Raw genomic sequence first — 52,967 nt, forward strand, 5'->3', positions numbered from 1 at the left:
CGCTTGGGCGGCGGCATGCCGCTTTCCGAGTGCCAGCGCGCCGAACGCTCCTCGCCGTTTTCGGTCCAGTGGATGAGCTGTGGCGTGCTGCTGTCGGTCTGCATATCGGTTCGCGCGTATCAAGAGAGTAAACGGCGAAACCGCCTGCACGGGACAGGCGGTTTCGTGTGAAGCGCTAATTATACGTGCTGCGGGACCGGAAGCTGGCTTAGTTCAGGACTTGCGGCGACTTGACGTCCTCGCTAGTATCGCTGGCGCGCTTGCTGGAGGTGTCGGCTACGGCGGGCGTCGCGGTGCTGGCGGCAGCGGCTTTTTCCGGCGCCGCATCCGTGCCTGGCGCGGGCGGCGTGGTGGAGATGATCGGCTCCGGCTTCTGCGTGGCGCGTTGTGGCTGCGCCGGCTTGGTCGGCGGCGAGTAGGTGTCCAGCACTTCCTTGTTCTTCACCAGGTCGAGCAGGCGCAGGGACAGGGTGCCGAGTTTTTCCTCGGGCTTGCCCTCGGCGCTGACGTCGGCCTTGAGCGGTTTTTCCATCAGTTTGAACAGGTCGGCCAGGCTGCCGGGGAAGTCGATGTCCGGGAACTCGATGGTCGGCAGCGGCATGGCCGGGTTCTGGTCGGCGCCATCCTGGCGCCGTGCCGGCACGCTGCTGCTGCGCGCGGCGCTGGCTTCCAGCTTGGCCTCGTACTGGACTTCGATCTCGAAATCGAATTTGCGGCCGTCGGCGGTGGTGATGGTGCCTTTGCCGATGAAGTGCGAATTTTCGTTCAGGCTGAACGCGGCGGCGTCGCTGACGCCGTCCGGGCCTTCGCTGTGCTGGATGCCGGCGGCAAACGAAGAGTTCACCTCCAGGCTGACCGCGTCATACGAGATGGTGGCGCCTTTCAGCGCGTCGCCAAATAAATCCTTGGCAAACTTGCCGAAAAAGTCCTGCGCCATATCCAGGGTGGCCTTGCCGAGCTTATCGACCCGCTTATCGAGGTCGATGCCCTTGCCGGGAACCACGGCATTGCTGTTCGCTTCCGCTACGCCGTTTTGTGCGCGCGTGCCTTTTGCCTCGGCCTTGGGCGAGGCATTGCTGAGAGTCTGGTACTGGCGTGGGCCAATAGGAGAGAGCGAGGACATGATGGCAACCAAAAGGTGAGTAGGGTTATATCCTACAACGGCAGTTACAGCGATTTCTTTAGTTTTAGTTCGGTGTTAGTGATGGTGCGTCCACAAACCGTTCGAGGCCAGATAGGATTGCACGGCGTCGGCTTGGCCGATGGCGTGCAGTTTCACTTCGCCGCAGCTGCAAACGCCCGAGTAAGGCGTGATGTGGGAGCAGGCGGAGACTTTTTGCATGGAAACTTTTACGGCCTTCGCGCATTTCGCGCATTTGAAGGTCAGGGTGCGTGGTGCTTTCAACATGATTGCTTTGGCGTGAGGACAAAAGCGAGATTTTATCAGGCGTAGACGTTGATTACCGGTTGTTGCGCAGGGGCGGCGTTGTAGGCGCGCTGCACGGCGCTTTGTTGGGCGTCCTGGGCCTGCGCCGCCGCGCCTTGTTGCGCCCCGTCCGGATTACTCTGCTGCGCCGTCAGCTCCTGGCTGGCCTGCTGCGCCATCTGCTGGGCGCGCGCGGCGATGGCGCGGTCCGGCCCGGAGGGATCGGCCGGCGCCAGGGCGGCGGCCTGGATGGTGCGCGCCCGCTCCAGCGTCTCCTGCGGCGTGCGGCCGGGCGAGGTGTCGATATTCACCTCGCCGCCGATGGCGTAATTGATGCCGTCCGGCCCGCGCTGATAGGTATATGTGGGACCGGAGGTGGCCAGGCCGCCCGCTGCGGACAGATGGGCCATCTCATGCTGGCGTACCTGCTGGTCGCGCGCTTTCAACTGGTCGATCTGCTTCAATTGATCGGATGTCAGCTCGGCCTTGGCGCCTTGCTTGGTCTGCGGTTCCTGCGGTTTCTGCGCTTCCTGGGCGCCCTGCGCTGGCGCGGCGCGCGCCGGTGCCGCGCCGCTGGCGGCGTAGGGATTGACGCTGGCGGCGATGGCGCTGATTGCCATGGTAAGGAAGGCGGCAAATGATGGAAAAAGCGGGGCTTACACTCGCTTACATCATAGCAAAAATAGACTGTGGTTTTTCGCGGAAAGCCGTCAACTGAACGCCCTGGCTCGCGTTGTGGGAGTATCCGTCAGCTCTTCTAAGAGGCCGCGATATGGACCAAGCCAAGCAACCGAGCAAAGAAGCCGTGCGCCACTGGATGCAAACCAGGGTGGAGGAACGCCGTCCGCCGCCCGATCCGCAGCAGATCCGGCGCGAGCTTGGCTGGGAGCTGGCACGCCAGGAGCGGCGCGAAACCAGCTACCGCTGACGGCCTGCTACTGCACCGTTACCACGCTGCGCCCGTCGGCCGCCGGCTGCACCACGATGCGGCTGGCGATCCTGTCGGTCATCTCCTGCACGTGCGAAATCACGCCGACCTTGCGGCCCATGGCCTGCAGGCCGTCCAGCGCATCCATCGCCACGCGCAGGGTATCGGCGTCCAGGCTGCCGAAGCCTTCGTCGATGAACAGCGATTCCACCTTTACCCGGTTGGAAGACAGCGAGGCCAGACCCAAGGCCAGGGCCAGCGACGCCAGGAAGGACTCGCCGCCCGACAGCGAATGCACCGAGCGTAATTCGTCGCCCATATGCTGGTCGCGCACCAGCAGGCCAAGCGAGGGCTGGGACGGGTTGTTGATGCGTTCCAGCTGGTAGCGCGGCGCCAGGTGGTTGAGGTGGGCATTGGCATAGCCCAGCAGGACGTCCAGCGTGAATTGCTGGGCGTAGTTGCGGAACTTCTTGCCGTCGGCCGAGCCGATCAGCTCACTCATGCGCGCCCAGCGCCGCTCGCTCTCTTCCTGCTTTTCGATATCGCCCATCATGGCTTGCGCGCTGTGGCGGCGCGCATCGTCCTGGGCCAGGCCGATGCGCAGTGCTGTGGCCTGGTCATGCGCCTGCTTGCGCTCGGCGGCCAGGGCTTCCAGCGCCTGTTGCAGGGCTTCGGCCGTCTGCTCGCCATGCTGGCCGGCGTCCGCCAGGTGGCGCGCGGTCTGCGCCTGGCGCTCCTGCAGCACGGCGTGGGCGCTGGCCGCCGCCTGTTCCAGCGCCTGCAAGTGCTGGCGCTCGGCCAGGATCTGCTCGGCCGGATGCGCCAGCAGGGCGCGCAACTGCTCGACGCTGCGCACGGTGTCGCTTGCCTCGCCTTCCGGGTTTTCGTCCACCGCTTCCGCATCAAAGCCCAGCAGTTCGCGCTGCGTGTCGTCGTCGACGGCGGTGCCGCCGTCACGGCTGGCCGCCTGCGCCTTGCGGAAATCCTGCAGCCATTGTTCCAGGCGCAGCGCGGCCAGATGCGCCGCGTCGTGCAGGGTGGCCAAACGGCGCTGGGCCTGCACCAGCGCCTCGTCCGAGCGCACGGCAGTTTGCGCGGCCTGCTGGGCGGCTTCCTGCTGCGCCGCCTGGCTGGCCTTGGCCTTGTCGATGGCCGCCTGCAGGTCGCGCTCCACGTCTTCCACGCGGCGCGCATTCCATAAGGTGGCGCGCTGGTCCTGCGCCGCCAGCAGGGCCGTTTCGGCGCTGCGGAAGTTTTCCTGCACGGCTTCGGCATCGGCCGCCGCCTTGTGCTGGGCGGTGGACAGGGCTTCCAGCTCGACTTCCAGCGTGGCCATGGCGGCGGCGCGTTCTTCCAGCGCGCCATGCTGGTTTTGCCATTGGCGGCTTTCGGCCTGGCGTTTTTCGTGGAAGCGGGCGGGCGCCGCTTTCCACTCGTCCTTCCAGCCCTCGTTGGGCATCTCGCTATCGCTGAAGGCGGCGTCCAGCTCATCGAGCATGCCGCTCAATTGCGTGGCGATCTCCATGCGCTGCATGTCCAGCGCCTTGTGCTCGGCCAGCAGCTCGGCCAGCACGGTCTGCACCTGGGCCAGGCGGCTTTGCAACTGCGTATGCTCGGCCGTGGCCTGGTCGCAGGCGCGCTGGGCCTGTTCGCGGGTGGCGGCGGCGCGATGCAGGATCTGCTCCTGCTGCGCGATATGGCGCTGGGCGGCTTGCAACGCTTCCAGCTGCTGGGCAAACCAGTCGGCGCGCGCCGGGTCCGCCACCTCGTCCAGCGCGAGCGCCAGTAACACCGGTGCGCCATCCTGCCCGGGTGCCTGCTTGGCGGCCTGCGACAGACTCTCGCGCAGGCCGGCTTCCAGTTCGCACTGGGCCAGCTTCGCCGTGGCGGCCTGCCAGGCTTCGAAGCCGCGGTCCAGCACCTTGTCCAGCGTGTGCTGCTCAGCGGCGTTGGCGGCCAATTGTTCCAGGCTCGATTGGATGGTATTGCGCTGCACCGCCTGCGCCGCGATATTGTGCTGCAGCTTGTCGCGGCAGCCATGCACCTCGCCCTGCAGGCCGGCGAGCATGGCTTGCAGGGCGCCGTCGCTGTGGCGGTAAGGGTGTTCGTGCGCGCCGCAGACCGGGCAGGGTGTTTCGTCTTCCAGCGTGGCGCGCAGCTTTTCCACGTTTTCGCCGCAAGCCGCTTCCGCCAGTTTCAGCGAGCGCTCGGCCTGGGCGAAGGCCGCCATCACGGCCGCATGTTCCTGCTGCGCCTGCGCCAGCAATTGCTCGGCCGCGTCGCGCGATTGCTGCAGCCGCGCGTCGAGGGTGTTCAGTTCCAGCTTGCGCGCCTGTTTGCCGGAGAGTTCCAGCCAGACTTTTTCAGCCCCGGCCAGCGCGTCGCGCCGCCGTTCCAGCTGCTCGCGGTGGCGGTGCAGCATGTCCGCATCGATCTGGGCGATGGCGCTGAGTGCCTGCTGCCGCTGGGCTTCCAGCGCTTCCAGCCGCGTGGTGGCGGCCTGCAGCTTGCTTTTGGCCTCGCTTTCCTCTTCGCGGTGGCGCTTGCCGTTTTGCAGCACGGCGGCCTGGGCCTGGCCCAGGCGCTCGGCCTGCGCGTTGACCTGGCCCGATTGGACCAGCAGCACATCCCAGCGCGGCCAGTCCTGCGCCAGCACGCGCCATTGCTGGTGCTGCTGCAGCCAGAGCTGGCCGGCCTGCTGCGCTTCGGCCAGGCGGCGCTGCTGCTCCAGCTTGCCGCGTTGCGCCTGCGTGGCCTGGTTCAGGGCCGTTTGCGCCGTATCGTAGGCATGCTTGGCTTGGCGGTAGGCGGGCAGCATGGCTTCGATGCGCGCGTCCAGCGCCTTGGCCTGGTCCAGCTGCGGCGCGGCGGCGCGCTGCGCCTGCTCGGCCTGGGTCAGTTGCAAGCCCGCTTGCTGCATGGCCTGCGCCGCCTTTTGCTGCGCCAGGCGCGCCTGTTCCGCCTCGCGCCCGCAGGCTTCGATGGCGGCCTGGGTGGCGGCGGTTTCGGCGCCGATGCGCTTGATGTCCTCGTCCAGCGGCCGCGCCGCCTGCACCGCGTCGAGCTGGGCCAGCGCCTGGTGCCGCGGCGCGGCCGCCTCCACCTCATTCACGCGCTGCTGCCAGGCGGCCAGCGCCTGCTGCTCGCCCTCGCGCAGCTTGTCGGTCTGCTGATGCCAGCGCAACTGGGTTTCCAGCCCGGTCTTGCGCTCGTCCAGCACGACCAGGGCTTGATCGGCGGCGTTGCGCTGGGTCTCGGTATTGGCCCTTTCCTCGCTGCCCATGGGCTTCTGGTCGGCCAGCCGGTCGAACAGCTTTTCCAGCGCCAGCTTTTCCAGTTTGGCACGTTCATGCGCGCGGATCGAGATATCGCTATAGACATTACTGCCGGTCAGGGTTTCCAGCAGCGTGCCGCGCTCGTCGTCGCCGGCCTTGAGGAAGGTGGCGAATTCGTTTTGCGCCAGCAGCACGGCGCGCGTGAACTGCTCGAAACTCAGGCCGATGCGCTTTTCGATTTCGGTTTTCACTTCGGTCTTGGTGGCGCCGATGGGTTGCAGGCCGGGCAGCAGGTGCAGGGTCATCGCGGTCGGCTGCAAAGCGCCTTCGACCCGCGTGCGTGAGCGGCGCACGCTCCAGCGCGCGCGGTAAGGCGCGCCATCGCCGCCGACGAAATCGACTTCGGCATAGCCTTCCGGCGTGCCGCGCCGCAGCAGGGTGCGCGAGTCCTGCGAGGAAATCGGGTCGCCCACGTCCGGCGTCTTGCCGCTGGCTTTCAGCAGGCGCGGGGTATCGTCGTACAGGGCCAGGCAAAGCGCGTCGAGCAGGGTGCTCTTGCCCGCGCCGGTGGGACCGCTGATGGCGAACAGGCCGGAGGAGGCGAGCGGCTCCTGCTCGAAGTCGACACTGAATTCGCCGGCCAGCGAGGCCAGGTTTTTGCCGCCAATTCGGAGAATCTTCATCTTGTTCTTATCGCGTGGTTCAGGCGCCGGGCAGCATCAGCTTGGCGAAGGCGCTCAGTTGTTCGGGCGGCGCCTCGGCGCCGAATTTTTGCTGGTACAGGCGCTTGAAAATATCGTCGGGCTTGAGCTGGTCCAGCTGATCGAGCGAGAGCGCCGCTTCGTCCAGCGACATGCCGCGCGCGGCGCTCGAGGTCTCGATCTTCGCCAGCCGAACCGGCTTGCCCTCCAGCGCGGCCTCGATGCGGCTGCGCAGGCCGGGTTCCGGCCCATCCAGGCGCACGCGCACTTCGAGGAAGGGCTGGGCTTCCGGCGCGCGTTCGGGCAGTTCCAGCGCCGCCAGTTCGGCCAGCACCTCGTCCAGCGGCGCCGGCGTGACGGGCACGCGCAGCAGATCGACGGCGCGCGGCACGAAGAGCGGCGTCACTTCGCGCAACTGGCCGCCTTCCAGATCGATGCGCAGCACCTGGTGCTGATAGCGGGTTTCGGCGAAGGAGAGCGGAATCGGGCTGCCGCAATAGCGGATGTGTTCCTGTTTGCCCACGCTCTGCGCCAGGTGCAGGTGGCCCAGCGCGGCATAGGCGATGGCCGGCGCGAAAATCCCGGCCGGCAGCATCTCGGTGCCGCCGATGACGATGCGGCGTTCGGAATCGTTCGACATCTGGCCGTCGACCATATGGCAATGCCCCATGGCGACGATGGCCTGGCCCGGCTCGCACTGGGCCTTGGCCTGTTCCAGCGCCAGGCGGTACAGCTCCGCGATGCCGCCCAGATAAGGATCGCCGCCTTCCTCCGCAATGCGCGGCACGTCGGACGGGCGCAGGAAGGGCAGGGCCAGGCACCAGGCTTCCACCGCGCCGCCGCGTCCCGTCAGCGGCAGCACCAGGCGTTCGACCTGGATCGCGCCCTCGGCGTCGCGCGGCACATGGCCGACCACGCGCGTGCCATGCGCCTCCAGCAGCGGGCCAGGCGCTTCCAGCCGGCCCGGCGAATCGTGGTTGCCGGCGACGACGACCAGGTTCAGATGCGGCAGGCGTTCGCGCGCCTGGCGCAGGAAGTGGTAGAGCTGGCGCTGCGAAGCGGCCGAGGGATTGGCGCTGTCGAAGATGTCGCCGGCGATCAGCAGGCCGTCGGCCTGTTCGGCCACGAGGGTATCAAGCAGCCAGTCGAGGAAGCACTGGTGCTCGTAGGCGCGCTCGAAATTATGGAGCGACTGGCCCAGATGCCAGTCGGAGGTGTGCAGCAAACGCATGGATTAAACGGTCAAAGGCGCGGGAAGCGCCAAATATAGCGCAAACGGCCATCTTTCGTCTTGATGCGGCGCGAAGAATTTCACGCCGCGTCCGGCAGCAGGGCGCCGGCACGGTAGGTATTGCGGCCGGCCTGCTTGGCGTCGTACAGCAGCACGTCGGCCCGCTTCAGCAGCTCGGCCGGACTTAAGTCCTCGTCGCTGTAGTAAGTCAGGCCGATGCTGGTGGACACCGACACGGTGATGCCATCCAGCTCGAAAGGCGCTTGCATGGCCTTGACGATCTTGCCCGCCAGGATGGAAGCGTCGTCGGCGCGGCTGATGCGTTCCATGATGATGGTGAACTCGTCGCCGCCCAGGCGGGCGACGGTGTCGCTGGCGCGCATGGTGTGGGTCAGGCGCGCCGAGAAGGCTTTCAGCAGGGCGTCGCCGACCGCATGGCCATACGTGTCGTTGACCGGTTTGAAGCGGTCGATATCCATGTACATCACGGCCATCATGCTGGCGTTGTCGCGGCAGTAGAGCATGCTCTCGTTGAGCCTTTGCAGGAAGCCGGCGCGGTTGGTCAGGCCCGTCAACGCATCGACCTGGGACAGCTTCAGCAGGCGTTGTTTCTCGCGCTTCTGGGCGCTGATATCCTGGCGCATGACGTGGAAGCCGATGACGGTGGCGCCGTCGGCGTCGAACTGGGGAATGTAGACCACTTCATAAGTGCGCAGCACGCCCTCGTTTTCGCTCTCGCCATCCTCTTCGAATGTCAGGGTCTCGCCGTGCAGCGCGCGTCGTATATAGGGCCGCAGGAATTCGTAGCGCTGCCCGCCCACGGTTTCTTGCACCGACAGGCCCACCACATTCAGGCCGGTGCGGCTGAATTCGCGCTCGTAAGCGAGATTATTGAAGCGGTAAATCTCTTCCTGGTCCACATAGGCCACCATGGCCGGCAGGGTGTCGGTGATGGTGCGCAGGCGCGCCTCGCTTTCGCGCAGCGCCATCACCGATTTGCGCACCACGGTGATATCTTCCAGGGTGCAGACAAAGCCGTCGATGCGGCTGTCGACCAGAATCGGCGCGATCTTGATCGAGGTCCAGACCAGCGTGCCGTCCGGCTGCAGGCAACGCAGCGAATCCTGGTAAGGCGTGCGGGTGCCGGCCAGATGCTGCAGCGCTTCGCGCAGCACGTCGCGGTCGTCCGGATGCACGGCGCACATCCAGCCGTCGTCGCGCGCCTTTTCGCGCGCCAGGCCGGTGATCGCCTCGAAGGTGCGGTTGACGTAGGTGCAGTGGAAGTCGCGGTCGGTGCGGATCAGGCCCAGGGGCGAGGCATCCATCAGCGCCGTCAGCTCCGCCTGGCTCTTGCGGATTTCCAGTTCGCTGCGTTTGCGCGCCGTGATATTGCGCACCGTGACCGCCACCCCATCCTCGATCGCCACGATCTGGTGGCGCAGCCACAGCATCTCTTCGCCCGGCGGCTGGGTTTCGATCTCTTCCTCCATCGGCTTGCCGGTATCGAGCACCATGCGGTATTTGTCAATGAAGCCTTCGTCCTTCCAATGCGGCAGCAGCTCGCCGATGCGCAGGCCCAGCACCTCGCCGCGCGGATGGCGCAGGATGCGGGCGGCGCGCTCGTTGACGTCGAGCAGGGTGAAGTCGAGCACCTCGCCATTGCGGCTGCCGCTGCGGCAAGCCTTCATGATGAACATGGCGTCCAGGCTGGCGTCGCCGGCGGCGCGCATCATCTGCTGGGCCTCGGTGGCGTCGCGCATGCTGCTGCGCAGGCGGCGCGACTGGCGTCCGAGCAGCACGGCAAAGCCGAGAATGGCGGCGCCGGCCAGCACCATCGACAGGTAGTTCAGGCGGCGCTGGCGCACGAAATTGGCCATCTCCGTCGCTTCGCTATTGCCGACCACGGCCACCAGCGAATAGCGCGGCATCTCGCGGAAGCTGTAGATGCGCGGCACATTATCGTAAGGGCGGTTGAATTTCAGCTCTTCCGGAATGGCCGTCGGATCGGCCGGCGCGACGAAATCCAGCTGGTCGCTGATGAACAGCGTTTCATCCACGCGGCCGATGGACAGGCCGGTGTCGCGGCTGGTCAGCATCACCAGGCCCTTGGCGCCAAGATGCAGACGGTCGTAATCGTCGACGAAATACGCCGGGTCGATCATCAGCAAAATGGCGCCGGCAAAGCGGCCGTCGGCGTGGTTCAGGCGGCGCGCGATCTGGACCTGCCACTTCTTCGTTTTGGGCTCCACCATGGGATTGCTGGTCAGGGCCGTGTCGTCCGTGCTGCCGGCCAGGGTCTTGAAGAAGGCTTCCTGCGCCATATTCGCGGCAAAGTAGCCATGCTGCTTGTCCACCACATTGCCCTCGGCGTCGAGCAGGGCGATCGGCAGTTCCAGGCGCGACGGCATGAGGGAGTCGAGCAAGCCGTTCTTCTTGCTGAATTCGGCCAGGCGCAGCGTGCCGCCGGTTTCCTCGTATTTGAGTTTGAAGAGCTGGGTGGCGTGGTCGGCCTGGCGCAGGATATGGCCCGCATGCTCGGCCAGGGTGCGCGCCATCGCGTGGCTGTGCATCACCGCCTCGAAGCGGGCAATGTCCCGGGCCTGGTCTTCCTGGTAGACGGTGTCGGCCCACAGGCTTGCCAACAACAGCAGCGTAAAGAATGGCAGCAGCGCGCTGCGATACAGTCTCCCTGCGGCGCTGCGGATTTGTTTGGTTATCGTTGTCAATTGGCGCTGGCTGGCTAGTGTCCCGGATGCGGTTCCTTCGCTGGTATTCTGCACGTAAAAATGCCGACGCGGACCCGCAGGTATGAAAATTCTTCTTGCCGTGTATTTTACAGGTAGCCCAGGCATCAAAAAAGTAACAATCGCAGAGTGAAACTTTATTAAAATAGCCATTCTTCCCGCGGGACGGGCGCAGATCAGGGGTACGGGGTTTTGAGCGAGTTGATATTCAGCCTGTCGGCGGCGCGCGCGCTGCATCTGGCGGCGCAGGGATTGCTGCAGCCGCGCCGGCGCAAGGCGCAAAAGGCCGATGTCCTGGACGCGATCCGGCAAATGGGCGTGCTGCAGATCGACACCATCCATGTGGTGGCGCGCAGTCCCTATCTGGTGCTGTGGAGCCGCCTGGGCGACTATCCCCAGGCCTGGCTGGAAGAGCTGCTGGCCGAAGGCGCGCTGTTCGAATACTGGGCGCATGAAGCCTGCTTCGTGCCGATCGAGGATTACCGCCTGCTGCGCCACCGCATGCTCGATCCGGCCGCCATGGGCTGGAAATACTCGGTGAACTGGATGAAGGAAAAGCGCAAGGAGGTGGCGGCCCTGCTGCGCCATATCCGCGACAATGGGCCGGTGCGTTCCTCCGATTTTGAGCGCCGCGACGGCCAGTCCGGCGGCTGGTGGGAGTGGAAGCCGGAGAAGCGCTCGCTGGAGGTGCTGTTCACGGCCGGCCAACTGATGATCGCGCGCCGCCACAACTTCCAGCGCATCTACGACCTGGCCGAACGCGTGCTGCCGGGCTGGGACGACAGCCAGCTGCCGTCGATGGACGAGGTGCGCCGCGAGATGGCGCTGAAAACCGTGAAGTCGCTGGGCCTGTGCCGCGCCGCCTGGATCGCCGACTACTACCGCAGCAAGCCGCCGCGCCTCGATCCGGAAGCGCTGGTGGCGCAGGGCGCCTTGCTGCGCGCCCGCGTCCAGGGCTGGGACGACGCGGTCTACATCCATCCCGACCTGGCCGGGCTGGCGCGCAGCGCCGCCGAGGGCAGCCTGACGCCGACGCTGAGCACCATCCTCTCGCCCTTCGACCCGATCGTGTGGGACCGCCGCCGCGCGCTGGAACTGTTCGGTTTCGACTACCGCCTGGAGTGCTACACCCCGGCCGCCAAGCGCCGCTATGGCTACTTCACGCTGCCGATCCTGCGCCGCGGCCAGCTGGTGGGCCGGGTGGACGCCAAGGCGCATCGGCGCGAAGGCGTATTCGAACTCAAGGCGTTGACGCTGGAGCCGGGTGCCCGGCTCAGCGAGCGCTTCGCGCGCGATGTGGCGGCGGCCGTGCAGCGCTGCGCCGGCTGGCACGGCTGTCCGCGGGTGCTTGTGGGCGGCGCCGAGCCGCGCGCATTCGGCGTCATGCTGCAAGCTGCGCTGGCGGCCGATGAGATGGCGGTGGCGCCATGAGCTTGCCGAACGCCCCCCAATCCGTGGTCGGCGCCGACGGCCTGCCGCTGTTCGGCCGCTACGCCGGCCAGGCCGAGCGCTTCGACTGGCCGGCGCTGGCCAAGCCGTACGCGCGCAACCGCCTGTGGCGCCGTCTGCACCACAAGAAATGGCATTACGTCTCGCTGGTGACGGAGCAACTGATGTGCGCCGTCGCCATCGTCGACGTGGGCTGGACCACTACCTGCTTCGCCTACGCCTTCGACCGCAACGACGGCGATATCATGGCCAACTATTCCCAGGACGGCTTGCCGGGCCGCTTCTCGGCCGGCGTGGCCGACAGCGTGGGCGGCGACAGCTGGTTCCGCACGCGCGACACCCGCATCGCCATCGAGCATGCGCCGGGCGGCTGCTACCGCCTGGAGCTGCGCTGCCCGCATATGGAGATCGACGCCGAGTTCGGCCCGGCCGCCGCGCCGCTGCTGCTGGCGACCGGTCCGGTGAAGGGCGGCGCGGTGCATGCCACGCAAAAGTCTTCCGGCCTGCCGCTGACGGGCGAGGTGCGCACCTGGCGCGACGAGTACCGGCTCGATGGCGGCGTCGCCAGCTTCGATTATTCGAATGGCCTGCTGGCGCGCGAAACGGCCTGGCGCTGGGCTTCGGGCCACAATCTGGAGCTGGGTTTCAATCTGCAGGCCGGCTACTTCGGCGCCTGCGAGAACGCGCTCTGGCTGGACGGGCAAATCGTCCCGCTGGGCCCCGCCCATTTCATATATGATCAGCATGACCCGCTGGCGCGTTGGCATATCTTCACCGAAGACGACCAGCTCGACCTGGTCTTCACGCCGGAAGGCGCGCGCCGCCAGGACCGTAATTTGCTGGTGGCGGCCAGCCGCTATGTGCAGCCGGTCGGCACCTTCAACGGCTGGGTGCGCGCCGCGCCGGATGCGCCGCAGCGCATCGTCAGCCAGCTCGCGGGTGTCACGGAAGACCATTTCTCGCGCTGGTAGCGCAGTGGATTCGATAGCGCGGTCCAGGTCCGGCCGGGCCGCTGAAAGGTAAGGCGATGAGCATCAGGAATCTGTGCAGTCTGTTCGAACCGGGATCGGTGGCCGTGATCGGCGCCTCCAGCCGCCCCGAGCGCATCGGCTACACGGTGCTGAACAATATGGCCGAATGCGGCTTTGCCGGCGCGCTGTGGCCCGTCAATCCCAAATACGCCGAACTGCGCGGCGTGCCTTGCTACCACCGCGTGTCGGCCCTGCCGCGCGCGCCGGAGCTGGCCCTCATCTGCACGCCGCCGGAGACGGTGCCGGGGCTGATCGCGGAACTGGGCGCGCGCGGCACCCGCGCCGCGGTGGTGCTGACGCCCGGCCTGGCGGAGGCGCGCGGCGGCGGCAAGAACCTGCGCCAGGCCATGCTCGACGCGGCCCGGCCGCACCGCTTGCGCATCCTCGGCCCGGGCGGCATCGGCCTGCTGGCGCCCCATGCGGGGCTGAACGCCAGCATGGCGCAAGTGGGCGCGCGGCCCGGAAAAATCGCTTTCGTGTCGCAATCGGGCATGCTGATGGCGGCGGTGCTGGACTGGGCGCGGCAGCAGGGCATCGGCTTTTCGCGCGTGGTCTCGCTGGGCGAGGGCGCCGATATCGACCTGGGCGACCTGCTCGACTTCCTGGCCGGCGACAGCGACACCACGGCCATCGTCATGCACATGGAGTCGGTCAGCAATGCGCGCAAGTTCATGTCGGCGGCGCGCATGGCGGCGCGCGGCAAACCGGTGATCGTCATGAAAGCCGGGCGCGAAGGCGACGACAAGGTGATCGACGCCGCCATCCGCCGCGCCGGCATGCTGCGCGTGTATTCCTCGGCCGACCTGTTCGACGCGGTGGAAACCGTGGCGCGCGCCCGGCCCCTGCGCGGCGAGCGCCTGGCCATCCTCAGCAACGGCGGCAGCCTGGGCCTGCTGGCCGACGACGCCCTGCGCTGGCGCGGCATGCGCCAGGCCACGTTGTCGGCGCCCACCCAGCGCCGCCTGGAACAAATGAAGCCGGCGCCGGTGGTGGCGCAGGGCACGCTGGTGGTGGGCGGCGAGGCCACGCCGGAACGCTACGCCGCCGTGCTGGACGCCCTGATACAGGAGCCGCAAGTCGATGCGCTGCTGCTGATTCACGCGCCCAGCACTGCCGCCGCCAGCGCCGACGTGGCGCGCGTGCTGGCGCCGATGGCGAAGGCGGCCGGCAAGAGCGTGTTGTCCTGCTGGCTGGGCGGGGCCGGCGCCACGGCCGCGCGCGAGACCTTCGCCGAGGCTGGACTGCCTTGCTACGACACGCCGGAAAAAGCCACGCGCGCCTTCATGCAGATCGCCCAGTACCAGCGCAACCAGGCCTTGCTGATCGAGGTGCCGGCGCAGGCGCCGCCGGCGCCGGAACGCAGCGCCGCGCGCGCCATCGTCGACGCGGCGCTGGCGCAGGGCATCACGGCGCTGAGCCGGGAAGACAGCCAGGCGGTGCTGGCCGCCTACGGCATTCCGCTGGCCGCGCCACCGCGCCGGCGCGGCGAGGGCAGTGCGGCCGCAGCGGCCGATGCCGCCGGCGGTGGCGCCGCGCAGGCGGGCGGCGAATTGCGCAGCAATGTGCGCAGCGATATCCAATTGCGCGTGGCGGTGCGCATCGATCCCGTTTTCGGCCCCGCCATCAGCTTCGGTCAGGGCGGCCCGGCCGCGCTGGCGGTGGACGACCGCGCCGTCGGCCTGCCGCCGCTGAACATGGTGCTGGCGCGCGATGTGGTGGCGCGCACCCGGGTGGCGCGCCTGCTGGCCGACCATAGCGAAGCCATTTGCCGCGTGCTGATCCAGGTGGCCGAACTGGCCGTCGATATCGGCGAGCTGGCCGTGCTGGAAATCGATCCCCTGCTGGCCGGCGCCGGCGGCGTGCGGGTGCAGGACGCGCGCATCGAGCTGGGGCCGCGCCGCGCCGAGGCCAGCCTGGCCATCCGCCCCTATCCGCAGGAACTGGAGCAGGACGTGGCCTGGCAGGGCGAAACCCTGCTGCTGCGTCCCATCCGTCCGGAAGACGCCCCGGCCCATCTGCGCTTCTTCTCCGCCCTGCATGCCGACGATGTGCGCATGCGCTTCTTCACCGCCATGCGCGAACTGCCGCCGGCCCAACTGGCGCGCCTGACCCAGATCGATTACGACCGCGCCATGGCCTTCATCGCCACCCGCAGCGGCGCCGACGGCCAGCCGGAAACGCTGGGCGTGGTGCGCGCCGTGGCCGACCCGGACAACCAGCGCGCCGAATTCGCCATCGTGGTGCGTTCGGACTTGAAGGGCAAGGGGCTGGGCGTGGTGTTGTTCGAAAAACTGGTGGCTTACTTCCGCGCTCGCGGCACGCGCGAATTGTGGGGTGAAACCCTGTCGGAAAACGCCGGCATGCAGCGCCTGATCAAACGCTTCGGCGGCACGGTCACGCCCTCGGCGGAAACCGGCATCGTGGAATTACTGCTTAGATTACAACAGAAATGAGAAAAATTTTGCGCTAGAATCGGTAGTTCAAACAGACGCTTGCGCTAGGTCAAAGCAATGTTGTCAGCTTTATTTACACTTCTACTTCCGTATGGTCACCCGCGTCATGTAAGGGAGTAAGACAGATGTTGACGGCTACTTACACTTTGGTTGCCTTGTCGGTGGAGCAGGCCAGTATGCGCATGGGCCTGCTGGCGCTGCAAAAACAAATGCAGTCCACGCTGACATTGCAGCGCAGCCTTTCGCTTTCGCAGCTCGAATATGCCTGCGAGAACCTGAACCGTTTATACGATGCTTGCCACTGGCGCAAGATTGAAAAATACCTCATTCCGGCGCTGCGCCAGGCCACCGAAAAGGCCGACCAGCTGCTCGATGAACTGAGCCTGTTGAACCAGAATGCGCTGACGGCCATCCGCCAGATGCAGGCGCAGATGGAGAATGCGAGCGAGGATAGCGAAGAGCGCGTGGCCGAAGTATGCGCCGCCATCGATACCTTCTGCGAATCGCTGCTGCAAAGGCTGGACAAGGAAGAGCGCGAGCTGTTCGCCATCGCGCGCCGCGCCATTTGCGGCGATGCCTGGTTCGCCATCGCCAACCAGATGCTGGCGCATGAAGCCGAAGCGGAGGAAGCGCGCCGCGAGCGCGCCGCGCGGCCCTTGTCGCTGGCCAGGCCGGCCGCCATTATCGCCCTGGGCGTGCCCGGACTGGACGGCGTGGCTGGACAGGAAACGCAATTCGAGACGCCGGAGCCGGGTTCCCACCATCGCCCGCTTCCGGTCCGCCGTTACGCCGGCGATTGATCGCCTGGGAAACGGGAGCCGCCGCCGGGTCGCGGCGGCTGATCCATGCCCGCTTGGGCACGGCGCGCGGCGCTTTGCTATGATGGTGGTTTTGATCCATCCATAGCTCATCATGTTCGAATTCCTTTTCAAACGGCCGGGCGACAAGCCCGCCGGACCGCAGGGCGCAGCTTCGGAGCAGTCTGCCGCGGCCGGGAACAGTGCGGGACAGGGCAACCAGCAAGCGCAGGCGCGCCGGGCCGAGCAGGCCGCGCAAGCCAAGGCGCTGGCCGGCAACGAAGCCGCCGCCGTGGAATTGATCTTGCGCAGCGAATTTGCCGAGGTGCGCCTGGCGGCCGCCGAATATGTGCAAGCCCAGCCGCTGCTGGAACAGGTGCAGCAAGCCATGCGCAATACCGACCGCCGCGTGGCCAAGCTGATGCAGAGCCGTCTCGACGCCTTGCGCCATCAGCAGGCCGAGCAGCGCCAGGCCGAGGCCAGTATCGCCCAGGCGCAAAAGCTCTTGCAGGATGAGAAACTGACCCCGAACCAGGTCGCCGATCTCGACCGCCAATGGCAGGTGATTGCCGCCGGCAGCGCGTTGAGCGAACGCTTTGGCGTGGAGCGCCAGGCGCTGGCGGCGCGCCTGGAAGCCCAGGTCAGCCTGCAGCGCGGCGTGATCGATGCGCTGGCGGCCCTGCGCCGCCTGGGTGCCGAGGCCCATCCCGGCGATGACGCCGGCCGCGCCGCGCAGGCGGAGCAGCTGGCGCGCCTGCAAGCCGAGCACGCGACGCATTTGGCGCATGCCGAACGCGCCTCGCTGCCGCGTCACCTGCTGAGCGATTTCGAGCAGGCGATGAGTCAAACCCAAGCCGCCCTGGCCCAGGCGCAGAAGGCGGCGCCGGCGGCCGCTGCCGGCCACGGCACGGCGCTTGCCGACACGCCGGCCGGCGGCGATGCGCGCCCGGCGGCGGACCCGGAGGCGCCCTCCGCCGCGCCGCATGCGGCCGGTCCCGCCGCCGAGGGGACCAACGGTGCCGCAGCGCACCCGCAGCCTGGCGCGGCCGAGGCCGCCGATGTCCGTCCGCCGCGCGAAAAGCACAAAGCGACGCCGGCCGACAAGGAAGCCAACCGCCACTTCATGGAATTGGTGGACGCGCTGGAAGCGGCCTTGCAGCAAGGCCAGCTTCATATTGCTGCCGAGCATGATAAAGCCTTGAAAGAAAGCAAAACCGGGCGCCTGTCGCAGTCCCAGGCCGAGCGTCTGGCCCATGTGCGTGCCGAGCTGAAACGGCTGGGCGATTGGGCGCGCTGGGGCGGCAATGTCTCGCGCGAAGAGCTGGTGAAAGCGGTGGAGGAATTGCCGGCCCAGGGCTTGCCGATGAGCGAGCTGGCCAAGAAGGTGGGCAGCATGCGCGAGCGCTGGAAGGCGCTCGACGGCGTTTCCGGCGCCGCCCCCAAGAGCCTGTGGGAGAAGTTCGACGCCGCCTGTACCGCCGCCTATGCCCCGGCCGCCGCCCACTTCAAGCACCTGGCCGACGAACGCCACACCAATGCCGCCAAGGCCCAGACCCTGATCGACGAAGTCAAGGCCCTGATCGCGCGCGGCGTTTCGCGTCCGCTGCCGGCCGATGCCGCCGCCGGCGACGCGCCCGGCACGCTGCCGCACACCTATGACTGGCGCGCCATGGCCTCGTCCTCGCAGCGCCTGCGCCAGGCCTGGAGCCGTCTCGGCACCATCGACCGCAAGGACAAGAAAAAGCTCGATGCCGCCTTCGCCGCCGCCATGGCCGAGCTGATGGCGCCGCTGGAAGAGCAGCGCAAGATCGAAGTGGCGCGCCGCGAGCAATTGGTCGAGGAAGTCGGCAAGCTCAATCCGAGCGACCGCAACACCATCGAAACCCTGCGTCGCCTGCAGGAAAGCTGGCAGGAACACGCCAAGGCGCTGCCGCTGGAGCGCAAGGCCGAGCAGGCATTGTGGCAGCGCTTCCGTGGCGCCTGCGACGCCATCTTCGCCCAGCGCAAGGAACACGCCCACGCCGCCGACGCCGAGCGCCGCAGCCATCTGCATGTGCGCGAAGACATCTGCGTCAGCCTGGAAAACGCCGCCTTCGAAGGCGAGGACAAGGCCCAGCTGAACGCCATGGTCAAAGCCCTGCGCGACGCCGCCGCCGCCTGGCATGCGAGCGGCAGCGTGCCGCGCGCGGCCGAGCAGAAGATCGAGCAGCGCTACAAGAGCGCCGTGGCGGCCCTGCAGTCGCGCGCCGACGCCATCCGCCGCCGCGCCAGCGCGGCCCAGACCACGGCCATGCGCGAAAAACTGCGCCTGACCCAGGCGCTGGAAGCGGCCATCGCCGCGCCGGGCGACATCGACGCCGACGACTGGAGCGCGCGCTGGCAAGCCTTGCCGCCCTTGCCGGGCGATTTCGAACGCACCCTGCGCCAGCGCTTCGAGGCGGGCGTGAAAGCGGGCGCCGGCAATGGCCGCGGCGCCTATGCGAGCGCGCTGGAAGCGAGCCGCGAGCGTCTGCTGGAAGAAGTGCTGCGCCTGGAAATCGGCGCCGGCATCGACAGCGGCGCGGAATTCGCGCGCGAACGGCTGAAAATGCAGGTCGAGGTGTTGCAAAGCTCCCTCAAATCCGGCCACAAGCCGGACGGCCACGCCACCCAGTTCCTGCAGCTGTGCGCCATGCCGGCCCTGGCCGACGACCGTACCGCGACCCGGATCGAGCAACTGTTTCGCCGTCTTGGCGCGGAAGCCAAATGACTTCAAGTAGCATGCAGCAAGTAAGAATCCAGACGGAAGATTTCGACGTGGCCGGCGAATTGGCGCAATTGCGCGCCGGCGACGCCCGCGTCGGCGGCATCGTCAGCTTTGTCGGCACGGTGCGCGATCTGAACGAGGGCGCGGCCATCTCCAGCATGGAACTGGAACATTATCCGGGCATGACCGAGCAATCCATCCAGGCCATCATCGACCAGGCGCGGCTGCGCTGGCCGCTGTATGGGGCGCTGGTGATCCACCGCGTCGGCCCGCTCCAGCCCATGGACCAGATCGTGCTGGTGGCCGTCACCTCGGCGCACCGGGGCGAGGCGTTTGCCGCTTGCGAATTCATCATCGACTACCTCAAGACCGAGGCGCCGTTCTGGAAAAAGGAAGAAACGCCCGAGGGCGCGCGCTGGGTCGATGCGCGCGTCAGCGACGACCAGGCTTTGCGGAAGTGGGCGCTGCCGGATATGTGATTTTCATCACAAACCGGGTCTTGAAAACCAGCGGCGCATCCTTATTTTGTCCTTAAGATAAATTCAGGAGCACCGCCAAATGCGCCAAGACAAACTCACCACCAAGCTTCAGGAAGCCCTGGCCGACGCCCAAAGCCTGGCCGTCGGCAACGACAATCCCTATATCGAATCGGCCCACCTGCTGACGGCCCTGCTGAACCAGGACGACGGCGCGGCACGCTCGCTCTTGCAGCGCGCAGGCGTGAATGTGGGCGGTTTGTCGAACGCGCTGAAATCGGCGCTGGAGCGCCTGCCCAAGGTGTCCGGCACCAATGGCGAGGTGCAGGTGAGCCGCGAGTTTGTCGGCGTGCTGAATCTGGCCGACAAGGAAGCGCAAAAGCGCGGCGACCAGTTCATCTCCAGCGAGATGATCCTGCTGGCGCTGACCGAGGATAAATCGGAAGCCGGCCGCGCCGCGCGCGAAAACGGCTTGACGCGCAAGGCGCTGGAAGCGGCCATCGACACCGTGCGCGGCGGCGGCAAGGTCGATTCGCAGGAAGCCGAAGGCCAGCGCGAAGCCCTGAAAAAATACACCCTGGACCTGACCGAGCGCGCCCGCGCCGGCAAGCTCGATCCGGTGATCGGCCGCGACGACGAAATCCGCCGTGCCATCCAGGTGCTGCAGCGCCGCACCAAGAACAATCCCGTGCTGATCGGCGAGCCGGGCGTGGGCAAGACCGCCATCGTCGAAGGCCTGGCCCAGCGCATCGTCAATAACGAAGTGCCCGATTCCCTGCGCGGCAAGCGCGTGCTGTCGCTCGATATGGCGGCCCTGCTGGCCGGTGCCAAATACCGCGGCGAGTTCGAGGAACGCCTGAAATCCGTGCTGAAAGAGCTGGCGCAGGACGAGGGCCAGACCATCGTCTTCATCGACGAGCTGCACACCATGGTGGGCGCGGGCAAGGCCGAAGGCGCGATGGACGCGGGCAATATGCTGAAGCCGGCGCTGGCGCGCGGCGAGCTGCATTGCCTGGGCGCGACCACGCTCGACGAATACCGCAAATACATCGAGAAGGATGCCGCGCTGGAGCGCCGCTTCCAGAAGATCCTGGTCGACGAGCCGAGCGTGGAAGCGACCATCGCCATCCTGCGCGGCCTGCAGGACAAATATGAGCTGCACCACAAGGTCGAGATTTCGGACGCCGCCATCATCGCCGCGGCCGAGCTGTCGCACCGCTACATCACCGACCGCTTCCTGCCCGATAAGGCGATCGACCTGATCGACGAAGCCGCGTCCAAGATCAAGATCGAGATCGATTCCAAGCCCGAAGTCATGGACAAGCTGGAACGCCGCCTGATCCAACTGAAGATCGAGAAGGAAGCCGTGAAGCGCGAGAAGGATGACGCCTCGCGCCGCCGCCTCGACCTGATCGACGAGGAAATCGCCAAGCTGCAGCGCGAGTACAACGATTACGAGGAAGTGCTGAAGGCCGAAAAATCCATGGTGCAGGGCACGACCCACATCAAGGAAGAGATTGAGCGCATCAAGCAGCAGATGGAACAGGCCACGCGCGACAGCAACTGGCAGCGCGTGTCCGAACTCCAGTACGGCAAGCTGCCCCAGCTCGAAGCGCAATTGAAGCAGGCCGAAACGGCCAGCCCTTCCCAGGGCGACAAGCCCAAGCTGCTGCGCACCCAGGTCGGCGCCGAGGAAATCGCCGAAGTGGTGTCGCGCGCCACCGGCATTCCCGTTTCGCGCATGATGCAGGGTGAGCGCGACAAGCTGCTGCACATCGAAGAGAAGCTGCACGAACGCGTGATCGGCCAGGATGAAGCAATCAACGCCGTGGCCGACGCCATCCGCCGCTCGCGCGCCGGCCTGTCCGACCCGAACCGTCCGTATGGCTCCTTCATGTTCCTGGGCCCGACCGGCGTCGGCAAGACCGAGCTGACCAAGGCGCTGGCCGGCTTCCTGTTCGACACGGAAGATGCGCTGATCCGCATCGATATGAGCGAGTTCATGGAGAAGCATTCGGTGGCCCGCCTGATCGGCGCGCCGCCCGGCTATGTCGGCTACGACGAAGGCGGCTACCTGACCGAGGCCGTGCGCCGCAAGCCGTATAGCGTGATCCTGCTCGATGAGGTGGAAAAGGCGCACAGCGACGTCTTCAACGTGCTGCTGCAAGTGCTGGACGATGGCCGCATGACGGATGGGCAGGGGCGCACGGTGGACTTCAAGAACACGGTGATCATCATGACCTCAAACCTGGGCTCGCAGAAAATCCAGTCGATGGAGAATGCCGATCCGGGCGTGGTCAAGCTGTCGGTGATGGCCGAAGTGCGCTCCCACTTCCGTCCCGAGTTCATCAACCGCATCGACGAAATCGTGGTCTTCCACGGCCTCGACGACAAGAATATCGGCGCGATCGCCAAGATCCAGCTGGCGATTCTGCAGCAGCGTCTGGCACGCATGGACATGGGCCTGGAAGTCACGCCCGAAGCCCTGCAAAAGATCGCCGAAGCCGGTTACGACCCCGTGTATGGCGCGCGTCCGTTGAAACGCGCGATCCAGCAGCAGATCGAAAACCCGCTGTCGAAGCAGATCCTCGAAGGCAAGTTCGGCCCCAAAGACCAGATCCGCATCGACGAGCGCAACGGCCAGCTGACCTTCGACATCGCGAACTAAAGCGCCATCGTTTGATCTGCATCAGCAAATGTCCCACCCTGGTGTCAGGCACCACGGTGGGACATTTTTTGCGCCAGATCAAAGAATGTCCGACTCCAGTGCCTCGGCGGCCCCGCCTGATACCAGGGTTGGACATTTGTTGATCTGGATCAGACTTGGGTGGCGAAGAAGGCGCTGGGGCTGAGGCCGAAGGTCTTTTTGAACATGGCGGAGAAGGCGGATTGGCTGGCGTAGCCGAGTTGTTCGGCTACTTGCGCCAGGGGTAGGCCGCGGGCGATCAGGGGCGCGGCGTGGGCCAGGCGCACTTGCTGGCGCCATTGGCCGAAACTCAGGCCGAGCTCGCGCTCGAAGAGGCGGGCGAGGGTGCGTTCGGAGGCGCCGACCTGGGGCGCCCATTCCTCCAGCGTTTGCGTGGAGCCGGGATCGGCCATCAGGCTGTCGCACAGGGCTTTCAGGCGCTTGTCGCTGGGCAGGGGGACGCGGATGGGGCGGGTGGCGGCGCGGCCCAGCTCGTCCAGGATCAGTTCGGCCAGCAGGCGGTAGCGTGGAGTAGGGGGCTGGTCGCCGATCTGTTCCAGTGCGAGGATCAGCTCGCGCAGCAGCGGCGCGACCTGGAGCACGCGGCATTCGTCGCCCGCAAACGGGGCGCGCGCGGCCAGCACGCGCACGGGACGCAGACGGGTGCGCTCCAGCACCGTCACTTCATGCACCACATGGGGCGCAACCCAGATGGCACGCTGCGGCGGCACGATCCAGCTGCTGTTGTTGGCGGTGACGCGCAGCACGCCTTCCAGCGCATACGTGACCTGGCCCCACTCGTGCTTGTGGGCACTCATGTATTCATTGGTCTGCAGGTCGCGCCCGATCAGTGTGACGGGACGCCCGGCGTCGGGGTCGTAGCATGATGGGTAGCCGGCGGTGTTGTTGAGGATGGTGATGGCCATGCGGATTCAGGTTTGGCGGGAATTCGATAAATTATGTCACTTTGTCTCAAATCGGGCGATGTGATTTTGCATACACTGCAGTGGACTGTTCATCTTTGAAGGAAAGCCATGACATCCCCTGTATCAAACACCGTGCTGCGCGAGGATGCGCGCGTGATCGGCCTGGTCGGCCTGGCCCACGGCGTTTCGCATTTCTACCACCTGATCCTGGCGGGCCTGTTTCCTTGGCTGAAGCCGGCGTTCAATCTCTCATACTCCGAGCTGGGCTTGCTGATGACGGTGTTTTTCGTCATCTCCGGCATCGGCCAGGCGCTGGCCGGCTTCGTGGTGGACCGCGTCGGCGCGCGCCGCGTGCTGTTCTTCGGCGTCGCCATGCTGGGCGTGTCGGCGCTGGCGCTGTCTGCCGCCACCAGTTATGCGATGCTGATGCTGGGCGCGCTGCTGGCGGGCGTGGGTAACAGCGTCTTCCACCCGGCCGATTACACCATCCTCAACCAGCGCGTATCGAAGGCGCGCCTGGCCCACGGTTTTTCGGTGCATGGCATCAGCGGCAATATCGGCTGGGCCGCCGCGCCGCTGTTCCTGACCTCGGTGGCGGCCCTGGCCAGCTGGCGCGCGGCCTTGCTGTGGGCGGCCGTGCTGCCGTTCGGCGTGCTGGCCATCCTGTTCCTGAACCGCCATGCACTGCGTCCTGATTCCATCGTTCCGGCCAAGGAGGACGCGCCGCAAGGGGCGGGCCTGGACTTCCTGCGCCTGCCACAGGTGTGGATGTGCTTTGCCTTCTTCCTGCTGACGGCGATCGCGCTGGGCGGCATCCAGAGCTTCGCCTCGGCCAGCCTGGTCAAGCTGTACGGGATGTCGCTGCAGCTGGCGACCAGCGCCTATACCGCGTATATGCTGGCTTCGGCCGGCGGCATGCTGCTGGGCGGCTTTGTCGGCGCGCGCAGCAAGGACCATGACCGCAATATCGCCATCGCCTTCACCCTGGCGGCGCTGCTGGCCGTGCTGCTGTCGCTGGCCCTGGCGCCGGCCTGGATGGCGTTTGCGATGATGGGACTGATCGGCTTCTTCTCCGGCGTGGCCGGGCCTTCGCGCGACCTGATGATACGTGCCGCGGCGCCGAAGAACGCCACCGGCCGCGTGTACGGCGTGGTGTATTCGGGCCTGGACAGCGGCCTGGCCATCGGGCCGCTGCTGTTCGGCGCGCTGATGGACGCCAATCGGCCGTCCTGGGTTTTCCTGTGCATCGCACTGTTCCAGGCGCTGGCGATCGCCACGGCGGTCGGCGTGGGTGGAAATACCCGTGCCATGCAGCTGAAAAATGCTTAAAATTATCAGCATTTTGATAACGCTTGCAGGATAAACCATGAGCTTTGCAACCACCGACCTGTGTGACGACAACATCCCCTTGCTGGAGGATGGCCGCCTGGCCGTGCTGCCGCCTTCCTTCCGCCACTTCGGCAAGCGCGTCCGTTTCAGCGGCCGCGTCACCACGCTCAAGGTATTCGAAGACAACGCCCTGGTGCGCGCCATGCTGGAAACCCAGGGCAATGGCAATGTGCTGGTGGTCGACGGCGGCGGCAGCCTGCGCTGCGCCCTGGTGGGCGGCCAGCTGGCGCTGCTGGCCCAGGATAATGGCTGGGCCGGCATCATCGTCGATGGCTGCGTGCGCGACAGCGAGGAAGTCAATTCCTGCGAAATCGGCGTGCGCGCCCTGGGCACCCATCCGCGCCGCAGCGTGAAGAAGGGGGCCGGCGAGCGCAATGTACGGGTGCAGATCTGCGGCGTGCCGGTGAATCCGGGCGACTGGATCTATGCCGATGCCGATGGTGTGCTTGTGGCGCAACAAAAACTCGCCTGATTGCCCCTCCCAAGCGCGCTTGAAAAGCGCTTTGCCGACAAATGCCCCGCCCGCCGGGGCATTTTGCATTTTTGGCCGAAAATCCCTGCCCGAAATCCGGGCATTTTTCACGCTGCGAAAAGGTAATTTCATAATGCGAAAGGTGCTGCTGCGCAAGCACATTATTTGCTCTCATTCTGAGAAATGTATTTCCGTATCATGGGAAATGAAAAATAAGTCATTGAAACTTAAGGAGTAAAATTTGCTCATATGTCTTATATAAGACCATTGTTGCGCTGAACAAATCGTCCTATGATGTTTCTAACGGATTTCGTTTTTTGTTTAGTCAGTCAATAGGAGAGCACCATGGCAACTCGTGAACAGCAAGTAGCAGAACTGCAAAAAGATTGGGACACCAACCCGCGCTGGAAAGGCATCAAGCGTGCCTATACCGCCGACGACGTGGTGCGTCTGCGCGGTTCCATGCAAATCGAACACACCATCGCCAAGAAGGGTGCGGAAAAGCTGTGGAACCTGGTCAACAACGAGCCTTTCGTCAACGCCCTGGGCGCGCTGACCGGCAACCAGGCCATGCAGCAAGTCAAGGCTGGCCTGAAAGCGATCTATCTGTCGGGCTGGCAGGTGGCGGGCGACGCCAACCTGGCCGGCGAAATGTATCCCGACCAATCGCTGTATCCAGCCAACTCGGTGCCGATGGTGGTCAAGCGCATCAACAACACCTTCCAGCGCGCCGACCAGATCCAGTGGTCCGAAGGCAAAGATGATATCGACTTCTTCGCGCCCATCGTGGCCGACGCCGAAGCCGGCTTCGGCGGCGTGCTGAACGCCTTCGAGCTGATGAAATCCATGATCGAAGCGGGCGCCTCGGGCGTGCACTTCGAAGACCAGCTGGCTTCGGTCAAAAAATGCGGCCATATGGGCGGCAAGGTGCTGGTGCCATCGCGTGAAGCCGTGGAAAAACTGACCGCCGCCCGCCTGGCTGCGGACGTGATGGGCACTTCGACCCTGGTCATCGCCCGTACCGACGCCGAAGCGGCCGACCTGCTGACCTCGGACGTGGACGAAAACGACCGTCCTTTCTGCACCGGCGAGCGCACCGTGGAAGGCTTCTACAAAGTGCGTCCGGGCATCGACCAGTCGATCTCGCGCGCCCTGGCTTACGCGCCTTACGCCGACCTGGTATGGTGCGAAACCGGTAAGCCGGACCTGGCTTTCGCCAAGCAGTTCGCCGAAGCCGTGCACGCCAAGTTCCCCGGCAAGATGCTGGCCTATAACTGCTCGCCATCGTTCAACTGGAAGAAAAACCTGGACGACGCCACTATCGCCAAGTTCCAGAAAGAGCTGGGCGCCATGGGCTACAAGTTCCAGTTCATCACCCTGGCCGGCTTCCACGCCCTGAACTACGGCATGTTCAACCTGGCCCACGGCTATGCGCGCCGCCAGATGTCGGCCTTCGTGGAACTGCAGGAAGCCGAATTCGCCGCCGCCGAAAAAGGCTTCACCGCCGTCAAGCACCAGCGCGAAGTCGGCACCGGCTACTTCGACGCCGTCACCCAGACCATCCAGCAAGGCCAGAGCTCGACCACGGCCCTGCACGGTTCGACCGAGGACGAACAATTCTTCGACGCCCAGAAAGTGGCTTAAGCCCGCGGGTGGAAAACCTGGTTTTTGCGTGAAGTTCGCCTGATTCCAAGGCGCTGGCCGCAACGGGATGCCGTCCCGTTGCGGCCTTTTTTGCATGCCTGGGACGCGCAGCTTTTGGCGCGCCGGGCGTTCTCTGGGATAATGCGGGGTCATACTTACAGGAATCACCACGATGTTCAGTTACCGCCACGCCTTCCACGCCGGGAATCACGCCGATGTTTTGAAGCACTTTGTCCTGATCCAGCTCTTGAAATACCTGAATCAGAAAGATGTCGCTTACAGCTATATCGACACCCATGCCGGCGCGGGCGTGTATGCCCTCGACAGCGCCCAGGCCACCAAGACCGCCGAATTCGAAACCGGCATCGCGCCGCTGTGGGAGCGCGACGACTTGCCGGCGCCGCTGGCCGAGTATGTGCAGGTCATCAAGGACATGAACCCGAGCGGCAAGATGCGCTACTACCCGGGTTCGCCTTACTGCGCCGACATCGTGGCGCGCGAGCAGGACCGCCTGCGCCTGTTCGAGCTGCATCCGGCCGATGCCAAGCTCTTGGACGAGAATTTCCGCAAGCTCGAACAGCACGCGGCGGCCCAGGGCAAGCGTCCGGCCACGCGCGGCAAGCGCGTGATCGTCAACCGCGCCGATGGCTTCGTCGGCCTGAAGGCGCTGCTGCCGCCGCCGTCGCGCCGCGCCCTGGTGCTGTGCGACCCGCCGTATGAGGACAAGCAGGATTACCGCAAGGTGATGGACATGCTCAATGAAGCGCTGAAACGCTTCCCGGGCGGCACGTACGCGGTCTGGTATCCGCTGCTGCAGCGCATCGAGGCGCGCAATTTCGCCGAGCGCATGAAGCATCTGCCGGCCGCCAGCTGGCTGAACGTCACCCTGTGCGTGTCCACGCCCGGCCCGGATGGCATCGCCCTGCACACCAGCGGCATGTTCATCGTCAATCCGCCGTACACGCTGGAACCGATGCTGAAGCAGGTCATGCCCTATCTGGTGAAGGTGCTGGGGCGCGATGCCGGCGCCAAATTTACGCTGGAAAGTGGCGAAGCGGCCACAGCCCGCAAAGGCGGTGCGCGTTCGGCGTGATGCCGGCTATAAAAACTGTTGTCACGGCTGAATTAAGGCGTATATTCTGATCTATATACGATGGCAAGCAGTGGGGGCTGCTCATGACAATCGCATTAGAAAAAGACGCCGTGCCCATGCCGTACGCGAATCAGTTTTTCCTGGCTCGTCAACCTATCCTCAATCGCAAACAGCGTCTCGTCGCCTACGAACTGCTGTTTCGTAACGCCGAATGCAACGAGGCCAATGTGCTGGATGGCGTGTCCGCCACGGCCTCGGTCATCGCCCACGCCTCGGAATTGGGCATGGGCCAGGTGGTGGGCGACCAGCTGGCCTTCGTGAATGTCGATACCGTTGCTCTGATGAGCGACTTTATCCGCTTTCTGCCGACCGACAAGGTCATACTCGAAGTGCTGGAATCGGTCGAAGCCACGCCCGAGGTGCTGGCCCGCATCCAGGAACTGAAGGCGGCCGGTTTCAAGTTCGCGCTGGACGATGTGGTGGCCGAATCGGCCGGCCTGCAGCTTTTGCAGCCGCTGATGGACGTGATCAAGATCGATATCCGCCAGACCGGCGGCAGCGCGCTCGATGCGCTGGCGCGCTCGCTGCGCAATCCGCGCCAGAAGCTGCTGGCCGAGAAGGTCGAAACGCTGGAGGAGTTCCAGCGCTGCATGGACCTGGGCTTCGAATATTTCCAGGGCTATTATTTCGCGCGGCCCGTGATCTTGAGCGGCAAGAAGATCGCCCCGTCCCAGCTGGCCATCATGCATTTGCTGGATTTGCTCAATACCGACGCCGACCAGCGCGAGATCGAGCGCAGCGTCAAGCACGATCCCCTGATTACCCTGAACCTGCTGCGCCTGGTGAATACGCCGGCCGTGGGCGCGCGCTTTCGCATCAATTCGGTCGGCCACGCGCTGATCGTGCTGGGGCGGCGCCAGTTGCAGCGCTGGCTGCAGATCCTGCTGTATGTGAAGACCGGGCAGGCGCCCGAATTCGATTCGCCGCTGCTGCAGATGGCGACCACGCGCGGCAAAACCATGGAGCTGATGATGGAGCATCTGCGGCCCGAGCAGCGCATCGGCGCCGATATCGGCTTCACGGTCGGCATCATGTCGCTGATGGATGCGCTGTTCTCGGTGCGCATGGGCGAAATCCTGCAAAGCGTGAACGTGCTGGACGAGGTGCGCGACGCCTTGTTGCACCGTCAGGGCGATTACGGCCAGATGCTCTCGCTGATCGAGCTGATCGAATGCGCCACCGAAGGGCCGGAGTTGACGCGCATCCTGCACCAGCTCGAACTGGCGCCGTCCGAACTCTATGCCATCCAGCTGGCCGCCTGCGACTGGGTCAGCGAATACACCCATGGCGTGCAGTAGGCCGCCAGCCTTTTCCCTTATTGCGCCAGCAGCAGGAAGACGGTGGGCTTCTTGTGGAAGTCCGGCGTCTTGCCGGCGGCGAGCTGGGCCTTCCATTGCGCGCTGCTTTGCGTGCGGATGCTTTCCGACGGCAGGCTGATGTCGGTAGCGACGCAGATCAGGGTGTTGCCGGCGCAGCTGGCGAGCAGGGCGTCCAGCATGGCGGCGTTGCGGTAGGGCGTTTCGATGAAGAGCTGGGTCTGCTTGTCCTGGCGCGAACGCGCTTCCAGTTCTTTCAGGCGCTTGGCGCGCGCCGCCGCATCCGTCGGCAGATAACCGTTGAAGGCGAAGCTCTGGCCGTTCAGGCCGCTGGCCATGACGGACAGCAGCAGCGAGGAGGGGCCGACCAGGGGGCGCACGGGAATGCCGTGCTGGTGCGCCAGGCGCACCAGGTCGGCGCCGGGATCGGCCACGGCCGGCACGCCCGCTTCCGACAACAGGCCGGCGTCCTGGCCCGCTTGCAGCGGTTCCAGCAGGGCGGCCAGGGCTTGCGCCGGGGTGTTGACATTCAATTCGTCGATGCGGATTTCCTGCAGCGGGCGCGCCAGCGGATGCTGGGTGTTGACCAGTTTCAGGAAGGCGCGCGCCGTCTTGGCGTTTTCGGCGACAAAGTAGCCGAGGCTGGCCGTCAGGGCTTGCACATGCTCGGGAATGACGTGGGAGAGCGCTTCGGTGTCGCCCAGGGTGTTGGGAATCAGGTAAAGAGTGCCGGGCATGGTGTTTATTTGGTCTGGAAGAAGGAAACGCCGGCGGCGCGCAGCATGCCGGTCAGGGCGATCAGCGGCAGGCCGGTGAGGGCGGTCGGGTCGCTGGCATCGATGCGTTCGAGGATGGCGATGCCGAGCGCCTCGTTTTTCGCGCTGCCGGCGCAATCGTAAGGCTGCTCGATGCGCAGATAGGCGTCGAGTTCGGCATCGGGCAGGTCGCGGAATTGGACGATGGTCTGGATATCCTCGATCTGGGCGCTGCCGTCGCGCCCATCCCACAGGCAGAGCGCGGTGTGGAAGACCACTTCGCGGCCGCGCATTTTCTGCAGCTGGGCCAGGGCGTTGGCGTGGTTGCCGGGCTTGCCGATCTGTTCTTCGTCGAGCGTGGCGACCTGGTCGGAGCCGATCACCAGCGCGCCCGGGTGGCGCGCGGCGACGGCGGCCGCCTTGTCGCGCGCCAGGCGCAGGGCGGTGGCTGACGGACTTTCGCCAGGCAGGGGGCTTTCATCGATGTCGGGCACGTCCACCGTGAACGGTATTTGCAGCCGGGACAAGAGTTCGCGCCGGTATGCTGAGCTGGAGGCAAGAATCAGGGCGGGGGCGTTGCTTGTTGAGTTCATGGAAATATTTTTCTCTGGCTCCGGGGCGGGAATTGTTATATGCTCTGTGCGCCGTGGATGAATGGCCCACAAACGCGCGAAAAATCGCGCAAGTCTTTGACGCGGCGGCGAAAACCCTGTTATTATCGCAGGTTTTCCAAGGGAATTTTAGTACATGGACGCTTTTGTGATCGACGCCTTTGAATTCTGTCGGACCAACGGCTTGCGTGAGGGCGTGACGCCCGTGGCTGAAATGACCCGCTTGAGCAAGGAATGCGCCGACAACTCCGGTTCCATCACCTGGAAGGCGGAAGGCAGCACGAGCAAGCAGGGTTTCCCGCAGATGCGGCTCAGCGTGAGCGGCACGGTGCAATTGAATTGCCAGCGCTGCCTGACTCCGTTTGGCCATGCAATCGATTCCTCGACGTTGCTGATGTTCGGTAAAGACGATGCGCACGCCGACGAGATCGAAGAAATCATCGGCGACGAGTCGATCGACGTGGTGGTAGGCACCCGTGATATGAAGCTGATGGACCTGATGGAAGACGAGGCGCTGCTGGCTTTGCCGCAAGCGCCGAAGCACGAACAGTGTCCCGACGCCGCGCTGCTGGAAAAAGCGCGCAGCGAGAAGCCGTCCCCCTTTGCAGGCTTGCAGAGCCTGAAGAAATAAAGCTCAGTTAGAACGAATAAGCAGTAAGTGAAGAACGTGTCAAAACGCGTGTAGTAATCGAGTATTGGCATTGTGTAGTAGAGGTAGTAAAAGCAGTTGACGATGTCGGCCTGTCCGGCCGCAGGGATACTCGATTCGCATGTTAGTAATGCCGGTCGAATGTGTTAAAATCTTAGAACTTTAGTATTAGGAGTCATCATGGCAGTTCAACAGAACAAGAAGTCCCCTTCGAAGCGCGGTATGCACCGTTCGCACGATTTCCTGGTTGCCCCTAACCTGGCAGTCGAGCCAACCACGGGCGAAACCCACCTGCGTCACCACATCAGCCCTAACGGCTTCTATCGTGGTCGCAAAGTGCTGAAAACCAAAAACGACGAGTAATCGACGTTTTTGTTCGGCCTAGCCAAAAGCGGTGCAACGCAGGTGACTGACGTGGCGCCGCTTTTTCTTTTTCCCCGGCTGCAAACAGCTTTGCAAACCGTCATTCTGAAATACGCAGGCGCTGACACCATCTCAGGAACGCCTTTTGCCCCGCAATGACAATCAAAATATCCATCGACTGCATGGGCGGAGACCACGGCCCGTCGGTCACCATTCCCGCAGCAATCTCCTTCATTAACCGTGAACCTGACGCTGAGCTGATCCTGGTCGGCCTGGAAGACGTCATCCGCGCGGAATTGAAAAAGCACCACGCCGAATCCCAGCCACGCCTGTTCATCCTTCACGCTTCCGAGCAGGTCACGATGGATGACCCGCTCGAGGTCGCCTTGCGCCGCAAGAAGGATTCCTCGATGCGCGTGGCCATCGAACAAGTCAAGGAAGGCCGCAGCCACGCCTGCGTCTCCGCCGGCAATACCGCCGCCCTGATGGCCGTCTCGCGCTATGTGCTGAAGACCATGGCCGGCGTCGACCGTCCCGCCATCTGCAGCATCCTGCCGAACCAGAAGGATGGTCCGACCTATATGCTGGACCTGGGCGCCAATGTGGACTGCGAACCGCACCACCTGCACCAGTTCGCCATCATGGGGTCGGTGCTGGTGCAAGCCATGGAAGGCATCGAACGTCCCACCATCGGCCTGCTCAACGTCGGCACCGAAGACATCAAGGGCAACGAGGTGGTCAAGCTGACCGCCAAGCTGCTGCAGGCCGACCATGAGCGCGGCGCGCTGAACTTCTACGGCAATGTGGAAGGTAATGATATCTTCAAGGGCACCACCGACATCGTGGTGTGCGACGGCTTCGTCGGCAATGTCACGCTGAAAGCCATCGAAGGCTTGGCGCGCTTCCTGAAAGGCGTGCTGACCTCGGAATTCAAGCGCAACCCGCTCACCATGCTGGGTGCGCTGATCGCGCGCAGCGCGCTGCGCCGCATCAGCAATCGCATCAATCCCTCGCGCTACAACGGCGCCAGCCTGCTCGGCTTGCGCGGCCTGGTGCTGAAGAGCCATGGCGGGGCGGAAGCGGATGCCTTTGAATGGGCACTGCGGCGCGCGTATCACGCGGCGAAAAACGACGTGCAGGAACATCTGTCGACGATGATTGCCGAACTGATGCCGCGCGAACCGGAAGTGGCACAAGAACCGACCGCAACTATAACTGGATGAGACGGAATGACCTTGTACAGCAAAATCATCGGCACCGGCAGTTATCTGCCTGAAAAGCGTGTCAGCAACCAGGAGCTGGCCGAGCAGCTGGCCGCCAAGGGGATCGAGACGTCGGACGAGTGGATCGTGTCGCGCAGCGGCATCTCGGCGCGCCACTTTGCCGAGCCGGAGCAGAACGCCTCCGACCTGGCCGTGCTGGCCGCGCGCCGCGCCCTCGACATGGCCCAGCTGCAGCCCGACGACATCGACCTGATCATCGTCGCCAGCTCGACCCCGGACTTCTTCGGCAGCTTCCCCAGCACCGCCTGCATCGTGCAGCGCAAGCTGGGCATGACCAACACCAGCGCGGCGGTCGACGTGCAAGCCGTGTGCAGCGGCTTCGTCTACGCCATGTCCACGGCCGACAGCTTCATCAAGTCGGGCGCGCACAAGCATGTGCTGGTGATCGGCGCCGAAGTGTTCTCGCGCATCCTGAATTTCGAAGACCGCACCACCTGCGTGCTGTTCGGCGACGGCGCCGGCGCCGTGGTCATGAGCGCCTCGCAGGAACCGGGCGTGCTGGCCACCAAGCTGCATGCCGACGGCCGCCATGCCGACATCCTGAGCGTGTCCGGCCATGTCAGCAATGGCGCCCTGGCCGGCAGCGCCTTCCTGTATATGGATGGCCAGGCCGTCTTCAAGCTGGCCGTGACCGTGCTGGAGAAGGTGGCGCACGAAGCGCTGGCGCACGCCGGCATGACGTCCGAGCAGATCGATTGGCTGATTCCGCACCAGGCCAATATCCGCATCATGAACGGCACCGCGAAAAAGCTCGGCTTGCCGCTGGAAAAAATGGTGGTCACCGTCGACCAGCATGGCAATACCTCGGCCGCCTCGATTCCGCTGGCGCTCGATACCGCCGTGCGCGATGGCCGCATCAAGCCGGGCGATGTGGTGATGATGGAAGGCGTGGGCGGCGGCTTTACCTGGGGCGCCGTGCTGGCGCGCATGTAAATATGCGAATGAATCACATGCTGAAGTTGGCCGAAATGTAATGGTTAATATAGTTTTAGCGTGTAAAATTAACGCCTTTTTAGAATTAGTGCTCTAGAGGCAAACCGGAAAAGGCCAAGGGCGGGCCTGTCGCCTTCCCCTAGAATGCCGCGGTAGCTTTTTCAATATAACGAGACAGTAGATGAGTAAATTTGCATTTGTATTCCCCGGCCAGGGTTCGCAAGCCGTCGCCATGATGGCAGGCTTTGCCGGCAATCCGGTGGTGGCGCAGACCATCGCGGAAGCATCGGATGCCCTGCAGTTCGACCTCGGCAAGCTGATGGCCGAAGGCCCGAAAGAAGAGCTGGACCTGACCACCAATACCCAGCCCGTGATGCTGACGGCCGCCGTCGCCGTCTACCGCGCCTGGATCGCCGCTGGCGGCGCCGTGCCCAGCGTGGTCGCGGGCCACAGCCTGGGCGAGTATTCGGCCCTGGTGGCCGCGGGCGTGATCGCCTTCAAGGATGCCGTGCCGCTGGTGCGCTTCCGCGCCCAGGCCATGCAGGAAGCGGTGCCGGTCGGGCAGGGCGGCATGGCCGTCGTGCTCGGTTTGAGCGACGATGAGGTGCGCGCCGCCTGCGCCGAAGCGGCCGCCGCCGATGCCGCGCAAGTGGTGGAACCGGTCAACTTCAACGCGCCGGCGCAAGTGGTGATCGCCGGCCATACCGGCGCCGTCGAGCGCGCTTGCGACATCGCCAAGGCCAAGGGTGCCAAGCGCGCCATGAAGCTGCCGGTGTCGGCGCCTTTCCATTCCTCGCTGCTGAAGCCGGCTTCGGACCGCCTGCGCGAGTACATGGCCGGCATCCATTTCAACGCGCCGCAGATCGCGCTGATCAATAACGTCGATGTGACCGTGCTCAACGACCCGGCCAGCATCAAGGACGCCCTGGTGCGCCAGGCCGCCAGCCCCGTGCGCTGGGTGGAAACCATGCAGCAGGTCGCGGCCGACGGCATCGTCAACGTGATCGAATGCGGCCCGGGCAAGGTGCTGATGGGCTTGACCAAGCGCATCGACGCCACGCTCGTGGGCGATGCCATCACCGACCAGGCGTCGCTGGAGCGCCTGCTGGCCGCACTCAAATAATCAATCGAGGAGACCGAATGAATCTGTCCAATCAAATCGCGCTGGTAACGGGCGCATCGCGCGGCATCGGCAAGGCTATCGCGCAAGAGCTGGCCAAGCAGGGCGCGCGCGTGATCGGCACCGCCACCACCGAAGCCGGCGCGCAAGCCATCACCGCCTACCTGGCCGAGATCGGCGCCGAAGCGGGCCAGGGCATGGTGCTGAATGTGACCGACCCGGCGCGCTGCGCCGCCGTCATCGATGAAATCGGCAAGAGCTGGGGCGCCGTCGGCATCCTGGTCAATAATGCCGGCATCACCCAGGACCAGCTGGCCATGCGCATGAAGGATGAAGAGTGGGACAGCGTGATCGCCACCAACCTGAGCGCCGTGGGCCGCCTGTCGCGCGCCGTGCTGCGCGGGATGATGAAAGCCAAAACCGGGCGTATTATTAACATCACTTCGGTGGTGGCCTCGTCCGGTAATCCGGGCCAGATGAATTACGCGGCGGCCAAGGCCGGCGTGGAAGGCATGGGCCGCGCGCTGGCGCGCGAGATCGGCAGCCGCAATATCACCGTCAACAGCATCGCCCCGGGCTTTATCGATACCGATATGACCAAGGTCCTGGGCGAAGAGCAGCACGCCGCCCTGCTGACCCAGATCCCGCTGGGCCGTCTGGGCAAGCCGGAAGACATCGCCGCCGCCGTGGCCTTCCTGGCCTCGCCGCAAGCCGCTTACATCACGGGCACCACCCTGCACGTGAACGGCGGCATGTATATGAATTGATGGGGTCCGAGCGGTGTTTTCGCCGCACGTTCCTATCTTTTAGCAGTAATTTCGGTGGAAATAGCATCGCAAGCCGAAATTAGTTTTTCGGCGCGCAAACCTGATAAAATGCGCGCTTTCCGTAACACACATAATGGAGCCATAACATGTCGGATATCGAACAACGCGTTAAGAAAATCGTCGCTGAGCAACTGGGCGTCGCTGAAGCAGACATCAAAAACGAATCGTCCTTCGTTGACGATCTGGGCGCCGATTCCCTCGACACCGTTGAGCTGGTAATGGCACTGGAAGACGAGTTCGAAATGGAAATCCCGGACGAACAGGCTGAAAAAATCACCACCGTGCAGCAAGCTATCGACTACGCTACCGCGCACGTGAAGGCCTAAGCAACACCCCGATCGACTCCAGGAGAATCGCTTGAGTTCCAAAAACCGTCGTGTAGTGGTTACCGGCCTCGGCTGCGTATCCCCGGTCGGCAATTCTATTGCCGACGCGTGGAGCGCAATCACCGAGGGGAAGTCCGGGATCGCTAACATCACCAAGTTTGATGCATCGCCGTTCTCGACTCACTTCGCAGGTGAAGTCAAAGGCTTCAATGTCGAGGATTACATCCCCGCCAAGGAAGCCCGCCACATGGATACCTTTATCCACTACGGCATGGCGGCAGGCATCCAGGCGATCCAGGATTCCGGTCTGGTCGTCACCGAAGAGAACGCCGATCGCATCGGCGTGATCATCGGTTCCGGCATCGGCGGCCTGCCGATGATCGAAGAAACCAAGGAAGATTACGACAAGCGCGGCCCGCGCCGTATCTCGCCTTTCTTCGTGCCGGCCTCGATTATCAATATGATTTCCGGCGACCTGTCGATCAAGTACGGCATGCGCGGCCCCAACCTCGCCATCGTGACGGCCTGCACCACCGGCCTGCACTGCATCGGCGCGGCGGCCCGCCTGATCGAATACGGCGACGCCGACATCATGGTTGCCGGCGGCGCGGAATCGACCGTGTCGCCACTGGGTCTGGGCGGTTTCGCCTCGGCCCGCGCCCTGTCCTCCCGCAACGACGATCCGGCCACCGCCTCCCGTCCATGGGACAAGGACCGCGACGGCTTCGTGCTGGGCGAAGGCGCCGGCGTCATGGTGCTGGAAGAATACGAACATGCGAAAGCGCGCGGCGCCACGATTTACGCGGAGCTGCACGGTTTCGGCATGAGCGCCGACGCTTACCACATGACTTCCCCACTGGAAGACGGCAGCGGCGGCAGCAAATCGGCGCTCAACGCGCTGAAAAACGCCGGCGTCAATCCGGACCAGGTGCACTATGTCAACGCGCACGGCACGTCGACCCCGCTGGGCGATATGGCCGAAGTGGTGGGCATCAAGCGCACCTTCGGCGACTACGCCAAGAACCTCGTGATCAGCTCCACCAAATCGATGACCGGCCACTTGCTGGGCGGCGCCGGTGGCCTGGAAGCGGTGTTCACGGTGCTGGCCATCCACCACCAGGTGGCGCCGCCGACCATCAATCTGTTCAACCAGGACCCCGCCTGCGATCTGGATTTCTGCGCCAATGTGGCGCGCGACATGAAGATCGACTACGCGCTGAAGAACTCCTTCGGCTTCGGCGGCACCAACGGCAGCCTGCTGTTCGGTAAAGTTTGAAAAAAGCGTGAACCAAAGCGCCTCGCCCCGGTCGAACCGGAGTGAGCGCTGAAACGGCGCCAGCGTCCTGCTGGCGCCGCTTAAAGCCCGGCAGCCTGGCCGGCGCTCCTTGTACCCCACTCACTGTTTTGCGGAATTGCCATGTCGATTGCCACTACGGCCATCGTGCGGCCGTCGCCCGTCTTGCGCATGCTGCAAGCGGCCATGTGCGTCGCCGCGCTGGCGGCCGGCCTGTTGCTGGAACGCCCCATGCTGCTTTGTCTCGCCTGCGCGGGGCTGGGCTGGCAAGCGCGCGAAGTCAAGGTATGGCGCATTGATATTTCCGCTGTCGGGCAGTTGCGGCTGACGGTATACCAGGGGATAGGCGGCGCGTCCGGGCCGCCGCTGCGGCTGCTGCCGGGCACGCTGCTCTGGCCTGCCGTGATGCTGTTGTGGCTGGAGGACGGGGCGCGGCGGCGGCGCTGCCTGGTGCTGCTGCCGGACAGCGTGGCGCCGACCGAGTGGCGCGCGCTGGCCCTGGCCTTGCGTGCCCTGGCGGCCTGAGGGCGCCGAAAAAAGAAACGGGATCTGCGAACCAATTCGCGGCGCCTGGGCTCTATAGCATAGGAGCGCCAAGGCTTGCCGGCCATCGAGGACGAGGGCGTGACGACGGAACGGGAGTGCGATCAGTTGCTGGTCGAGCGGGTTCAGGCTGGCGACAGGCAGGCGTTCGATATGCTTGTCGCCCGCCATCAGCGCCGCCTGATGCGCCTGATCTCGCGCATCCTGCGCGACCAGAACGAGGCCGAGGACGTGGTGCAGGAAGCCTTCATCAAGGCCTACCGCGGCTTGCGCCATTTCCGCGGCGATTCCGCGTTTTACACCTGGTTGTACCGGATCGGCATCAACACGGCGAAGAATTTCCTGCTAAGCCAGGGGCGGCGCGCGCCGCTGGCGAACGAGGCGGCGCTGCTGTCGGCCGAGAATGGCGAGGGCGAGCATTTGCGCGACATTAATACCCCCGAGTCCATGCTCGCCAGCAAGCAGATCGCCGCCACCGTGAACGAGGCCATGGATGCCTTGCCGCTGGAGTTGCGCACGGCCATCGTGCTGCGCGAGATCGAGGGGCTGAGCTATGAGGAAATCTCCGAGATCATGGCTTGCCCCATCGGCACCGTGCGCAGCCGCATCTTCCGCGCGCGCGAGGCGATCGCGGCGCGGCTGCAGCCTTTGCTGGACAAGCCGGTTGACAGGCGGTGGTGAGGGGATGAGACTGTAAGGAAGGGTCCGCTTGCGGATAAGGAAGACGGTGGCCGGCCATGAAGAAATCGACGCAATTGCTGGAGCATATTTCGGCGCTGATGGACGGCGAGCTGGCCGACGCCGACCGCGAGCTGGCCTTGGCCGCCCTGACCGGCGACGAGGGCCGCGCCGCCTGGCATGCCTACCACCTGATCGGCGACCAGTTGCGCGCCGCCGCCGACCGGGAGGAGGGCGCCGGCGCCGCCCTGGCCGCGCGCCTGCGCCTGCGGCGGGCCGTGGCCGCCGAAGTCGGGAGCGCGCCGCCTTTCGAAGACGATGGCGCCACGCCCGCCGCCACCATCCCTTAAGCCTTGCTGAAGCGCGGCCGCCCGCCTCTTGAAATTCTTACTTCCTGCAACATCTTGTGCATGCGGCAACGCAGGTTTTCGCTTACCATGTGGAAGCTTTGCCAACGTTGCCAAGCCCTGTGATCCAATACAAAACACGAACACTCCCATGAAAAAAACCACCTTCTCTACTGGTAGTAAAACGCTGTCGGCGCTGGTCCTGGGCGCCGGTGTATTGTTTGCCCCCGCCGTGGCGGGACTGGCCCCGGCCATGGCCGCGCCGGCGGTGGCGGGCCTGCCCGATTTCACCGAGCTGGTCGACAAGGTCGGCCCGGCCGTGGTGAATATCCGCACCACCGAGCGCATGCGCATCCGCCAAGGCGCGCCGGGCGAAGAGGAAATGCAGGACTTCCTGCGCCGCTTCTTCGGCGGTGCGGCGCCCGCCCCGCGCGGCGGCCAGGCTCCGCGCCGCGGCCGCTCGGCGCCGCAGGAAGAGGAGGTGCAGCGCGGCGTCGGTTCCGGCTTCATCATTTCCCAGGATGGCTATGTGCTGACCAATGCCCACGTGGTCGACGGCGCCGACGAGGTCTACGTGACCATGACCGACAAGCGCGAATTCAAGGCCAAGGTGCTGGGCGCCGACGCCAGCACCGACGTCGCCGTGCTCAAGATCGATGGCGCCAAGCTGCCCAGCCTGACCATCGGCGACTCCAACAAGATCCGCGTCGGCGAATGGGTGATCGCCATCGGCTCCCCGTTCAATCTGGAAAACACCGTGACCTCGGGCATCATTTCGGCCAAGGCGCGCGACACCGGCGAATACCTGCCGCTGATCCAGAGCGATGTGGCCGTCAATCCCGGCAACTCGGGCGGTCCGCTGATCAATATGCGCGGCGAGGTGATCGGCATCAACTCGCAGATCGCTACCCTGTCGGGCGGCTATAACGGCATTTCCTTTGCCGTGCCGATCGACGAAGCCATGCGCGTGGCCGATCAGCTCAAGAAAACCGGCAAGGTGACACGCGGCCGCATTGGCGTGCAGATCAGCGAGTTGAACAAGGAAGTGGCCGAATCGCTGGGCTTGAAGAGCGGCACGCGCGGCGCCGAAGTGGCCCAGGTCATGCCGGGCGGCCCGGCCGACAAGGCGGGCTTGAAGGCCGGCGACATCATCCTCAAGTTCAACGGCGCCGACATCGCCCGTTCCTCCGACCTGCCGCGCCTGGTGGGCGGTTCGGCCATCGGCAGCAAGGCCATCATCACGGTCTGGCGCAAGGGCGCCGCCGTCGATCTGCCGGTGGTGGTGGAAGAGCAGCAGGGCGAGAAAACGGCCAAGGGTGGCGAGCGCAGCAAGGCGCCGGCCGACACCCCGGCCAACGCCCTGGGCTTCAAGGTCAGCGACCTGACGGCCGCGCAGAAGCGCGAGCTGGGCGTGAACGGCGGCGTGGTGGTCGACGGCGCCGAAGGCGTGGCGGCCCGCGCCGGCCTGCGCGAAGGCGATATCCTGCTGCAGCTGAACAATGCGGAAATCGTCGACGCCAAGCAGTTCAACGCCGCCGTCGCCAAGCTCGATCCGAAAAAGGCCAGCGTGGTGCTGGTGCGCCGCGGCGATACCGCGCAGTTCGTGTCGCTGCGTCCGAGCGCCAAGTAAGCGCGGGAGGCGGGGCGCCGACCGGCGCCCTCGCCGCAGCGCATGGCCGCCTGCTATCATGGCGGCCATGCACTTTACTCTCTACTCCCGCAGTTATTGCCACCTGTGCCAGGATATGCTGGACGCCTTGAATGCCCTGCAAACCCCGCAACGACCGTTTACCGTCGAGGTGATCGACGTCGATGCCGACGAGGCCCTGGTGGCCCGTTTCGACGAGCTGGTGCCGGTGCTGTTCGGTGCGCTCGACCAGCCGGAAATCTGCCATTACTTCCTCGACGAAGCAAAAGTGCGGGCCATTCTGACCGCTTGAGGCGCCGCGCCGGCCGCCTTGCGGGCATGCTGCGGCGTAAATTATTGGCTAAAAAGCATTTTTGTCGCTGCGCTGCGTCAGAAATCCGGATTTCCCCTCTGAAATCCGGTAAAATGGGTGGCTTAGACTCAGATTCGGTTTCCAAAAGGCGTTCGGCAGGGCATCCTCGCCCGGCCTGGAGCGCTTTTTTTGTATAGCTGTCGTCCCAATACGTTTTGAATTTAATGAACAACATACGCAATTTTTCCATCATCGCCCACATCGACCATGGCAAGTCCACGCTGGCAGACCGCATCATCCAGCTGTGTGGCGGCCTTTCGGACCGCGAGATGGAAGCTCAGGTGCTCGATTCCATGGATCTGGAGCGCGAGCGCGGCATTACCATCAAGGCCCAGACGGCAGCGCTGAAATACAAGGCGCGCGACGGCCAGATCTATAACCTGAACCTGATCGACACCCCGGGCCACGTCGACTTCTCCTATGAGGTCAGCCGCTCGCTGTCGGCCTGCGAAGGCGCGCTGCTGGTGGTTGACGCCTCGCAAGGCGTGGAAGCGCAGACCGTGGCCAACTGCTACACCGCGCTCGACCTGGGCGTGGAAGTGGTGCCGGTGCTGAACAAGATCGACTTGCCGAACGCCGATCCGCCCACCGCCATCGCCGAAATCGAAGACGTGATCGGCATCGAGGCCGGCGACGCCGTGCAATGCTCGGCCAAGACCGGCCTGGGCGTGGAGGACGTGCTGGAATCGATCATCGCCAAGGTGGCCCCGCCCAAGGGCGATCCCGAAGCGCCGCTGCAAGCCCTGATCATCGACTCCTGGTATGACGCCTATGTCGGCGTGGTGATGCTGGTGCGCGTGGTGAACGGCACCATGCGTCCGAAAGAAAAGATCCGCCTGATGGCGACCGACTCGACCCAGCTGGTGGAAGATCTCGGCGTCTTCTCGCCGCGCTCGGTCTCGCTGCCGCAGCTGAGCGCCGGCCAGGTGGGCTTCGTCATCGCCGGCATCAAGGAGCTGAAAGTGGCCCGCGTGGGCGACACCATCACCTCCATCGCCAAGCCGGCCGTGGCGCCGCTGCCTGGCTTCAAGGAAGTGCAGCCGCAGGTGTTCGCCGGCCTGTTCCCGGTCGAGGCCAACCAGTACGACGCCCTGCGCGACTCGCTGGAAAAGCTCAAGCTGAACGACGCCGCCCTGATGTTCGAGCCGGAAGTGTCGCAGGCGCTGGGCTTCGGCTTCCGCTGCGGCTTCCTTGGCCTGCTGCACATGGAAATCGTGCAGGAGCGCCTGGAGCGCGAATTCGATATGGACCTGATCACCACCGCGCCGACCGTGGTGTACGAGGTCGAGCAGCGCGACGGCACGGTCATGAACGTGGACAATCCTTCGCGCATGCCCGACCCGTCGCGCATCACCGAAGTGCGCGAGCCGATCGTCAACGTCAACCTGTACATGCCGCAGGAATATGTGGGCTCGGTGATCACCCTGTGCATCGCCAAGCGCGGCATCCAGATGGACATGAGCTACCACGGCCGCCAGGTCAAGCTGGTGTACGAGATGCCGATGGCCGAGATCGTGCTGGACTTCTTCGACAAGCTGAAGTCGACCTCGCGCGGCTACGCCTCGATGGACTACGAGTTCAAGGAATACCGCGCGGCCGACGTGGTGAAAGTCGATATGCTGATCAACAGCGAGAAGGTCGACGCGCTGGCCATCATCGTGCACCGCGCCAACGCGCCTTACCGCGGCCGTGCCGTGGCGGCCAAGATGCGCGAGCTGATCCCGCGCCAGATGTTCGACGTGGCGATCCAGGCCGCGATTGGGTCCAACATCATCTCGCGCGAAAACGTCAAGGCGATGCGCAAGAACGTGCTGGCCAAGTGCTATGGCGGCGACATCAGCCGTAAGAAGAAACTGCTGGAGAAGCAGAAGGCCGGTAAGAAGCGTATGAAGCAGGTCGGCTCGGTGGAGATTCCGCAAGAAGCCTTCCTGGCAATCCTACAAGTGGAAGATAAATGAACCTGCAAACCATCCTGGGCAATTTCGCTTTAATCCTGTTCGTGCTGATGGTGGTCACGGGCGTGATCTGGTTCCTCGATGTGTTCTACCTGGCCAAGCAGCGCCGCGCCGCGGCCGACCGCGCCCTGGCCGAGTACGACGCGCACCTGGCGCGCCAGACGTCCAACGGCATCGTGGGCGACGGCAGCCCGGCCAAGCGCGCCAAGATCGAAGCGGACCTGCTGCGCCAGCCGACCTGGGTCGAGTATTCGGGCAGCTTCTTCCCGGTGATTGCCCTGGTGTTTTGCCTGCGCTCCTTCCTGTACGAGCCATTCAAGATCCCATCCTCGTCGATGGTGCCGACCCTGCTGGTGGGCGACCTGATCCTGGTGAACAAGTTCACCTACGGCATCCGCCTGCCGATCCTGAACCAGAAAGTGGTGCAGCTCAACGATCCCCAGCGCGGCGACGTGATGGTGTTCAAATATCCCAAGGATATGAGCCAGGATTACATCAAACGGGTGATCGGCGTGCCCGGTGATAAGATTACGTATGAGAACAAACGTTTGACCGTCAACGGCAAGGCCATCGAGTACACCGCGCTCGACGATTACCTGGACGATGAAAACAATGAAAGACTTGTCTATAAGAAACAATTCAAGGAAAACCTGAGTGGGGTGGACCACCGCATCCTGAACGACGAGCGCGCCGCCAACATCAATCTGGGCGATGTCCGCGAATTCCCGCACAGCGATGCCTGCACCTACCGCTATGAAGGCTTTACTTGCGTGGTTCCTGAAGGCAATTATTTCATGATGGGCGATAACCGCGACAATAGCGCCGACAGCCGTTACTGGGGCTTTGTGCCGGACAAGAATATCGTGGGCAAGGCGTTCTTTGTCTGGATGAATCTGGGCAATCCCAAGCGCATAGGCAGCATCCACTAAACGGGAGGCGAGATGGCGGCGACAGGGTTCAACAAGCAGCGTGGCATCACACTGATTGGCCTGATCCTGGTCCTGGCCATCCTCGGCTTCCTCGGCATCCTGGGCATGAAGATCGTGCCGACCTACGCGGAATACCGCGCCGTGTCGTCCGCCATCGTCAAAGCCAAGGGCGCCGGTTCGACCGTCAAGGAAATCCAGAATTCCTTCGACAAGAGCGCCGAAGTGAATTACATCAGTTCGATCAGCGGGCGCGACTTGATCATCAGCCGCGAAGACGGCGAAATGCAGGTCAGCTTCGCTTACGAGAAAAAGATTCCCCTGTTCGGGCCGGCCAGCATCTTGCTGGAATACGAGGGCAGCACCGCCAAGGGCGGGGCGCCCAAGAGCGGCAAGCCCGGGCAATAAGCAGACCAATACGACAAAGCACCAAAGCCAATGAATCATCAGTTATTGCAAACCCGTTTAGGCCACACGTTCCAGGATGCCGGGCTGTTACAGCAGGCACTGACGCACCGTAGCCATAGCAGTTTGCATAACGAGCGGCTGGAATTCCTGGGCGACTCCATCCTCAACTGCGTGGTGGCCTCGATTCTGTACGAGCGCTACAACACCATCGACGAGGGCGACCTGTCGCGCCTGCGCGCCAACCTCGTCAAGCAGCAATCGCTGTACGAGATCGCGCAAAAGCTGGAGCTGTCGCAATTCCTGCGCCTGGGCGAGGGCGAACTGAAATCGGGCGGCTTCCGCCGTCCCTCGATCCTGGCCGACACGCTGGAAGCGCTGCTGGGCGCCATCTTCCTCGATGCCGGCTTCGACAGCGCGGCGCGCGTGATCCGCGCCTTCTACATTCCCATCCTCGACACGGTCGATCCCCAGACCCTGGGCAAGGATGCCAAGACCCTGCTGCAGGAATTCCTGCAAGGTAAAAAAATCTCCCTGCCGCTGTACAACGTGGTCGCCACCCATGGCGCCGCGCACAGCCAGGAATTCGAAATCGAATGCCTGGTGCCCAAGCTGGGCGTCCAGGTCTATGGCCGCGGCGGCAGCCGGCGCGCCGGCGAACAAGCCGCCGCCAAGCTGGCGCTGGAAGCGGCCGAACAGGCTTTGCAGAAAGCGCCGGCCGCGGCCCGCAAGACCAAGCCGCGCGCGGCCCAGCTCAAGCTGGCCGGTATCGCCACCGTGCAAAGCGAGACCCCGGCCGAGAAGCCGGTCCGCGCCGCCGCCGGCGAAGGCAAGCACGCCAAACAGTAAAACACAGGTAATCCCATGACTAGCGCACCAACTCCAGCCGGCTTCCGCTGCGGCTATATCGCCATTGTCGGCCGTCCCAATGTGGGCAAATCGACGCTGATGAACACCCTGATCGGGGCCAAGGTCAGCATCACCTCGCGCAAGGCGCAGACCACGCGCCACCGCATCACCGGCATCCAGACCGTGCCAGACGCCCAGTTCATCTACGTCGACACGCCAGGTTTCCAGACGCGCCACGCGAACGCGCTCAACAAAACGCTGAACAAGACCGTCACCAATACGCTCGACTCCTCGGACGTCATCCTGTACCTGGTGGAAGCGGGCACCTTCGGCCCGGCCGACCAGCAAGTGATCGACCTCTTGCCGAAGAATGTGCCGGTGATCCTGGTCATCAACAAATCCGACCGCTGCAAGGACAAGGCCGTGCTGCTGCCGTTCGCCCAGCAGGTGGCGTCCAAGTTCGATTTCGCGGCCGTGGTGCCGGTGTCGGCCAAGCTGCGCTTCCAGCTCGACGGCCTGCAGAACGAGATCAAGCGCTTCCTGCCCGAAAATGACCCCATCTTCGGCGAAGACGACATCACCGACCGCAGCGAGAAATTCCTCGCCTCGGAAATCGTGCGCGAAAAACTGTTCCGTTTCGTCGGCGACGAACTGCCTTACACCAGTACCGTGCTGATCGAGAAATTCGAGCAGGAAGGCAATCTGCGCCGCGTCTTCGCCGCCATCCTGGTCGAGCGCGACGGCCACAAATCCATGATCATCGGTAACAAGGGGGCGCGCCTGAAAGAGGTTTCCACCCAGGCCCGCCTCGACATGGAAAAACTGTTCGGCGGCCCCGTCTACCTGGAAATCTGGGTCAAGGTCAAATCCGGCTGGGCCGACAACGAAGCCGGCCTGCGCGCCTACGGCTACGAATAAACGCATGACCCGCAGCGCCACAGCCGAGCCCGTGTCCACCTTGGTGCCAGGCACCAAGGTGGACACGGGCTCGGCTGTTGGGGCGGACAGCAGCGTACCGCCGCCGCGCCGCAAGCCGGCGCCGCCGCGCACCATCGGCACCAAGGTGGCGGGGCAGCCGGCCTTTGTGCTGCATAGCTATCCCTACAAGGAAACCAGCCTGATCGTCGATCTGCTGACGCGCGACTTCGGCCGCGTGGCGCTGATCGCCAAGGGCGCCAAGCGGCCGCATTCGCAGCTGCGCGGTGTGCTGCAAACCTTCCAGCCGCTGTCGGCCAGCTGGAGCGGCAAGAACGAGCTGCGCACCCTGACCGACGCCGAATGGGTGGGCGGCATGCTGCCGCTGGAGCGCACCGCGCTGCTGTGCGGCTTCTACCTCAACGAGCTGCTGGTCAAGCTGCTGGCGCGCGACGACGCCCATCCCGCCCTGTTCGACCATTACGTCGCCACGCTCAACCAATTGGCCCACAACGAGCCGCCTCCCATCGTCTTGCGAAAATTCGAAAGAGCCCTACTTAGGGAGACGGGCGTGGGCGCCGACCTGACGCGCTGCACGGTCACGCGCGAGCGCGTGCAATCCGATGTACAGTATGTGGTGGACCCGGAACGCGGCCCGCGTCCCGAGCGCGCCGCCGACACGGCGCCGCGCGTGGCCGGCAAGACCCTGCTCGACATGGAGAACGAGGATTACGCGGACGCGCAAACCCAGGCCCAGAGCAAGCAGCTGATGCGCTTTCTGCTGGCCCACCATTTAGGCGGCGCGCCCCTGAACACGCGCCAGATTCTGATCGACCTGATGCAGTTATAAAAACACGACTATGAGCTTTCTGAACCCCGTTGGACCCGTTATCGACCTGGGCGTGAACATCGACCACGTCGCCACCCTGCGCAATGCGCGCGGCACCGTCTATCCCGATCCGATCCGCGCCGCGCTGTTGGCCGAGCAGGCCGGCGCCGACTGCATCACCCTGCACCTGCGCGAAGACCGCCGCCACATCAAGGACGCCGACGTGCTGGCGCTGGCGCCGCAGCTGGCCACGCGCATGAATCTGGAAGCGGCCGTGACCCAGGAAATGATCGATTTCGCCTGCCGCGTGAAGCCGGCCGACGTCTGCCTGGTGCCGGAAAAACGCACCGAAGTGACCACCGAAGGCGGCCTGGATGTGGTGCGCTACCACAAGGAAGTGGAAGCGGCCGTCAAGCAGCTGCAAGCCGAAGGCATCCGAGTCAGCCTCTTCATCGATGCCGACGAAGCGCAGATCGCCGCCGCCGCCGCCGTCGGCGCGCCGGTGATCGAGCTGCACACCGGCGCTTATGCCGATGCCGAAGGCGCGGCCCAGATCGCCGAGCTGGAACGCGTCAAGGCTGGCGTACGCTGGGGCGTGCAGCATGGCCTGAAGGTGAACGCCGGCCACGGCCTGCATTACACCAATGTGCAGGCGATTGCCGCCATCCCCGATATCGCCGAGCTGAATATCGGCCACGCCATCGTTGCCCATTCCATCTTCGCCGGCTGGGAAAACGCCGTGCGCGAAATGAAGGCCATCATGGTCGCGACCCGCCTGGGCGCAAAATGATTTACGGCGTCGGCACCGATATCTGCAAGATCGCCCGCATCGAGGAGGCGCTGGCGCGCCACGGCGAGCGTTTTGCGGCCAAGGTATTGGGGCCGGACGAGTTGGCGATTTACCGCGAGCGCGGCGCCCAGCATCCCAAGCGCGCCTTGCGCTACCTGGCGACGCGCTTCGCCGCCAAGGAAGCGTTTGCGAAGGCCATCGGCACCGGCGTGCGTCCGCCCATGCTGCTGCCGGCGGCGCAGATGCTGAACGAGGAAAACGGCAAGCCCACCATCGTCTGCGGCGGGGCGCTGGCCGATTTCATGCGCGAGAAGGGCTTGCGCGCCCAGCTCAGCATCAGCGATGAAGATGACTATGCGGTCGCATTCGTGATCGTGGAACAGACAGCATGAGCGAAGAGATGATCGATCCGCGCGAGCAGGTGCTGGCGACGGTCGCGAAATTACCCAATCTGCCCGGCGTCTACCGCTATTTCGACGCGGAAGACAAGGTGCTTTATGTGGGCAAGGCGCGCGACCTGAAAAAGCGCGTCTCCAGCTACTTCCAGAAGAACCTTTCCAGCCCGCGCATCGCGATGATGGTGGAGCGCATCGCGCGCCTGGAAACCACCGTCACGCACAGCGAGGCCGAAGCGCTGATCCTGGAAAACAATCTGATCAAGACGCTGCAGCCGCGCTTCAACATCCTGTTCCGCGACGATAAGTCCTATCCCTATCTGAAGCTGAGCGGGGACGCGATTCCGCGCATGGTCTACTACCGCGGCGCGGTGGACAAGAAGAACCAGTACTTCGGTCCATTCCCCAGCGCCTGGGCGGTGAAGGAATCGATGCAGATCCTGCAGAAGGTCTTCCTGCTGCGCACCTGCGAGGACAGCGTGTACATGAACCGCACGCGTCCCTGCCTGCTGCACCAGATCGGCCGCTGCAGCGCGCCCTGCGTGGGCGCCATCAGCGCCGAGGATTACCGCGTCGACGTGAACAACGCCGCGCGCTTCCTGCGCGGCCGCCAGACCGAGGTGATGGAAGAGCTGGAGCAGAAGATGCACGCCTATGCCGGCGAGCTTAAATTCGAGCAGGCGGCGGCGGTGCGCAATCAGATTCAGTCGCTGGCGAAAGTGCTGCACCAGCAAAGCATGGAAACCACGGGCGATGCCGATGTCGACATCCTGGCCGTGGTGGTGCAGGGCGGACGCGCCTGCGTCAACCTGGCCATGGTGCGCGGCGGCCGCCATCTGGGCGACCGCGCCTACTTCCCCTCGCACCTGATCGACGCTGAGGTGATGGCCGAACAGTCCATCGAAGTCGAAGTGCTGGCCGCCTTCCTGGTCCAGCACTACACGGAAAAATACATCCCCGGCACCCTGATCCTGAACATCGAATTCGACCAGCCGGAACTGCTGCTGGCGCTGCAGGAGCAGTGCGGCCACCGCATCCACCTGATCTTCCAGCCCCAGGGCCAGCGCCGCCAATGGCTGGAACTGGCGCAGAAGGGCGCCGAGATTTCGCTGGCGCGCCTGCTGTCCGAGCAAGGCTCGCAGCAGTCGCGCACGCGCGCCCTGGTGGAAGCGCTGGGCCTCGAATGCGAGGATATCGAAACCCTGCGCGTGGAATGCTTCGACATCAGCCACACGCAGGGCGAGGCGACCCAGGCTTCCTGCGTGGTCTTCCACCACCACCAGATGCAGAACGGCGAATACCGCCGCTACAACATCAACGACATCACGCCCGGCGACGACTACGCCGCCATGCGCCAGGTGCTGATGCGCCGCTACGAGAAGGTGGCGGGCGGCGACGGCGTGATGCCGGACGTGGTGCTGATCGACGGCGGCAAGGGCCAGATCGAGATGGCGCGCCAGGTCTTCGAAGAACTGGGCCTGGACCTGAGCCTGATCGTGGGCGTGGCGAAAGGCGAGGGCAGGCGGGTCGGCCTGGAAACCCTGATGTTCGTCGACGGCCGTCCGGCGCAGGAGCTGGGCAAGGAATCGGCCGCCCTGATGCTGGTGGCCATGATCCGCGACGAAGCCCACCGCTTCGCCATCACCGGCATGCGCGCCAAGCGCGCCAAGACGCGCCAGACCTCGCGCCTGGAGGAAATCGAGGGAATTGGCGTGAAAAGGCGGCAGAAACTGCTGGCCCGCTTTGGCGGCTTGCGCGGCGTTGTCAACGCCAGCGTGGAAGACCTGATGTCGGTTGACGGCATTTCCAGCACTTTGGCCGAAGAAATCTACAAACAGCTGCATTAAGAAGCTGTGTCGGCTGGTATTAGCAGCGGCGCCGTTATAAACTAGCGGCGCGTTAACACATAATTCTTACAAGCCGCTGCCTTATGCCTTTCAATATTCCGATCCTGCTGACTTGGTTGCGCGTGGCGCTGATTCCCCTGGTCGTAGGCGTGTTCTACCTTCCCGACGGCTGGCTGCAGCCACATGACCGCAATCTGGCCGCGACCCTGATCTTCATCGTCGCCGCCATCACCGACTGGTTCGACGGTTTTCTGGCCCGGCGCTGGAATCAAACCTCGGCCTTCGGCGCCTTCCTCGACCCCGTGGCCGACAAGCTGATGGTGGCTGGCGCCTTGCTGGTGCTGGTGCATCTGGACGGCGGCCGCTGCCACCCGCTGTTCGCCTTCATCATCATCGGCCGCGAAATCGCCATTTCCGCGCTGCGCGAATGGATGGCCCAGATCGGCGCGTCGAAATCGGTGGCGGTCAGCTCGATCGGCAAGATCAAGACGGCGGCGCAGATGACGGCCATTCCGGCCTTGCTGTACAACGACGTGCTGCTGGGCGCCATCGATACCCGCTACTGGGGCGAGAAGCTGCTGTGGCTGGCCAGCGTGCTGACGGTGTGGTCGATGTTGTACTACCTGCGCAAGGCATGGCCTCTGATCAAGGAAAAAGCGGGAAACTTGAATTAATTTGAAATGTTGCCCTTGACCAGTTCTGTAGATCGTCTATAATGCTGGCCTGTTGTTGATGACGACGCGCTGTAAAAAGCAAATGCGGGAGTAGCTCAGTTGGTAGAGCGCAACCTTGCCAAGGTTGAGGTCGAGAGTTCGAGACTCTTCTCCCGCTCCAAAAAACGTCGAAATCGATAACAATCGCTGGAATATTAAGAATGTTTCTGCGATAATGCGTTTCCCTGAAATGCGGGAGTAGCTCAGTTGGTAGAGCGCAACCTTGCCAAGGTTGAGGTCGAGAGTTCGAGACTCTTCTCCCGCTCCAGTTCAGAGGCGCAGCAGTAGAAGTAAATGGCAGAAGTAGTTGTAACATCGCTCCAAGCGGGAGTAGCTCAGTTGGTAGAGCGCAACCTTGCCAAGGTTGAGGTCGAGAGTTCGAGACTCTTCTCCCGCTCCAAGTGAAAAATAGTAAGACTCCAATGCGGGAGTAGCTCAGTTGGTAGAGCGCAACCTTGCCAAGGTTGAGGTCGAGAGTTCGAGACTCTTCTCCCGCTCCAGAATTCGAGAATGGACGCCGCTGTAGCGTTGTTCTTCAAGCCCTATGGCGGGGTAGCAAAATGGTTATGCAGCGGCCTGCAAAGCCGTCTACGCCGGTTCGATTCCGGCCCTCGCCTCCAAACAAATCAAGCACTTAGCTTGCGAAAAGCCGGGAAATTCCCGGATTTTTTGCGTTCAAAACTCCTCGATATCGCTGGCTGCTACCCCGTTTGGGTAGCGTTGCTACCCAGCGACGGCCAGGTTTGGCCGTCTACGTCGATGAACCTAACCAATCCGATCTCTTCCGATTTAAGCTTACTTATCCGTATCAGTTACCGGTTTGTGCTCATAACTATATATACGCGCTATTTTCCAAGCACCGTCCTGGAGCAACATGAGGTGCGTGAAAGAAGCCCTCAATGTTCTCTTCACCACTTTTCCCGACTCAGTACTAAAGAAATCATGCTCCCCCATGACTAGGGCGCCATAAATGTCTTTTCCCTTGCGCATTGGAAGTATGCGGAGAGTTTCAGGAACAACCATACGGCGACCTCGGTTCTTGGCGTCATCCATTCCGGCGTTGACTTTGGCCAATGCTTCATACCCTATTATTGAGCCGCCAAGATCATGATAGAACTCGACATCGCTGGTGAGATAGGCCTTCAATGCAGTGGAATGTGAGAAATTAAAGTCGTGCCAGTAGGCATCGTCAGCTTTTCTGACCTGTGCTTCCCAGTCGGTATTTTGGTCTGTGGCCATAACAGGCGACATGGCAGCGAAAGTGACGAGATAGATAGCAGTAACGAAGGATTTTATGGATTTGCGCATATTGACTCGATATGAAGTAAATGGACCCAAGGTTCTTACAGGAAGTATTGACCTGATCGGAGCCTTATAGCCAGGCGGCTGGTTAGTCTTCATGGTATTTTTACACATGGAGGCTAGATGAAGAAACGTCCGCTGGGTTGGAGTTCGTACCGGGCTGCCTCCATCCCAAGAATGAACAGGCGAAGAATCCGCATTTTTGGCATTCCATCGCGCGATTATCACCGCTCATCGCTTTGCTTCGCTCCCATCATTGCGGAAGATTACACTGTTTGCACACAATGCTCATAGCCAATCATCTTTCAATGAAATATAACGAAAATCACACGCGTACCGACAAAAGCGCCGCCATCATCGTTTGTACTCTTGCACTTACCGCCACGCTGCCCTTGGCTGCTTACGCCCAGCTTGCACCTGAGACCACGCGGGCAATTGACGCAATCGTCATGAAGTCCTTGGAAGACAAATCGGTTCCGAGCGTATCGATTGCCATCGTTAAAGGCGGCAAATTGGCCTATGCGCAAGCGTACGGCATTGCACGCTTGGACCGGGAGCTGAAGGCGACGCCGCAGATGCGTTATAAGATCGGATCGAACACCAAACAATTTGTGGCGGCAGCGGTATTGCTGCTGGTTGAAGACGGCAAGTTATCGCTCGATGACAAAATCGGCCGTTTTTTGCCCGACTTAACAAAGGCAAATGAAATCTCTGTACGACAATTGCTTGCGCACACGGCTGGCTATCTGGATTATTACCCGCTCGATTATCTGGCGCCATTCATGGAGAAGGCGACGACCGTCGATGCGATCCTTGCCAACTGGGGGAAAAAGCCGCTCAGCTTCGAGCCTGGTTCGAGGTGGGAATACAGCAACACCGGCTATGCGATTGCCGGCCGCATTATCGAAATAGCGAGTGGAATGCCGCTCGACGCTTTTATACGCAGCCGCATCACAGAAAAGCTGGACATGCGGTCGGCAGTCGATACAAGCGTGACGCACTGGGACGAGAGCGAGACGCAAGGTTATGAAGTTACGGCATTCGGCCCACCGCGCCCGGCTCGGCCGGAGGGAAAATATTGGGTATGGGCAGCCGGCAACCTGGCGATGACGGCAACCGATCTGGCGCGGTGGGATATCGCCTTGATGCACGGCGCTCTTCTTAACAGCACATCCCGCAAAGCGATTGCGACGGAAAATTTGCTAAGCGGGGGAACCGGCACCAATTATGGTCTTGGCCTGTTCGTGCGAATGACGCCCGAGGGACGTTTACGTTGGGACCACGGTGGCGAGGTATCTGGTTTTCGCTCGCAAAACACCATCTTTCCGAACGATGACATGGCCATTGTCGTGCTGACCAATGGAGGTGGCAGTATGCCGTGGTCTAATTTGCCCGGACACCTCAATAGGTGGAAAATCCACTATCTGAGGAGTTAAAGCATGACGACAAGAAAACGTAAAACATTTGAT

General features: G+C 63.8%; 48 protein-coding genes and 5 tRNA genes (1 of these 53 running past the window's edge). 42 read left to right on the forward strand and 11 right to left on the reverse strand.

Translation table 11 applies throughout. The features are described 5' to 3' along the window. From FHS03_RS23460 to FHS03_RS23475, 4 genes are all read right to left on the reverse strand, one after another. Positions 1-104 carry the 5' end (the start) of a methyltransferase gene (locus FHS03_RS23460; RefSeq protein WP_183443338.1) on the reverse strand. Its footprint begins 1,057 nt before the window's first position, so only the first 104 of its 1,161 coding nucleotides appear in the window; its start codon is at positions 102-104; its stop codon lies off the left edge, out of view. A gap of 104 nt (positions 105-208) precedes the next feature. Then, positions 209-1,123, reverse strand: coding sequence for a hypothetical protein (locus tag FHS03_RS23465; protein ID WP_183443339.1), 915 nt, complete (start codon positions 1,121-1,123; stop codon positions 209-211). Between the two features lie 75 nt (positions 1,124-1,198). Further along, entirely contained in the window at positions 1,199-1,408 is a 210-nt protein-coding gene (locus tag FHS03_RS23470; protein ID WP_050407119.1) for a hypothetical protein, read from the reverse strand. A 35-nt stretch (positions 1,409-1,443) separates the two neighbouring features. Continuing rightward, positions 1,444-2,046 carry a putative metalloprotease CJM1_0395 family protein gene (locus FHS03_RS23475; RefSeq protein ID WP_183443340.1) on the reverse strand — a complete coding sequence of 201 codons (603 nt, stop codon included), beginning with the start codon at positions 2,044-2,046 and terminating at the stop codon, positions 1,444-1,446. Positions 2,047-2,198: 152 nt separating this feature from the next. On the opposite strand from FHS03_RS23475, the gene FHS03_RS23480 reads away from it, so the two are divergent. Next, on the forward strand, positions 2,199-2,354 hold the full coding sequence (locus FHS03_RS23480) for a hypothetical protein (RefSeq protein ID WP_183443341.1): 156 nt from the start codon (positions 2,199-2,201) through the stop codon (positions 2,352-2,354). A gap of 7 nt (positions 2,355-2,361) precedes the next feature. Here the strand turns inward: FHS03_RS23480 and FHS03_RS23485 are convergent, their stop codons facing one another. The 3 genes from FHS03_RS23485 to FHS03_RS23495 all read right to left on the reverse strand — a co-directional run bounded on the left by FHS03_RS23485 (position 2,362) and on the right by FHS03_RS23495 (position 10,287). Further along, a complete protein-coding gene (locus tag FHS03_RS23485) occupies positions 2,362-6,312 on the reverse strand; it encodes an AAA family ATPase (protein WP_183443342.1) in 3,951 nt (1,316 codons plus the stop codon). A 19-nt stretch (positions 6,313-6,331) separates the two neighbouring features. Beyond that, the gene (locus tag FHS03_RS23490; protein WP_183443343.1) at positions 6,332-7,561 is read right to left on the reverse strand and encodes an exonuclease SbcCD subunit D C-terminal domain-containing protein; all 1,230 of its coding nucleotides are present in this window, start codon (positions 7,559-7,561) and stop codon (positions 6,332-6,334) included. 80 nt (positions 7,562-7,641) lie between these two features. Next, on the reverse strand, positions 7,642-10,287 hold the full coding sequence (locus tag FHS03_RS23495; RefSeq protein WP_229426373.1) for a sensor domain-containing diguanylate cyclase: 2,646 nt from the start codon (positions 10,285-10,287) through the stop codon (positions 7,642-7,644). 210 nt (positions 10,288-10,497) lie between these two features. Between FHS03_RS23495 and FHS03_RS23500 the strand changes: the two genes are divergently transcribed. From FHS03_RS23500 to clpB, 7 genes are all read left to right on the forward strand, one after another. Continuing rightward, the gene (locus FHS03_RS23500) at positions 10,498-11,736 is read left to right on the forward strand and encodes a winged helix-turn-helix domain-containing protein (protein ID WP_183443345.1); all 1,239 of its coding nucleotides are present in this window, start codon (positions 10,498-10,500) and stop codon (positions 11,734-11,736) included. Beyond that, entirely contained in the window at positions 11,733-12,725 is a 993-nt protein-coding gene (locus tag FHS03_RS23505) for a DUF2804 domain-containing protein (protein ID WP_183443346.1), read from the forward strand. Before FHS03_RS23500 ends, FHS03_RS23505 begins: the two co-directional genes overlap by 4 nt. A 56-nt stretch (positions 12,726-12,781) precedes the next feature. Beyond that, positions 12,782-15,238 (forward strand): bifunctional acetate--CoA ligase family protein/GNAT family N-acetyltransferase, encoded by a 2,457-nt coding sequence (locus tag FHS03_RS23510; RefSeq protein WP_183443347.1) that lies wholly within the window; start codon positions 12,782-12,784, stop codon positions 15,236-15,238. Between the two features lie 125 nt (positions 15,239-15,363). Further along, the gene (locus tag FHS03_RS23515; protein ID WP_183443348.1) at positions 15,364-16,038 is read left to right on the forward strand and encodes a hemerythrin domain-containing protein; all 675 of its coding nucleotides are present in this window, start codon (positions 15,364-15,366) and stop codon (positions 16,036-16,038) included. Between the two features lie 112 nt (positions 16,039-16,150). Further along, positions 16,151-18,784 carry a DUF349 domain-containing protein gene (locus FHS03_RS23520; RefSeq protein ID WP_183443349.1) on the forward strand — a complete coding sequence of 878 codons (2,634 nt, stop codon included), beginning with the start codon at positions 16,151-16,153 and terminating at the stop codon, positions 18,782-18,784. 11 nt (positions 18,785-18,795) lie between these two features. Continuing rightward, on the forward strand, positions 18,796-19,260 hold the full coding sequence (gene moaE / locus FHS03_RS23525; protein ID WP_183443379.1) for a molybdopterin synthase catalytic subunit MoaE: 465 nt from the start codon (positions 18,796-18,798) through the stop codon (positions 19,258-19,260). Between the two features lie 79 nt (positions 19,261-19,339). Next, a complete protein-coding gene (gene clpB / locus FHS03_RS23530) occupies positions 19,340-21,925 on the forward strand; it encodes an ATP-dependent chaperone ClpB (RefSeq protein WP_183443350.1) in 2,586 nt (861 codons plus the stop codon). Between the two features lie 149 nt (positions 21,926-22,074). Here clpB and FHS03_RS23535 read toward each other — a convergent pair whose 3' ends face one another. Next, the gene (locus tag FHS03_RS23535) at positions 22,075-22,869 is read right to left on the reverse strand and encodes an AraC family transcriptional regulator (RefSeq protein WP_183443351.1); all 795 of its coding nucleotides are present in this window, start codon (positions 22,867-22,869) and stop codon (positions 22,075-22,077) included. Between the two features lie 108 nt (positions 22,870-22,977). Between FHS03_RS23535 and FHS03_RS23540 the strand changes: the two genes are divergently transcribed. The 5 genes from FHS03_RS23540 to FHS03_RS23560 all read left to right on the forward strand — a co-directional run bounded on the left by FHS03_RS23540 (position 22,978) and on the right by FHS03_RS23560 (position 28,825). Then, positions 22,978-24,198: an MFS transporter gene (locus tag FHS03_RS23540; RefSeq protein ID WP_183443352.1), complete on the forward strand. Its 1,221-nt coding sequence runs from the start codon at positions 22,978-22,980 to the stop codon at positions 24,196-24,198. Positions 24,199-24,235: 37 nt separating this feature from the next. After that, the gene (rraA, locus tag FHS03_RS23545; protein ID WP_050407132.1) at positions 24,236-24,730 is read left to right on the forward strand and encodes a ribonuclease E activity regulator RraA; all 495 of its coding nucleotides are present in this window, start codon (positions 24,236-24,238) and stop codon (positions 24,728-24,730) included. Positions 24,731-25,075: 345 nt separating this feature from the next. Beyond that, complete coding sequence (gene aceA, locus FHS03_RS23550) at positions 25,076-26,374, forward strand: isocitrate lyase (protein ID WP_183443353.1); 1,299 nt, start codon at positions 25,076-25,078, stop codon at positions 26,372-26,374. A 172-nt stretch (positions 26,375-26,546) separates the two neighbouring features. Next, entirely contained in the window at positions 26,547-27,467 is a 921-nt protein-coding gene (locus FHS03_RS23555) for a 23S rRNA (adenine(2030)-N(6))-methyltransferase RlmJ (protein ID WP_176345623.1), read from the forward strand. Between the two features lie 83 nt (positions 27,468-27,550). Next, positions 27,551-28,825 carry an EAL and HDOD domain-containing protein gene (locus FHS03_RS23560; RefSeq protein WP_183443354.1) on the forward strand — a complete coding sequence of 425 codons (1,275 nt, stop codon included), beginning with the start codon at positions 27,551-27,553 and terminating at the stop codon, positions 28,823-28,825. A gap of 17 nt (positions 28,826-28,842) precedes the next feature. On the opposite strand, the gene FHS03_RS23565 is transcribed toward FHS03_RS23560, so the two are convergent. Both FHS03_RS23565 and FHS03_RS23570 read right to left on the reverse strand, forming a co-directional pair. Then, complete coding sequence (locus FHS03_RS23565; RefSeq protein ID WP_183443355.1) at positions 28,843-29,580, reverse strand: SAM-dependent methyltransferase; 738 nt, start codon at positions 29,578-29,580, stop codon at positions 28,843-28,845. Positions 29,581-29,585: 5 nt separating this feature from the next. Beyond that, a complete protein-coding gene (locus tag FHS03_RS23570; RefSeq protein WP_183443356.1) occupies positions 29,586-30,191 on the reverse strand; it encodes a Maf-like protein in 606 nt (201 codons plus the stop codon). Between the two features lie 154 nt (positions 30,192-30,345). On the opposite strand from FHS03_RS23570, the gene FHS03_RS23575 reads away from it, so the two are divergent. The 28 genes from FHS03_RS23575 to FHS03_RS23710 all read left to right on the forward strand — a co-directional run bounded on the left by FHS03_RS23575 (position 30,346) and on the right by FHS03_RS23710 (position 50,816). Then, a complete protein-coding gene (locus FHS03_RS23575; RefSeq protein WP_183443357.1) occupies positions 30,346-30,840 on the forward strand; it encodes a YceD family protein in 495 nt (164 codons plus the stop codon). Between the two features lie 198 nt (positions 30,841-31,038). Beyond that, positions 31,039-31,221: a 50S ribosomal protein L32 gene (gene rpmF, locus FHS03_RS23580; RefSeq protein ID WP_028104096.1), complete on the forward strand. Its 183-nt coding sequence runs from the start codon at positions 31,039-31,041 to the stop codon at positions 31,219-31,221. Positions 31,222-31,376: 155 nt separating this feature from the next. Next, positions 31,377-32,444 carry a phosphate acyltransferase PlsX gene (gene plsX / locus FHS03_RS23585; protein ID WP_183443358.1) on the forward strand — a complete coding sequence of 356 codons (1,068 nt, stop codon included), beginning with the start codon at positions 31,377-31,379 and terminating at the stop codon, positions 32,442-32,444. Positions 32,445-32,450: 6 nt separating this feature from the next. Beyond that, entirely contained in the window at positions 32,451-33,437 is a 987-nt protein-coding gene (locus FHS03_RS23590) for a beta-ketoacyl-ACP synthase III (protein WP_183443359.1), read from the forward strand. Between the two features lie 181 nt (positions 33,438-33,618). After that, positions 33,619-34,560, forward strand: a complete 942-nt coding sequence (fabD, locus tag FHS03_RS23595) for an ACP S-malonyltransferase (RefSeq protein WP_183443360.1) — start codon at positions 33,619-33,621, stop codon at positions 34,558-34,560. 17 nt (positions 34,561-34,577) lie between these two features. Beyond that, a complete protein-coding gene (fabG, locus tag FHS03_RS23600) occupies positions 34,578-35,324 on the forward strand; it encodes a 3-oxoacyl-ACP reductase FabG (RefSeq protein ID WP_183443361.1) in 747 nt (248 codons plus the stop codon). 146 nt (positions 35,325-35,470) lie between these two features. Further along, complete coding sequence (acpP, locus tag FHS03_RS23605; RefSeq protein WP_028104092.1) at positions 35,471-35,710, forward strand: acyl carrier protein; 240 nt, start codon at positions 35,471-35,473, stop codon at positions 35,708-35,710. A gap of 31 nt (positions 35,711-35,741) precedes the next feature. Beyond that, positions 35,742-36,986, forward strand: coding sequence for a beta-ketoacyl-ACP synthase II (gene fabF / locus FHS03_RS23610; protein WP_183443362.1), 1,245 nt, complete (start codon positions 35,742-35,744; stop codon positions 36,984-36,986). Positions 36,987-37,127: 141 nt separating this feature from the next. Then, positions 37,128-37,529 carry a protein YgfX gene (locus tag FHS03_RS23615; protein ID WP_183443363.1) on the forward strand — a complete coding sequence of 134 codons (402 nt, stop codon included), beginning with the start codon at positions 37,128-37,130 and terminating at the stop codon, positions 37,527-37,529. A 99-nt stretch (positions 37,530-37,628) separates the two neighbouring features. After that, on the forward strand, positions 37,629-38,228 hold the full coding sequence (rpoE, locus tag FHS03_RS23620; protein ID WP_183443380.1) for an RNA polymerase sigma factor RpoE: 600 nt from the start codon (positions 37,629-37,631) through the stop codon (positions 38,226-38,228). Positions 38,229-38,284: 56 nt separating this feature from the next. Further along, complete coding sequence (locus FHS03_RS23625; RefSeq protein ID WP_183443364.1) at positions 38,285-38,575, forward strand: sigma-E factor negative regulatory protein; 291 nt, start codon at positions 38,285-38,287, stop codon at positions 38,573-38,575. Between the two features lie 148 nt (positions 38,576-38,723). Beyond that, positions 38,724-40,202 carry a DegQ family serine endoprotease gene (locus tag FHS03_RS23630; protein WP_183443365.1) on the forward strand — a complete coding sequence of 493 codons (1,479 nt, stop codon included), beginning with the start codon at positions 38,724-38,726 and terminating at the stop codon, positions 40,200-40,202. Positions 40,203-40,269: 67 nt separating this feature from the next. Continuing rightward, entirely contained in the window at positions 40,270-40,512 is a 243-nt protein-coding gene (locus FHS03_RS23635) for a glutaredoxin family protein (protein ID WP_183443366.1), read from the forward strand. 224 nt (positions 40,513-40,736) lie between these two features. Next, positions 40,737-42,530 carry a translation elongation factor 4 gene (lepA, locus tag FHS03_RS23640; protein ID WP_183443367.1) on the forward strand — a complete coding sequence of 598 codons (1,794 nt, stop codon included), beginning with the start codon at positions 40,737-40,739 and terminating at the stop codon, positions 42,528-42,530. After that, positions 42,527-43,456 (forward strand): signal peptidase I, encoded by a 930-nt coding sequence (gene lepB / locus FHS03_RS23645; protein ID WP_183443368.1) that lies wholly within the window; start codon positions 42,527-42,529, stop codon positions 43,454-43,456. The genes lepA and lepB overlap by 4 nt, the downstream gene beginning before the upstream one ends. A 12-nt stretch (positions 43,457-43,468) precedes the next feature. After that, the gene (locus tag FHS03_RS23650; RefSeq protein WP_183443369.1) at positions 43,469-43,861 is read left to right on the forward strand and encodes a DUF4845 domain-containing protein; all 393 of its coding nucleotides are present in this window, start codon (positions 43,469-43,471) and stop codon (positions 43,859-43,861) included. A 30-nt stretch (positions 43,862-43,891) separates the two neighbouring features. Continuing rightward, positions 43,892-44,707: a ribonuclease III gene (gene rnc, locus FHS03_RS23655; RefSeq protein WP_183443370.1), complete on the forward strand. Its 816-nt coding sequence runs from the start codon at positions 43,892-43,894 to the stop codon at positions 44,705-44,707. A 15-nt stretch (positions 44,708-44,722) separates the two neighbouring features. Continuing rightward, positions 44,723-45,625 carry a GTPase Era gene (gene era / locus FHS03_RS23660; protein WP_183443371.1) on the forward strand — a complete coding sequence of 301 codons (903 nt, stop codon included), beginning with the start codon at positions 44,723-44,725 and terminating at the stop codon, positions 45,623-45,625. A 4-nt stretch (positions 45,626-45,629) separates the two neighbouring features. Further along, the gene (gene recO / locus FHS03_RS23665) at positions 45,630-46,472 is read left to right on the forward strand and encodes a DNA repair protein RecO (protein WP_229426374.1); all 843 of its coding nucleotides are present in this window, start codon (positions 45,630-45,632) and stop codon (positions 46,470-46,472) included. 10 nt (positions 46,473-46,482) lie between these two features. Then, positions 46,483-47,241: a pyridoxine 5'-phosphate synthase gene (pdxJ, locus tag FHS03_RS23670; protein ID WP_183443372.1), complete on the forward strand. Its 759-nt coding sequence runs from the start codon at positions 46,483-46,485 to the stop codon at positions 47,239-47,241. Further along, the gene (gene acpS / locus FHS03_RS23675) at positions 47,238-47,633 is read left to right on the forward strand and encodes a holo-ACP synthase (RefSeq protein WP_183443373.1); all 396 of its coding nucleotides are present in this window, start codon (positions 47,238-47,240) and stop codon (positions 47,631-47,633) included. Before pdxJ ends, acpS begins: the two co-directional genes overlap by 4 nt. After that, on the forward strand, positions 47,630-49,483 hold the full coding sequence (uvrC, locus tag FHS03_RS23680; RefSeq protein ID WP_183443374.1) for an excinuclease ABC subunit UvrC: 1,854 nt from the start codon (positions 47,630-47,632) through the stop codon (positions 49,481-49,483). Before acpS ends, uvrC begins: the two co-directional genes overlap by 4 nt. An 83-nt stretch (positions 49,484-49,566) precedes the next feature. Beyond that, entirely contained in the window at positions 49,567-50,157 is a 591-nt protein-coding gene (pgsA, locus tag FHS03_RS23685) for a CDP-diacylglycerol--glycerol-3-phosphate 3-phosphatidyltransferase (RefSeq protein WP_050407156.1), read from the forward strand. Positions 50,158-50,241: 84 nt separating this feature from the next. Next, positions 50,242-50,317: transfer RNA gene (locus tag FHS03_RS23690), tRNA-Gly, on the forward strand. A 71-nt stretch (positions 50,318-50,388) separates the two neighbouring features. Next, positions 50,389-50,464: transfer RNA gene (locus tag FHS03_RS23695), tRNA-Gly, on the forward strand. A gap of 56 nt (positions 50,465-50,520) precedes the next feature. Then, positions 50,521-50,596: transfer RNA gene (locus FHS03_RS23700), tRNA-Gly, on the forward strand. A 24-nt stretch (positions 50,597-50,620) separates the two neighbouring features. After that, positions 50,621-50,696, forward strand: a tRNA-Gly gene (locus FHS03_RS23705). Positions 50,697-50,742: 46 nt separating this feature from the next. After that, positions 50,743-50,816 (forward strand) — tRNA-Cys (locus tag FHS03_RS23710). Between the two features lie 175 nt (positions 50,817-50,991). On the opposite strand, the gene FHS03_RS23715 is transcribed toward FHS03_RS23710, so the two are convergent. Beyond that, complete coding sequence (locus tag FHS03_RS23715) at positions 50,992-51,504, reverse strand: nuclear transport factor 2 family protein (protein ID WP_183443375.1); 513 nt, start codon at positions 51,502-51,504, stop codon at positions 50,992-50,994. Positions 51,505-51,806: 302 nt separating this feature from the next. On the opposite strand from FHS03_RS23715, the gene FHS03_RS23720 reads away from it, so the two are divergent. Continuing rightward, positions 51,807-52,934 (forward strand): serine hydrolase domain-containing protein, encoded by a 1,128-nt coding sequence (locus tag FHS03_RS23720; RefSeq protein WP_183443376.1) that lies wholly within the window; start codon positions 51,807-51,809, stop codon positions 52,932-52,934. The last annotated feature ends 33 nt before the right edge of the window (positions 52,935-52,967 follow it).

Origin of the sequence: Pseudoduganella violacea (genome assembly GCF_014191875.1) — a bacterium.
In the GTDB taxonomy this organism is placed as follows: Bacteria; Pseudomonadota; Gammaproteobacteria; order Burkholderiales; family Burkholderiaceae_D; genus Rugamonas; species Rugamonas violacea_A.

Bases quoted from the DNA above. Each gene is read 5' to 3' on its own strand.
- FHS03_RS23465 (WP_183443339.1), bottom strand. From the start codon at position 1,123: ATGTCCTCGCTCTCTCCTATTGGCCCACGCCAGTACCAGACTCTCAGC.
- FHS03_RS23470 (WP_050407119.1), bottom strand. From the start codon at position 1,408: ATGTTGAAAGCACCACGCACCCTGACCTTCAAATGCGCGAAATGCGCG.
- FHS03_RS23475 (WP_183443340.1), bottom strand. From the start codon at position 2,046: ATGGCAATCAGCGCCATCGCCGCCAGCGTCAATCCCTACGCCGCCAGC.
- FHS03_RS23480 (WP_183443341.1), top strand. From the start codon at position 2,199: ATGGACCAAGCCAAGCAACCGAGCAAAGAAGCCGTGCGCCACTGGATG.
- FHS03_RS23485 (WP_183443342.1), bottom strand. From the start codon at position 6,312: ATGAAGATTCTCCGAATTGGCGGCAAAAACCTGGCCTCGCTGGCCGGC.
- FHS03_RS23490 (WP_183443343.1), bottom strand. From the start codon at position 7,561: ATGCGTTTGCTGCACACCTCCGACTGGCATCTGGGCCAGTCGCTCCAT.
- FHS03_RS23505 (WP_183443346.1), top strand. From the start codon at position 11,733: ATGAGCTTGCCGAACGCCCCCCAATCCGTGGTCGGCGCCGACGGCCTG.
- FHS03_RS23510 (WP_183443347.1), top strand. From the start codon at position 12,782: ATGAGCATCAGGAATCTGTGCAGTCTGTTCGAACCGGGATCGGTGGCC.
- FHS03_RS23515 (WP_183443348.1), top strand. From the start codon at position 15,364: ATGTTGACGGCTACTTACACTTTGGTTGCCTTGTCGGTGGAGCAGGCC.
- FHS03_RS23520 (WP_183443349.1), top strand. From the start codon at position 16,151: ATGTTCGAATTCCTTTTCAAACGGCCGGGCGACAAGCCCGCCGGACCG.
- moaE (WP_183443379.1), top strand. From the start codon at position 18,796: ATGCAGCAAGTAAGAATCCAGACGGAAGATTTCGACGTGGCCGGCGAA.
- clpB (WP_183443350.1), top strand. From the start codon at position 19,340: ATGCGCCAAGACAAACTCACCACCAAGCTTCAGGAAGCCCTGGCCGAC.
- FHS03_RS23535 (WP_183443351.1), bottom strand. From the start codon at position 22,869: ATGGCCATCACCATCCTCAACAACACCGCCGGCTACCCATCATGCTAC.
- FHS03_RS23540 (WP_183443352.1), top strand. From the start codon at position 22,978: ATGACATCCCCTGTATCAAACACCGTGCTGCGCGAGGATGCGCGCGTG.
- rraA (WP_050407132.1), top strand. From the start codon at position 24,236: ATGAGCTTTGCAACCACCGACCTGTGTGACGACAACATCCCCTTGCTG.
- aceA (WP_183443353.1), top strand. From the start codon at position 25,076: ATGGCAACTCGTGAACAGCAAGTAGCAGAACTGCAAAAAGATTGGGAC.
- FHS03_RS23555 (WP_176345623.1), top strand. From the start codon at position 26,547: ATGTTCAGTTACCGCCACGCCTTCCACGCCGGGAATCACGCCGATGTT.
- FHS03_RS23560 (WP_183443354.1), top strand. From the start codon at position 27,551: ATGACAATCGCATTAGAAAAAGACGCCGTGCCCATGCCGTACGCGAAT.
- FHS03_RS23565 (WP_183443355.1), bottom strand. From the start codon at position 29,580: ATGCCCGGCACTCTTTACCTGATTCCCAACACCCTGGGCGACACCGAA.
- FHS03_RS23570 (WP_183443356.1), bottom strand. From the start codon at position 30,191: ATGAACTCAACAAGCAACGCCCCCGCCCTGATTCTTGCCTCCAGCTCA.
- FHS03_RS23575 (WP_183443357.1), top strand. From the start codon at position 30,346: ATGGACGCTTTTGTGATCGACGCCTTTGAATTCTGTCGGACCAACGGC.
- rpmF (WP_028104096.1), top strand. From the start codon at position 31,039: ATGGCAGTTCAACAGAACAAGAAGTCCCCTTCGAAGCGCGGTATGCAC.
- plsX (WP_183443358.1), top strand. From the start codon at position 31,377: ATGACAATCAAAATATCCATCGACTGCATGGGCGGAGACCACGGCCCG.
- FHS03_RS23590 (WP_183443359.1), top strand. From the start codon at position 32,451: ATGACCTTGTACAGCAAAATCATCGGCACCGGCAGTTATCTGCCTGAA.
- fabD (WP_183443360.1), top strand. From the start codon at position 33,619: ATGAGTAAATTTGCATTTGTATTCCCCGGCCAGGGTTCGCAAGCCGTC.
- fabG (WP_183443361.1), top strand. From the start codon at position 34,578: ATGAATCTGTCCAATCAAATCGCGCTGGTAACGGGCGCATCGCGCGGC.
- acpP (WP_028104092.1), top strand. From the start codon at position 35,471: ATGTCGGATATCGAACAACGCGTTAAGAAAATCGTCGCTGAGCAACTG.
- FHS03_RS23615 (WP_183443363.1), top strand. From the start codon at position 37,128: ATGTCGATTGCCACTACGGCCATCGTGCGGCCGTCGCCCGTCTTGCGC.
- FHS03_RS23625 (WP_183443364.1), top strand. From the start codon at position 38,285: ATGAAGAAATCGACGCAATTGCTGGAGCATATTTCGGCGCTGATGGAC.
- FHS03_RS23630 (WP_183443365.1), top strand. From the start codon at position 38,724: ATGAAAAAAACCACCTTCTCTACTGGTAGTAAAACGCTGTCGGCGCTG.
- FHS03_RS23635 (WP_183443366.1), top strand. From the start codon at position 40,270: ATGCACTTTACTCTCTACTCCCGCAGTTATTGCCACCTGTGCCAGGAT.
- lepA (WP_183443367.1), top strand. From the start codon at position 40,737: ATGAACAACATACGCAATTTTTCCATCATCGCCCACATCGACCATGGC.
- lepB (WP_183443368.1), top strand. From the start codon at position 42,527: ATGAACCTGCAAACCATCCTGGGCAATTTCGCTTTAATCCTGTTCGTG.
- FHS03_RS23650 (WP_183443369.1), top strand. From the start codon at position 43,469: ATGGCGGCGACAGGGTTCAACAAGCAGCGTGGCATCACACTGATTGGC.
- rnc (WP_183443370.1), top strand. From the start codon at position 43,892: ATGAATCATCAGTTATTGCAAACCCGTTTAGGCCACACGTTCCAGGAT.
- era (WP_183443371.1), top strand. From the start codon at position 44,723: ATGACTAGCGCACCAACTCCAGCCGGCTTCCGCTGCGGCTATATCGCC.
- recO (WP_229426374.1), top strand. From the start codon at position 45,630: ATGACCCGCAGCGCCACAGCCGAGCCCGTGTCCACCTTGGTGCCAGGC.
- pdxJ (WP_183443372.1), top strand. From the start codon at position 46,483: ATGAGCTTTCTGAACCCCGTTGGACCCGTTATCGACCTGGGCGTGAAC.
- acpS (WP_183443373.1), top strand. From the start codon at position 47,238: ATGATTTACGGCGTCGGCACCGATATCTGCAAGATCGCCCGCATCGAG.
- uvrC (WP_183443374.1), top strand. From the start codon at position 47,630: ATGAGCGAAGAGATGATCGATCCGCGCGAGCAGGTGCTGGCGACGGTC.
- pgsA (WP_050407156.1), top strand. From the start codon at position 49,567: ATGCCTTTCAATATTCCGATCCTGCTGACTTGGTTGCGCGTGGCGCTG.
- FHS03_RS23715 (WP_183443375.1), bottom strand. From the start codon at position 51,504: ATGCGCAAATCCATAAAATCCTTCGTTACTGCTATCTATCTCGTCACT.
- FHS03_RS23720 (WP_183443376.1), top strand. From the start codon at position 51,807: ATGAAATATAACGAAAATCACACGCGTACCGACAAAAGCGCCGCCATC.